Below are 57215 nucleotides of genomic sequence, written 5' to 3'. Positions count from 1 at the left end.
TGCAGCGCCGCCCGCATCTGTTGAGCACGGCGGCCTGGGCACTGACTTCGATCCTGTTCCTTGGTTACTGGCTGCCGCAGGCATTCTCCGCATTCGATGCGATCGATCCGGCGGCCTCGTGGACCAAGGCTGCTGCGGGCCTGCGCTATCTGCCCTTCATGTGGCTGGTGGCGATCGCGGTGGCTACGCCGGAGCGGCGGCGGCTGACCTTCGCGGGGCTGGCACTGATCACCGGCGCATGGACGCTGGATGCACTGGTGCAGGCGGTGGCCGGCACCAGCCCATGGTTCTGGTCGCTGGAACACCTGAAGCTGGCGGTCAGTGGCCACGCACTGTGCCCGGCCGACGAGGCCGCACTGGCAGATCGCCTCAGTGGCGCACTGGGACCGTGCAACCTGAAGTTCGGCCAGGTGCTGGCCAGCCTGTCGCCGTTCCTGCTGCTGCCCGCCGCGCGGCGCTTTGGCAACACGGGCTGGCTGCTGGCTGCGGCAGCGCTGGGCAGCGTGCTGCTGTTGGCCGGTTCGCGCGCCTCGTGGATCACCTTCGCGCTGGTGCTGGCCTACAGCGGCGTGCGCCAGTTCGGCTGGAAACGGCTGGCCGCGCTGGCGCTGGTGGCGGTGCTCGGCGCCGGTGCGCTGACCGCCAGCGTGCCGCAGCTGCGCGAGCGCTTCGCGCGTACGGCCATGGCCCTGGATGGGGGCGAGCGTGGTGTCGACGAGGCCCTGTCAGGGCGCGCGCGGATCTGGGAAGCCGCCGCCTGCATGATTGAAGAGCACCCGATCAATGGCGTGGGTGCACGTGGTTTCCGCGATGCCTATCCCGCTTGCGTGGCGGAGGAAGGGCCGGCCGTGTGGGGCAATGCCCCGGCGCTTCATGCCCATCAGATCGTGCTGGAAATCCTCGCAGAGACTGGAGTGATTGGTCTGTTGCTGTGGCTGGCGGCGGTGGCCCAGGCCTGGCGCGCATGGCGCTACGCGCCGGCAATGGCCCGCGAACGCGCGCGTCCGGCGATGCTGGCGCTGGCGGTGACCGTGTTCCCGCTGAACACCCATCTGGCGTTCTATTCGGCCTTCTGGGGTGGCCTGACCGTATTGCTGGCCGCGCTGTTCGCCGGCAGCCTGCTGGCGCGCGACGCGGATGAATCACCCGCGCTGAAGTAACTGCGCATCCACGCCATGCGTGGATAGAGCCAATCCGCTCCCCGCGTTACTTGTAGAAAGCGCTCCGGCCACCCGGCTGCCGCTTGAATCGGCGATGGATCCAGAGGTACTGGTCGGGCGCCTCGCGCACCATCTCTTCGATGGCCTGGTTGACCCGCGTGGTATCGGCTTCCACGTCGTCGCTGGGGAAATTCTCCAGTGGCGCGCCGATCTTCAGGAAGTACTTCCCGCCTTCGCGGCGATGGAAATACGGGATCACCGCACAGCCGGTCATCCGCGCCAGCTGGTGGGTGGCGGTGATGGTCGAAGCGGTGTGGCCGAAGAACGGCACGAACACGGTGTCCTTGCCGCGCATGTCCTGGTCGGGCGCGTACCAGAGGAAGCCGCCCTTCTTCAGGTGGCGCACGGTAGCGCGGATGTCCTCATTGGCGAACATTGCCTTGGCGTAGCGCAGGCGGCCGAACTTCACCGCCCACTCGTACACCGGGTTCTTGTGCTTGCGGTACATGCCTGAAAGATCAACGTAGTCGCACAGCAGGCGCCCGCACATTTCCAGGGTCATGAAATGGCCGGACACCAGCAGCACGCCACGACCTTCCGCCTGCATCTGCCGTAGATGTTCCAGTCCTTCGATCTGCACCTGCGGGCGGATGCTGTCGATGCTGCCCCACCAGGCGCGGATGCACTCGAACACGCCCACACCCAGGGCATCGAAGCTGTCGCGCACCAGGCGCTGGCGCCAGGCCTCGTCCTTCTCGGGGAAGCACAGCTGCAGGTTGACCTCGGCGGCGCGGCGACGGCTGCCCAGCAGGCGCCAGGTGATCCAGCCGACGCCCCGGCCCAGCGCACGCTGCAGCATCCACGGCAGGCGGGCGATGGCGAAGGCGCCCAGCATGGCGGCGAACATCGGCCATTTGCGGGGATCGCGCAGCGACGGGCGGACGGCGGTGGTGGCATCGGACATTGGCCCATTCTACCAAGGCGGCCGCGTGTCTTTCCCGGGGGGCTCCCGTATCCTTGCCGCATGCGTAAAGACCCTGTCGAATGGATCCTGCGCGGCCTGTACTCGGTCGTGCTCTACATCCTGCTGCCGATCACCGTGTACCACCTGGTCTGGCGCGGCTTCCGGGTCCGTGAATACTTCCGGCGCTGGGATGAGCGCTATGCTTCCTATCCGCAGCCCACCGGCCAACCGCGGGTCTGGCTGCACGCGGTCTCGGTGGGCGAAGTCAATGCCGCTGCGCCGCTGGTGAACGCGCTGCGCAAGGAGCGCCCGGACATCCGCTGGGTCATCACCACCATCACCCCGACCGGCTCCGAGCGCGTGCGTGCGCTGTGGGGCGACGCCCTGGACCACGTCTACCTGCCGTATGACGTGCCCGGCAGCGTCAACCGCTTCCTCGGCCACTTCCAGCCCAGCCTGGCGCTGATCCTGGAAACCGAACTGTGGCCGAACATGCTGTTCGGCTGCCGTGACCGTGGCATTCCGGTCTACATCCTCAACGCGCGCCTCTCGGCGCGTTCGCTGCGGGGCTACCGGCTGCTGGCGTCATTGATCCGCCGCGCACTGCGCACGGTCACCTGCGTAGCCGCTCAGTCGCAGGACGATGCCGAGCGTTTCGTGCAGCTGGGTGCCGCGCCGGAGCAGGTGCAGGCGCTGGGCAACCTGAAGTTCGACATCACTACGCCGGACGTGCAGGGCTTCGTCGAGCAGTTCCATGCCCGCGTGCCGGCCCGGCGGCCGGTGTGGATCGCCGCCAGTACCCATGATGGTGAAGAACAGGCGGTGATCGATCTGCATCGTCGCCTGCGCCGGCAGCACCCCGACCTGTTGCTGCTGTGGGCGCCCCGGCATCCCGAGCGCTTCCCGAAGGTGGAGGCGCTGGCGCGGGAGCAGGGCTGGAACGTGGCAACCCGGCGCGCGAAGCAGTGGCCGGAGGTTGGAACCGATGTGTTCGTCATCGATACCCTGGGCGAGCTGATGCCGTTCTATGCCTGCGCGCAGGTGGCGTTTGTCGGTGGAAGCCTGCAGCCGATCGGTGGCCACAACCTGCTGGAGCCGGCGGCGATGGGCACCGCTGCGGTGACGGGCCCGCACCTGCACAACTTCTCGGAGATTTCCCGCCGCATGCGCGAGGCGGGCGCGCTGTTGATCGGCGAAGACGTGCAGGCGGTCGGCGAACTGCTGCAGCACCTGCTCGAAGATCCGCAGGCACGCGAGGACATGGCGCGGGCAGGCTGCACGCTGATCAGCAACGGACGCGGTGCCCTGCAGCGTACGCTGGCGCTGGTCGGACCGCACCTGCCGCCGCCTTGCCGCTGAGTCCGAAGGGCCGGCGCACGCGACGTGACTGTCGTGAAAGACCGCGTCAATTCTGCTTAGCGACCTGGAATCTGTCGTAGCGGGACCGGGAGCTTCCTTGCCAACGTGCCTGCCGTCACATCGTGATGCGCATGGCGCGTATTCCGATACCGCCTCCCGGCACAGGCTGTCAGTCTGCTGTCGACCGCGCTTGGGCGGATATCAAGGGAACTTGCGATGGACAGCGACAGCAGCCCCGGCATCGATGAGCCCGGGTACGGCGATCGCCTTGTGGTGGTGGCACTGACCTTGCTGCTGGGAGGCGGCGTGGTCGCGCTGGTCGGGCAGCACACCGCAGCCCAGGCAGGCCCGGCCATCGTCCTGAGCCTGCTGCTGGCCGCGCTGGGTACAGGGCCGCTGCTGTACTGCCTGCACGTTCTGAACCAGCAAAGGCCCGCTGCCGATGGCCTGCATGGCGTGGTGCGGGACTGCTGGGGAGGCGTGCCGGCCGTTCTGCTCGGTGGCGCGCTGCTGCTGGAACTGGTGGTGACTGCCGCTGGCGTTGCGCAGTCCGTCGCCAACCATCTGCATGTTCTGCTGGCTGGTTGTGGAATCGAGGCCAGCAACGGGATGCCGGGTCAACTGATGGCTGCTGCCAGCCTGCTGTTGCTTGCAGCGGTCGGGTCGCTGCGGCCACACCGTGTGGTGCTGGTTGCCTGCGTGCTGCTGACGGTGAAGGTCGGCGCCGGCCTGCTGTTGCTGGTGCTGGCAGCCCGCCATGTGCACTACGCGTACTGGATTCCATGGCTGCCGCCGGCAACGGCACCCTATCGCTTCGGGATCGGCGGTGTACTGGCGGCGAGCGTGCCGCTGTACGGTGTGTTCGCCACCGTTGGCCTGGCGATGGGATTTCCTGGCATCGGCAGGCAGGCGAGGGCACGGCCGCCGCTGCTGCCGGCGTGCGTGCTGCTGGCCATGGTGCTGCTGATCGTACTGGCCGCGTTGCAGGCGGGCCTGGTCGAATTTCCGGCCCTGGCCAGCACGCGGCCTTTGTCGGTCGCCCTGCAGCATCACCCGCAGTTGTACTGGGCGATGCCCTTGCTGCCGCTGGCCGGAGTGGCAGGGTTGGTGGCGCTCATCCTGGTGCTGCTGATGTTGGCTGCGCGGGTGGCGATGCAGCTGTGGCCGACGGCAGGTGACCGATCCCTGGAGTTCCTGGAGAGACTGGTGCCGGTTGCCGTCGTCCTGTCGGCGGCATTGCTGGCGTTGTGGGCGCCCATGGGCAGCCTGCCGGTACTGCCTGGTCCGGCAACCCTGTTGGTGATGGGGGCCGTGTGCGTGGCCGTGCTGCGCGGACGGGCACCGCGGTCACGCGCCCTGCCGGTGCTGGCTCCCGTCGCCATCGCACTGTGTCTGCTGGCCGCAGTCGAACGGATGCGGGTCTGGCCCGGCTGACGGTCGGTGGGTGCATGCTTCCGTCCGCGCGACCAACAAAAAAGCCACCCTCGCGGATGGCTTCTTCGTGACCGGCAGGCTGACGACTCAGTGCGTGGTGGTTGCCGGGTTGCCCGCGTCCTGGGTCAGCAGGCGGTTGACGTCCTGCAGCTCGGCCACGTCCAGCGCACCCAGCGACTGGCTCAGCAGCAGGCGGTTCTGCAGGAAGGTGTAACGGGCCTGGGCGTAGTCCAGCTGCGCCGAGAACAGGATGCGCTGGTTCTGGATCACGTCCAGCACGGTACGGGTGCCGACTTCCAGGCCGACCTGCGAGGCGTCATAGGCGCTCTGTGCCGAGACCACCGCCAGGCGGCGGGCTTCCACTTCGCTGATGCCCTGTACCAGGGTCTGGTACGCATTGCGGGTGTTGCGGTCCAGGGCACGCTTCTGCTGCTCGTAGCCGTCCTGGGCAATGTCACGCTGGGCCAGCGCCTGGCGCACGCCGGACTGGGTAGCGCCGCCGGCGAAGATCGGCACGTTCAGGGTCAGGCCGATGCTGTTGGTGCGGGCGTCGGGGGACAGCGAGCCGGAGCCGGTGCTGTCGCCCCAGGTCGCGGTCTTGCCCCAGCTGCCGCCCAGCGACAGGGTCGGGTAGTGGCCACCACGCGCGGCCTGCACGCCGGCTTCGGCGGCGCTCACCTTCAGTTCCTGCGCCTTCAGCGCCGGATTCTGGGTGGTGGCCTGGTGCACCAGCTCGTCGATGTTGCCACGGTTGGCCGGCACTTCCGGACGGAAGTCGGCCGGCAGCCCACGCAGGTTGGTCACCGGCTGGCCGGTCAGTTCGGTCAGCGCCTGGTAGTTATCGGCCAGGGTGTTCTGCGCAACGATGGTGTTGGCGCGCGCCTGGTCGTACTGGGCGCGTGCTTCGTGCACGTCGGTGATCGGCGCCAGGCCCACTTCCAGGCGCTTGTCGGCGAAGTCGAACTGCTTCTTCGCAGCCGCTTCATTGGTCTGTGCGGCGTTCAGCGATTCGATCGCCACCAGCACGTTGAAGTAGGCCGCCGAGGTGCGCACGATCAGGCTGTCGTTGGCAGATTCGAGGGTGAAGTCCGCCGCCTTGCTCAGCTCACGCTGCGAACGCAGGTTGTTGATCTGGGTCCAGTTGAACAGCGTCTGGCTGCCATCGATCGTGTAATTGCGGCGCTTGTTGGTGAACGAGCCGGAGTTGATGTCGGCGTTCGGCTCGCTGCGCGTGCGGTTCAGCGTGGCCTGGCCGTTGATCTGCGGCAGCAGGGCGGCGCGCGCCTGCACGGCGCCTTCCTTGTCGACCAGCCGGGTCGATTCGGCGGCGGACAGCTGCGGATCGCCGTTGCGTGCCATTTCGTAGACCTGCAGCAGGTCGGCGGCATGGGCAGACAACGGCAGCAGGGCAGTGGCCAGCGCAACAGCGAGGGATCGGCGGATCATTGCGGCTTCCTTGGACTCAGAGGTGGAACTGGGGGGCCGGGGCGGCACCACGCAGGTAATCGATATCGGTCTCGAACAGGGACTCGGTGCTGCCGTCGGCCTTGACCAGCAGGGCCTCCATCGCCGGCGAGCGGCCGTGGATCACGAACAGGCGACCACCCGGACGCAGCCACGAGGCGAACTGTGACGGCACCACGTCGACCGCACCAGTGACACAGATCACGTCAAAGCGGCGTTCGGTCTGCCAGGACAGGGCGTCAGCCACTTCCACGCGGACGTTGGTGCCCAGGCCGGAGGCGTCCAGGCGGGCACGCGCGGCGGTGGCCAGCTCCGGGTCGATCTCCAGGCTCAGCACGTCGCGCGCGAGCGCGCCGATGCAGGCGGACAGGAAGCCGCTGCCGGTGCCGATTTCCAGCACTTCGTCACCCGGCTGCAGATCCAGTGCCTGCAGGGTACGGCCCTCGATGACCGGCTTCATCATCTTCTGGCCGTGGCCGATCGGCAGTTCGACATCGGCGTAGGCCAGCGCCCGGTGTGCATCGGCGACAAAAGCCTCGCGCGGCAGGCGGGCCAGGACGTCGAGCACCTTGATGTCCAGCACGTCCCAGGGACGGATCTGCTGTTCCACCATCAGTTCGCGGGCGTGGGCGTAATCAATCGTCATGAGGTTCAAATCCAGCGCAGTGGGCCGGCCATTTTACCGGTGCCGGAGGCCGGCGGCGCGCCCAGAGCATCAGCTGCCGGGTGGCCGGGGTCGCAGTGCCGGAAGTCATCGCGACCTCCGGTTCGTTCAGTTTTGGTTATTCAGCCGTCCCGGCCCCTCGCGGCGCATAGGCGCGCAGGAAGAAGTCGATGCTGGCGGTCACGTGGGCAAGAGGGTCGCACTCCACCGGTGACAGTGGCATGCCGCACATCATATGCATGTGCACTTCGCCCTTGACCAGGGTCAGGAACTGCTCGCCAGCCAGCGAATAGTCGGTGATTTCCAGCTCGCCGCGCTCGGCGCGTGCCCGCAGGAAGTCAGCCAGGGCCTCGCAGGTACGTTCCGGTCCTGCCTTCCAGAACAGCTCGCGCAGGCGTTCGTCGGTCTCCGGCGCCATCATCATGCGCTGGATCGAGATCGCCGCATCGGAAGTGATCAGTTCGAAGAAGGCCAGGCCGATGCCGATCAGCTGGTCGCGCAGCGGGCCGTCCGCGTCGGCCACGAACAGGGCATCGGGCAGCATTTCAACGCACTTTGACTGCACGGCCTCGGAGAACAGGGTCTCCTTGTCGCCGAAGTGGCTGTACACGGTCAGCTTCGAGACGCCGGCCTGGGCGGCAATGGCGTCCATGCTCACGCCGGTATACCCCTGTTCGATGAACAGTACCTTGGCTGCTTCGAGGATCGCCGCGCGCTTGCCCAGATCCTTGGGACGCCCGGGTCCGGCGGCCTTGGCAGCGGGCTTGGCCGACGGCTTGCGGGAAGTGGAAGAACTCATCGCAACAATACTAGACCAAGCGGTTCGATATTTATACTATACCGGCCGGTTTATTAAATTGGGCCGGCAGTCGCGGCTCCCCCTTGTTGCAACCCTGCGTTTTCAGGACGTTGACCGATGAAGATCGTGCGCTGGATGGGCGGTATGGTGTGGGTGGCTGCGCTGGCAGCCTGTTCGGGACAGGAACAGGCGCCGCAGGCGGCCGTGCCGGTACTGGTGGTTCACCCCGGCGAACAGGCCGGACAGGCGCCGGCGGCATTCCCGGGCACGGTGCGTGCCCGTCAGGAAAGCCCGCTGTCGTTCCGCGTCGGAGGCAACCTGGTCAAGCGCCACGTCGATGCCGGCCAGCGGGTGAAGAAGGGCGACGTGCTGGCCGAACTGGACGTGGCTGACTTCGCGCTGCAGGCCCGTGCCTCACAGGCGCAGCTGGCTGCGGCCGAGGCCGACCTGGTGCGTGCCCGCGATGACCTGAAGCGCTACCAGGTGCTGGCCGACCAGCAACTGGTCAGCCGCTCGCAGCTGGACCAGCAGTCCGCGGCGTTCAAGGCCGCGCAGGGCCAGGCCAATGCGGCCCGCGCCAACCTCGATGTGCTGCGCAACCAGGCTGACTACGCGCAGCTGCGCGCGCCGGCCGATGGCGTGATCGCCAGCCGCGAGGCCGAAGCCGGGCAGGTGGTGTCCGCCGGCCAGACCATCTTCAACCTGGCCGCCGATGGCGGCCGCGAAGTGCTGATCGACCTGCCCGAGGCGACCATCCGCGACTACGCGGTCGGCCAGCCGGTCGAGGTGGAACTGTGGAACCGCCCGGGCCAGCGCCTGCCCGGTACGATCCGCGAGATCGCCGCCGCCGCCGATCCGCAGGCACGCACCTATGCCACCCGCGTCAGCCTGGCCGCCGATGCGCTGGCCGATGTCGAACTGGGCCAGAGCGCACGCGTCTACAGCAGCGCCGGTCGCCACGGTACCCTGCAGCTGCCGCTGGGCGCGCTGCAGCGCGGTGCCAACGGTGCCGCCAGCGTGTGGGTGGTCGATCCGGCCAACAGCACGCTGAAGGCCGCCTCGGTCACCACCGGTGCGTTTGGCAGCGAGACCGTGCCGGTGCTGTCCGGCGTGAACGCGGGTGACTGGGTGGTTGCCGCCGGTGGCCACCTGCTGCGGGCGGGCCAGCCGGTGATCGCCGTGGACCGGCAGAACCGCCCGGTGCTGAAGCCGGCCGCGCCGGCCGCTGCCGCCAAGGCCAAGGAGTAAGCCGGTGCGCCGCTTCAATCTTTCCGAGTGGGCGCTGGCCAACCGCCCGCTGGTGCTGTTCGCGATGCTGGCCTTCGCGCTGATCGGCGCGTGGTCGTACAAGCACCTGGGCCAGTCCGAGGATCCACCATTCACCTTCAAGGCGATGGTGGTGCGCACGCTGTGGCCGGGCGCCACCGCTGAACAGGTCTCGCGGCAGGTGACCGAGCCGATCGAGAAGGCGCTGATGAACACCGGCGAGTACGAGTTCATCCGCTCCTATTCGCGCCCCGGCGAATCGCAGGTCATCTTCATGGCCCGCGACAGCCTGCGTTCCAGGCAGATCCCGGACCTGTGGTACCAGGTGCGCAAGCGCGTGGGCGACATCCGTGCGACGCTGCCGCGCGAGATCGTCGGTCCGTTCTTCAACGATGAGTTCGGCGACACCTACGGCAACATCTATGCGTTGACCGGCAAGGGCTTCGACTACGCTGTGATGCGCGACTACGCCGACCGCATCCAGCTGGAACTGCAGCGCGTGCCCGATGTCGGCAAGATCGACCTGGTCGGCCTGCAGGACGAGAAGGTGTGGATCGAGCTGTCCAACACCCGCCTGGCCACGCTGGGCGTGTCGATGCAGCAGGTACAGCAGGCGCTGGCCGACCAGAATGCGGTCACCGGCACCAGCTTCTTCGAGACCGCCACCGACCGCGTGCAGCTGCGCGTGACCGGCCAGTTCAACGACATCGAAGCGATCCGCCAGTTCCCGATCCGCGCCGGTGACCGCACCGTGCACCTGGGCGACATCGCCGAGGTCAAGCGTGGCTTCGCCGATCCGGCGTCGCCGAAGATGCGCTTCATGGGTGAAGAGGCCATCGGCCTGGCAGTGGCGATGAAGGATGGCGGTGACATCCTCAAGCTCGGCGCCAATCTCGATGCCGAGTTCGAGCGCCTGCAGAAGACCCTGCCGGCGGGCATGCAGCTGCGCAAGGTGTCCGACCAGCCGCAGTCGGTGGAAGAGTCGGTCGGCGAGTTCGTGCAGGTGCTGACCGAAGCGGTGGTGATCGTGCTGCTGGTCAGTTTCTTCTCGCTGGGCCTGCGCACCGGCCTGGTGGTGGGCGTGACCATTCCACTGGTGCTGGCGATGACCTTCTTCGTCATGCACTACTTCGACATCGGCCTGCACAAGATTTCGCTGGGTGCACTGGTGCTGGCGCTGGGCCTGCTGGTGGACGATGCGATCATCGCGGTGGAGATGATGGCCACCAAGATGGAGCAGGGTTACGACCGCCTGCGCGCGGCCAGTTTCGCCTGGGAATCCACCGCGTTCCCGATGCTGACCGGCACGCTGATCACGGCGGCCGGCTTCCTGCCCATCGCTACGGCGGCCTCGAGCACCGGTGAGTACACGCGTTCGCTGTTCCAGGTGGTGACCATCGCGCTGGTGGTGTCGTGGATCGCGGCGGTGCTGTTCATCCCGTACCTGGGCGACAAGATGCTGCCGGACCTGTTCAATCCGCAGCCGCCGAAGCCGGGCAGCGTGTCCGCGCGCTGGCATGCCAAGCGCCAGCAGTGGGCCGACCGCTATCCGGCGCTGGCCAACCTGATCGCGCCGCCGCAGCACGGGCACGACCACGATCCGTACCAGCGCCCGTTCTACCGCAGCTTCCGTCGCTTCCTCGATGGCTGCCTGCGCCACCGCTGGTGGGTGATTGCCGCGACCATCGCCCTGTTCGTGTTCTCGCTGATGATGTTCCGCTTCGTGCCGCAGCAGTTCTTCCCGGATTCGACCCGGCCGGAACTGATGGTGGACATCGAGCTGGCCGAGGGCGCATCGCTGCGCTCGACCCAGGCCCAGGCCGAGAAGCTGGAGAAGCTGCTGTCCAGCCGCGAGGGCATCGCGAACTACGTGTCCTACGTGGGCACCGGTTCGCCGCGCTTCTACCTGCCGCTGGACCAGCAGCTGCCGGCCACCAACTTCGCCCAGTTCGTGGTACTGGCCAAGGACATCAAGGCGCGCGAAAGCACACGTGACTGGCTGCTGCACGAGGTGATTCCGAAGTTCCCGGACGTGCAGATGCGCGTGACCCGCCTGGAGAACGGCCCGCCGGTCGGCTATCCGGTGCAGATGCGCATTTCCGGCGAGCACATCGAGAAGGTGCAGGCGATCGCGCGCCAGGTCGAAGCCAAGGTGCGCGAGAACCCGCACGTGATGAACGTCAACCTGGACTGGAGCGAGCCGAGCAAGGTGGTGCGGCTGGTGATCGACCAGGAGCGTGCGCGGGCGCTGGGCGTGAGCAGTGCCCAGGTCAGCCAGTTCCTGTCCAGTTCGCTGGCCGGGCAGTCGGTGAGCGTGTACCGCGAGGGCAACCGCCAGATCGAGATGCTGCTGCGTGGCCCGGCCGACGAGCGCAACCAGCTGGAGCTGCTGTCGAGCCTGTCGATGCCGACCGCCAACGGCGGCAGCATCACGCTGTCGCAGGTGGCGACGATGGAGTACGGCTTCGAGGACGGCATCATCTGGCACCGCAACCGCCTGCCGACGGTGACCGTGCGTGCCGACATCAGCGATGGCATGCAGCCGCTGGACGTGGTGCATCAGATCCTGCCGACGCTGGATGGCATCCGTGCCGAGCTGCCGAACGGTTACCTGCTGGAAACCGGCGGTACCGTGGAGGATTCGGCACGTGGCCAGAACTCGATCAAGGCCGGCATGCCGCTGTTCCTGGTGGTGGTGGCCACGCTGCTGATGCTGCAGCTGCGCAGCTTCTCGCGTGCGGCGATGGTGCTGGTGACCGCGCCGCTGGGCATCATCGGCGCGACGTTGTTCCTGCTGCTGTTCCGCGCGCCGTTCGGCTTCGTGGCACTGCTGGGCACGATCGCGCTGGCCGGCATGATCATGCGCAACTCGGTGATCCTGATCGACCAGATCCAGCAGGACATCGATGCCGGGCATGACCGCTGGCATTCGATCATCGACGCGACGGTGCGCCGCTTCCGCCCGATCGTACTGACCGCGCTGGCGGCCGTGCTGGCGATGATTCCGCTGTCGCGCAGCGCGTTCTATGGCTCGATGGCGATCTCGATCATGGGCGGCCTGATCGTCGGCACGGTGCTGACCCTGGTGTTCCTGCCGGCGTTGTACGCGGCATGGTTCCGGGTGAAGCCGGACGAATCCGGGGCGTAATGCCCCGGGTTCTGCGGCCACCGCCCTGGTAGGTGCCAACCTTGGTTGGCACTGCGGCACGCATCCACGCATGGCGTGGATCTACTGCAGCTGCAGGCCGCTCCGTAGCACTGGCAGCAGCCATTCGATGAACACCTGCACGCGTTGCGCGCGGTGTTGCCGGTGCGGCTGCAGCAGGGTCACCGGTAACGGCTGCGCCACGTACTGCGGCATCACCTCCACCAATGCGCCTGACTGCAGTTCGGCCTGTACGTCGTAGCGCGGAATCTGCAGCAGCCCCAGCCCCGCCACGCAGCACGCGATCGACGCCTCGGCACTGTTCACCCGCACCCAGCCGGGCATCGGCAATGTGCGTAGCTGCGTACCCTCCTGCCATTCCCACGCTTCCACCCGCGCCGTGGTCGGCGACGCGTAGTTCACCGCCCGGTGCTGCTGCAGGTCGGCAGGTTGCTGCGGCACACCGTACTCGCGCAGGTAGGCCGGCGCGGCCACGTTGACGAAGTCGAGCTGGCCCAGCGTGCGCGCGACCAGGCTGGAATCGCCCAACTGCCCGACCCGCAGCACGGCGTCGCAGCCGTCTTCGATCAGGTTCACCGCGCGGTCGGTCATGCCCAGGTCGACTTCCACCTGCGGATGGCGCGCGAAGAAGTCGGGCAGCGCCGGGGCGAGGATGCGGCGGCCGATGCGGCTGGGCACGTCGATCTTCAGCAGGCCCACCGGCTGCGCGTCGTCCTGCCGGAACAGCGCTTCGGCGTCTTCAACTTCGGCGATCAGGCGCAGGCAGCGGGCATGGAACACGTCGCCGTCGTGGGTGGTGGACACCCGTCGGGTCGAGCGCTGCAGCAGGCGGGTGCCGAGCCGCTGCTCCAGCTCCGCAATGGCTGCCGAGACGGTGGAGCGGGGCAGGCCGAGCTGGTCGGCGGCGCGGGTGAAGCTGGCGCACTCCACCACCCGGGTGAAGATGCGGAAGCGATCGATCCGGTCCATTGTTCGCTGGCTCTGGAAGGTTAAGTCAATGCGGCGGGCTTTATCCGCATTTTCTGCACGATATCGTCGTCAGGGCAGGGTTGCCACCCCGGGCAGCCCCCTCCCGAGACCGACGCCATGACCGACCATTCCCTCAAGGGCAGGACCGTGCTGATTGCCGGTGGCGCCAAGAACCTGGGCGGACTGATCGCCCGCGACTTCGCCAGCCAGGGCGCCAAAGCCATCGTCATCCACTACAACAGCGCCGCCACCCAGGCCGATGCAGAGGCGACCGTCGCCGCCGTGCAGGCCGCTGGCAGCAAGGCCGTTGCCCTGCAGGGCGACCTGACGTCGGCGGCAGCGATGGAGCGCTTGTTCGCCGATGCCGTGGCCGCAGTCGGCCGTCCCGACATCGCCATCAATACGGTCGGCAAGGTGCTGAAGAAGCCGCTGCTGGAGATCAGCGAAGCCGAGTACGACGAGATGAGCGCGGTCAACGCCAAGGCCGCGTTCTTCTTCCTCAAGGAGGCTGGACGCCACGTCAACGACGGTGGCCGCGTCTGCACTCTGGTCACCTCACTGCTGGGTGCGTTCACGCCGTTCTATTCCAGCTATGCCGGCACCAAGGCGCCGGTTGAGCATTTCACCCGCGCGGCGTCCAAGGAGTTCGGTGAGCGCGGCATCTCGGTGACTGCGATCGGGCCGGGCCCGATGGACACGCCGTTCTTCTACCCGGCCGAGAGTGCCGATGCGCAGGCATACCACAAGACCGCGGCCGCGCTCTCGGCGTTCACCCGCACCGGCCTGACCGACATCGCCGACATCGTGCCGTGGATCCGCTTCCTGGTCACTGACGGCTGGTGGATGACCGGGCAGACCATCCTGGTCAATGGTGGGTACACCACCAAATAATGCGGCCACGCATGGGGTGGTTCTACAGTAGAGCCACCCCATGGGTGGCTGTCCGCAATGTGCGAAGGGAGAGGCGCCACGCGTGGCGTGGCGCTATCGGATCAGTTGAGTTTGGCCAGCACCGCGTCGGTGGCGGCTGCCGTGCTCACCGCCTGGCCCTTGGCGGCCAGATCGGCGGTGAACACGCCATCGTCCAGCACGGCGTGCACGGCGGCTTCCACCGCAGCGGCTTCCGTTTCCAAACCCAGCGAATGGCGCAGCAGCATCGCGGCGCTGAAGATCGTCGCGTACGGATTGGCGATGCCCTTGCCAGCGATATCCGGAGCCGAACCATGGATCGGTTCGTAGATGCCGACCGCGCCCGGCTCGCCCAGCGAGGCCGACGGCAGCAGGCCCAGCGAGCCGGCCAGCATCGACGCCTCATCGGTGAGGATGTCGCCGAACATGTTCTCGGTCACGATCACGTCGTACTCGCGCGGCTTGGCGAGCAGGTGCATGGCCATGGAATCGACCAGCTGGTGCTCCAGTGCAACGTCCGGGAATTCCTCGCGGCCGATGCGCGCGGCCACGTCACGCCACAGGCGCGAGGTCTCCAGCACGTTGGCCTTGTCCACCGAGGTGACCTTGCCGCGGCGCTGCCGGGCCAGGCGGAAGGCACTGCGCAGCACGCGTTCGATCTCGGCCACGGTGTAGCGGCACAGGTCGCTGGCGCTGTCGGCGTCGCGGGTCTTGTCGCCGAAGTAGATGCCACCGGTCAGCTCGCGTACCACCACGAAGTCCACGCCCTGCAGCAGCTCGGCCTTGATCGGTGAGGCGTGCAGTGCGCCTTCGTGGGTACGCACCGGGCGCAGGTTGGCATACAGGCCCAGCGCCTTGCGGATCGCCAGCAGGCCCTGTTCCGGGCGCACCTTGGCGTTGGGATCGGACCACTTCGGGCCGCCGACCGCACCCAGCAGCACCGCGTTGGCGACCTGGCAGGCAGTCAACGTAGAGGCCGGCAGCGGCTCGCCGTGGCGGTCGATGGCGATGCCACCGATGTCGTGCTCGCTGAAGGTGAAGGTGTGGTTGAAGCGTGTGGCGACAGACTTCAGGACGGCGACTGCCGCGGCGGCCACTTCCGGGCCGATGCCATCACCGGGCAGAACAACAATTTCAGCGTGCATGCTCACTCTCGTAGCGTTCGATTTCAGGGACACGGCCCAACAGATACCCCAACTGGTCGACGCCTTCCAGCAGGCAGGTCTGCGAGAAGCCATCCAGCGGGAAGGAATAGACGCGCCCATCGGGCGTGCGCAGCTCGCGCGCGGCCACGTCGATGGTCAGCTCGTCGTCCGGGCGCTGCATCAGCGCCTGCACGTCGGCTTCGTCCAGCACGATCGGCAGCAGGCCGTTCTTCAGCGAGTTGCCGCGGAAGATGTCGGCGATCTCGCTGCTGACGATGGCGCGCAGGCCCAGGTCGGTCAGTGCCCACGGTGCATGCTCGCGCGACGAGCCGCAGCCGAAGTTGCGGCCCGCCAGCAGGATGCTGCGGCCGGCGTTGTGCGGCTGGTTGAAGGCGAAGTCGGCCACCGGCGAGCCGTCGGCCTGCCAGCGCCAGTCATTGAACGCGTTGCGGCCCAGGCCGGCGCGCTCGGTGGTGGACAGGAACCGCGCCGGAATGATCTGGTCGGTGTCGATGTTGGTCTGGCGCAGCACCACGCTGGCCGAGGTCAGGGTACGGAAACCGGCCATCACGCCACCTCCTGTGCGAACAGTTCGCGGGTATCGGCGACGTGCCCGTTCACCGCGGCCCACGCCGCGCTCATCGGCGAGGCCAGCAGCGTGCGCGAACCAGGGCCCTGGCGGCCTTCGAAGTTGCGGTTGCTGGTGCTCACGGCCAGCTGCCCGGGCGCGACCAGATCGCCGTTCATGGCGATGCACATCGAGCAGCCCGGCTCGCGCCACTCGGCACCGGCCGCGCGCACGATCTCGTGGATGCCTTCGGCCTCGGCCTCGCGCTTGACGATCTCCGAGCCCGGCACCACCAGCATGCGCACCCGGTCAGCGACGCGACGACCGCGCAGCACCTGCGCCACCTCGCGCATGTCGCTCAGGCGGCCATTGGTGCACGAGCCGACGAACACCACGTCCACCGGCGTGCCCGCCAGCGCCTTGCCGGCCTGGAAATGCATGTAGTCCAGACCCTTCTGTGCGGCGGCATCGTTGGCGGCGGGGATCGGTGCATCCACCGCGATGGCGGTGCCCGGATGCGTGCCCCAGGTCAGGGTCGGGCGGATGTCGGCGGCGTCGATGTGCACTTCGCTGTCAAAGCGCGCGCCGTCATCGCTGCGCAGCTGCTGCCAGCGTGCGACGGCCGCATCGAAGTCGGCACCCTTGGGGCCGCGCGGGGTAGCAGCGACGAAGTCGAAGGTGACCTGGTCCGGTGCCACCATGCCGGCACGCGCACCCGCCTCGATCGACATGTTGCACAGGGTCATGCGCTGTTCCATGTCCATCGCTTCGATGGTGCTGCCACGGAACTCGATGACGTGGCCGGTGCCGCCGTTGACGCCGATCACGCCGATGATGTGCAGGACCACGTCCTTGGCGCCGACGCCGGGCGCCAGCGGGCCATCGACGGTGATCGCGAAGGTCTTCGCCTTGCGCTGCAGCAGGCACTGCGTGGCCAGCACGTGGCCGACTTCACTGGTGCCGATGCCGAAGGCCAGCGAACCGAACGCACCGTGGGTGGAGGTGTGGCTGTCGCCGCAGACGATGGTCATGCCGGGCTGGGTGAAGCCTTGTTCCGGCGCGATCACGTGGACGATGCCGCGATTGTCCGAGGCCATGTCGAACAGTTCGATGCCGTGTTCGGCGCAGTTGCGTGCCAGGGTGGCGACCTGAGCTTCCGACGCAGCGCTGGCGTAGGGAAGCGTGCCGTCGGCGGCAGGCGGCAGGGTTGGCGTGGAGTGGTCCATCGTCGCCTTGGTGCGGTCCGGGCGGCGCGGCGACAGGCCGCGCTCGCGCAGTTCGGTGAACGCCTGCGGTGAGGTCACCTCGTGGATCAGGTGCAGGTCGATGTACAGCACGGCGGGGGCGCTGTCGGATTCGGGAACCACCACGTGGGCGTCCCACAGTTTGTCGTACAGGGTGCGGGGTGCGGAAGTCATGCGTATGCCTGGCAGAAGTACGAAAGAGCGAACATCAGTAAAGAAAACGAAACGGTCAAGTCAGCGACGGCGGGCGAGCACGCGCAGGCGCACGTAGTCGGCCAGCGGCTGGCCGGCGGCATTGCGCGGCAGCTCGGCCAGCAACGCGGTGGCGGCCTCGCGCACGGTGGCGCGCGCCTCGGCCGGCAGGTCGTCCAGCAGTGGTGCGGCGAAGACCCGCAGCCAGCCGGCCACGCCGGTCGGCAGTGCGGTCGGGCGCGGCGTGCACTCGATCAGTTGCACCTGGAAGCCATGCTGGCGCAGGCGGTCGGCGTAGGCATCGGCCGTCGGGAAATACCACTGGAAGGTGCTGGCGCCATGGCCGTGGGCCACACGCGCGGCCTGTACCGCCGCGATGATCGTGGCCACGTTTCCGTGGCCACCGAATTCGGCGACAAAGCGGCCGCCGGGGCGCAGGGCGCGGCGCACGCCTTCCAGCACGCGGTCCGGAGTCGTCATCCAATGCAGTGCGGCATTGCTGAACACTGCATCGAACTCGCTGTCGAACGACAGCGCGTGGCCGTCCATCACCTGCGCGTCGACACCGCGTGCGCGGGCGGCGACCACCAGTTCCGGCGAAGCATCCACACCGTGGATGCGTGCGCCGCTCAGCGCCAGCTCGGTACTGAGTACGCCATCGCCACAGCCCAGGTCGAGGATGCGCTCACCGGCGCGCGGGTCGAGCAGGCGCGATACCGCGCCGCCGAGCAGCGGCACGAAGCCGGCATCGATCGCATAGTCCTGGGCGTTCCACTGCTGGCCAGCGGCGCTGGCCGGGGTGGGGATGTCGAAGGCGCTCATGGCGGGGTCCTCAGGCGGTGGCGGCGGTGGCAACGTCGGTGTTGCTGTGGGCGGCAGCCTGGCGCTGGCGCAGCAGGCGGTTGGCCACATCCAGCCAGGCCAGCGCGGAGGCTTCGATGATGTCCTTGCTGGTGCCGGTGCCGTCGTACTCCACACCCTCGTGGCGTACGCTCAGATTGGCTTCGCCGCGCGCATCGGCGCCGATGCCGACGCTGTGCACGTGGTAACTGTCCAGCATCAGCTGCACGCCGGTGGCGGCCGACAGTGCGCCGAACAGCGCATCGACCGGGCCGTCGCCCTGCGCGGTCTCGGCCACGCGGTTGCCGTCCGGGTCGGACAGTTCGACCAGTGCGTTGGCGCGGCTGCCGACATCGCTGATGGTCATCGAGGCCAGGCGGTAGCCCTGTGCGTTGGAACCACCCTGCATCAGCGTCTGCAGATCGGCATCGGTGACCACGCGCTGCTGTTCGCACAGGCCCTTGAACTGCTCGAACACCAGCTTCAGTTCGTCTTCCTCCAGCCAGAAGCCCAGCGCACGCAGGCGCGCTTCAACGGCGGCACGGCCACTGTGGCGGCCCAGCACCATCTGCGAATCCTCCCAGCCCACGTCTTCCGGGCGCATGATTTCGTAGGTGCCGCGGTGGCGCAGCATGCCGTGCTGGTGGATGCCCGATTCGTGGGCGAACGCATTGGCGCCGACGATGGCCTTGTTGCGCTGCACCGGCATGCCGACCAGGCGCTGCAGCAGCTGCGAGGTACCGACGATGCGCGGGGTGTTGATCGAACTGTCCTGCTCGTAGAAGGCCTGGCGCACCTTCAGCACCATCGCGATCTCTTCCAGCGAACAGTTGCCGGCGCGTTCGCCGATGCCGTTGATGGTGCACTCGACCTGGCGTGCACCGCCTTCGATGGCGGCCAGCGAGTTGGCCACGGCCAGGCCCAGATCATTGTGGCAGTGCGCGCTGAAGATCACGTTGGTCGCGTTCGGTACATCTGCGACGCCGGCGATGACCTGCTGGAACATCGCGCGGATTTCTTCCGGCGTGGTGAAGCCGACGGTGTCGGGCAGGTTGATGGTGGTGGCGCCGGCAGCGATCGCCACGCGCGCGACTTCGATCAGGTAGTCCAGCTCGGTACGGGTGGCATCCTCGGCCGAGAATTCGACATCGTCGATGTACGAGCGTGCCAGCGATACATGCTTGCGTACCGATTCCAGCACCTGCTCGCGGGTCATCCGCAGCTTGTGCTCACGGTGCAGCGGGCTGGTCGACAGGAACACATGCAGGCGCGGGTTGGCCGCGGCTTCCAGTGCGCGTGCCGAGGTCTCGATGTCGGCCTGCAGGCAGCGCGACAGCACTGCCAGGGTCAGGCTCGGGCGGCGCAGTTCGCGGCCGATCAGTGCCATCGCCTCGCGGTCGGACTGCGAGCTGGCCGGGAAGCCGGTCTCGATGATGTCCACGCCCAGTTCGTCCAGCGCACGCGCCATCACCAGCTTCTGCGGCGGGCTCATGCTGCAGCCGGGGGACTGCTCGCCGTCACGCAGGGTGGTGTCGAAGATGCGGATGCGCGGGGTGGTAATTCGTTCGATGGTGGTCACAGGGAAATCTCCTCGACAGCGGGCGTTGCGGCTTGCAGGTGGGAAGGGGAAGGCATGGGGGAGGGCGGCGCGCTGGCCTTGGCGGGCGAGCGGGGTGTTTCGCTGCGCCGTCGCCGTGGCTTGCGCGGCGGGCGCGGTCGGATGTCGGTAAGCAGGCCGGCCAGCACGCCGGCATCGATGTTCCCGCCGGACACCACCGCGCACTTGCGGCGGCCCGCGACGCGGCGGCCAGCGGCCAGCGCCAGCGCGCCGGCACCCTCGGCAATGATGTGTTCTTCCAGTGCCAGCCGGACCAGGGTTTCGCGCAGTTCGGCTTCGCGCACGATCACCACATCGTCCAGCAGCGAGGTGCACAGGCGACGGGTCAGGAAGCCGGGGATCTTCACCCGCACGCCGTCGGCCAGCGAGGCGACGGGTGCGATCTCGCGCACGTCGCCGCGGATCGCGCGTGCCATCGAATCAACGCCTTCCACCTGCGCGCCGACCACGCGCACGCCCTGTGATTTCAGCGCCAGGGCCACGCCGGAAGCCAGGCCACCGCCACCGATCGGCACGATCACCACGTCCGGCGCGTGCGCGGCCAGCTCGATGCCGACCGTGCCCTGGCCGGCGATCACGTCGGCATCGTCGAACGCGGACAGGAAGCGGTAGCCGTGGCGCTGCGCCAGTTCGACCGCGAAGGCGTAAGCCTCGTCATAGCTGTTGCCGTGCTGGCGCACGGTCGCGCCCCAGTGGGCGACGCCGGCGATCTTGGTGGCGGGTGCACCATGCGGCATCACAGTGATGGCCGGCACATCCAGGCGATAGGCGGCCCAGGCCACGCCCTGGGCGTGGTTGCCGGCCGAGGCGCAGATCACCGGCCGGGTGTCGCCGCGTTCGCGGCCGGCCAGCAGTGCATTCAATGCGCCGCGCACCTTGTAGGAACCGGTACGCTGCAGGTTCTCCAGTTTCAGCCAGGTACCGAAGCGTTCGGCGTGGTGCAGCGGGGTGGGCGGCAGGAAGCGGCGCAGGCGGGCCTGCGCTGCCAGGACGTCGGCGACGCTTACGTCGCCGACATCGCTTTCCTGGCTGGTGTCAGCGGCCGGCATGGGCCACCAGCGCGGTGCGGAAGACCGCCGCATGCGGGCACGGACGGCGAAGAAGACGCCTCCGTACCGGCACCGTGGTCGCTACGGTACGGGTGTTCATGGCGATACTCCTTCCACGGCGGTGACCTGCACGGACACGCAGTCGTAGATCTTCTCGATCTGCCGGCACAGCGTTTCCGCCGGGCGCTGGCCATCGACGACCAGCTGCAGGTGCCAGCGGCCATCGTCGGTGGCCACCGGCGCACCGCTGATCGCACGCGGCGCAAAGCCGCGGCGTTCGGCCATGCCGATCACGCGCAGCAGCGCGCCTTCGGCCGGGTGCAGCACCAGGTCAAGCCGGTATTGCATTGGGGGTCTCCTGGCGGGCGTGGGCGGGATTGCTTTCCAGCATCGTGCTGTTGGCGGTGTTCGGCGGCACCAGCGGCCACACGTTGGCGCGTGCATCGATGGCCACGTGCAGCAGCGCCGGGCCGGGCTCGGCCAGCAGCGCGGCCAGGCCGCCTTCCACGTCGTCGCGGTTGTCGATGCGGGTGGCGGCAATGCCGAACACCTGCGTCAGGGCTACGAAGTCCGGGTTGTCGGACAGGTCGATCTCGCTGTAACGCTCGGCGAAGAACAGTTCCTGCCACTGCCGCACCATGCCCAGCGAACTGTTGTCCAGCAGCACGATCTTCACCGGCAGGCGGCAGCGGGCGATGGTCGCCAGCTCCTGCACGTTCATCATGAAGCTGCCGTCGCCGGACACCAGTACCACTGTGCGCTCCGGGCAGGCGAACTGCGCACCCATCGCCGCTGGCAGGCCGAAGCCCATCGTGCCCAGTGCGCCACTGGTCAGGTGGTTGCGGGGGTGGTTGAAGCGGCAGTGCTGGGCCACCCACATCTGGTGCTGGCCGACATCGCAGGCGATCACCGCATCGGCCGGGGCCAGCTCGCTCAGTCGCTTCAGCAGCGCCGGGGCGTAGATGTGCTGGCCCGGTGCGTCGTAGCGGGCGGCGAAGCGATCGCGGTGCTGCGCACAGCGCTTGCGCCACGCGTCCTGGTGGGCCCTGGGGGAGGGGAAGGCCGCACGCAGGGCGCGGATGGCGTGACCGACGTTGCCAGGCACGGCGATGTCGGCAGTGCGCAGCTTGGAGATCTCGTAGGCGTCCGCATCGATGTGGACGACGCGGGCGAATGGCGCGAACTCGGCCAGCTTGCCGGTCGCGCGGTCGTCGAAGCGCGCGCCCAGCACCAGCAGCAGGTCGCTTTCCTGCACCGCCATGTTGGCCGCGCGGGTGCCATGCATGCCCAGCATGCCCAGCGACTGCGGATGGTGGGCCGGCAGTGCACCGAGGCCGCGCAGGGTCATCACGGTGGGGATGGCACTGGCCTCGACGAAGTCGCGCAGGTCCTGCACGGCATCACCCAGGGCGATGCCGCCACCTGCGTAGACCACCGGCTTTTCGGCCGCCGCCAGCGCGGCGATGGCCTCGGCGATGGCGGCCTCGGCCGGCGCCGGCGGCGGTTCGACGCTGCTGGGCACATGCGCCGGCAGATGGCTGGCATCGGCCAGTTGCACATCCTTGGGCAGGTCGATCAGCACCGGGCCGGGGCGACCCTCACGGGCAATGCGGAACGCATCGGCCACCACGCGCGGCAGGTCATCGACGCTACGCACCAGCCAGCTGTGCTTGACGATCGGCATCGTCAGGCCGAACACATCCAGTTCCTGGAAGGCGTCGGTGCCCAGCAGCGGCGTGCCGACCTGGCCGGTGATGCAGACCATCGGTACCGAATCCAGCATCGCATCGGCAATGCCGGTGACCAGGTTCGAGGCGCCCGGGCCGGAGGTGGCCACGCAGACGCCCACCTGGTTGCTGGCGCGGGCGAAGCCGTTGGCGGCCAGGGCCGCGCCCTGCTCATGGCGTACCAGGATGTGCTTCAGTGACGAATCCACCAGCGCGTCGTAGAACGGCATGATGGTGCCACCGGGATAGCCGAACAGCGTGCGGACGCCTTCGGCCTCCAGCGCCTGGGTCAGCCAGCGCGCGCCGTTGGGCGGCGCGCTGCGATGTGTCGAAGAGTTCATGGGGGAACCTTGCAAAGCGGGTGGGGGAGGGCCGCGTGGTTACGCAGCCTGTCCTTGCAACCAGACCATCTTGGCGCGCAGTTCCTTGCCCACCTTCTCGATCGGGTGCTCCAGGTCGGCCTGCTTGAACCTGTTGTAGTTCGGCAGGCCCGCTTCGTACTCGGCCACCCAGTTCTTGGTGAAGGTGCCGTCCTGGATGTCCTTCAGCACCTCCTTCATGCGTTCCTTGGTGCCGGCATCGATCACGCGCGGGCCGCTGACGTAGTCGCCGTACTGCGCGGTCTCGGAGATGAACTCCAACATGCGCGAGATACCGCCTTCATAGAACAGGTCCACGATCAGCTTCAGTTCGTGCAGCACTTCGTAATAGGCGATCTCCGGCTGGTAGCCGGCTTCGACCAGGGTCTCGAATCCGGCCTGCACCAGCGCCGAGGCACCGCCGCACAGCACCGCCTGCTCACCGAACAGATCGGTTTCGGTTTCTTCCTTGAAGGTGGTCTGGATCAGGTTGGCGCGCGCACCGCCGAGGCCGGCGGCATAGGCCTGCGCATGCTGCGCGGCCTTGCCGCTGATGTCCTGGTAGACCGCCCAGATGCACGGCACGCCACGGCCGATCTCGTACTCACGGCGCACCAGCGCGCCGGGGCCCTTCGGCGCGACCAGCACCACGTCCAGGTCGGCACGCGGCTCGATCATCCCGTAATGCACGTTCAGGCCATGCGCGAACAGCAGGCATGCACCCTGTTTCATGTTCGGCGCCAGCACGTCGTTGTAGAGCTTCTTCTGCACCATGTCCGGGGTCAGCACGGCAACCAGGTCGGCGTCCTTCACGGCCTCGGCGGGCGCGATCACGGTGAAGCCATCGGCCTGCGCCTTGGCTTCGGTCGGCCCACCCGGACGCAGGCCTACCACCACGTCGAAGCCGGATTCGCGCAGGTTCAGTGCGTGGGCGCGGCCCTGGCTGCCGTAGCCGATGACGGCGATCTTGGTCTGGGGCAGGTCGTTGGTGCTCATGGGGGAGGTTCCTTGCGGTGGGAAGAAAAAAGAACGGCCGGTCGTCGAGGTGACGTGCCGGCCGGTCAGGGGAAAGCGGTGGAGGAGGCGCCGCGCATCGCACAGGCACAGCCACCACAAGGCGTGGTGGTGCAGGTCCGGGTTGTGCGATGAGCGTTGGTCATGGTGGTTGCGTCTGAAACCAGGTTCTGAAATGAAAAAACCCGCACCGGGGCGGGTGCGGGTTTTTGAAGAGTTCCGGTGTGTGTGTTGCTTACACGCTGGCTCGTCCCGCACCTGTTGGTTGGGTAATAAGTACGAGCACAAGAATCGAACGCAGCGAGGCGGCGCCGGTGTCGGCGGCTTCGATGTGGGTTCGCGGTGGCGTGTTGTGATGCAACATGTGATCGAGAGAAACACAGCCATTTCGGCGGTGTCAACCCTCGCGACGGATTTTCTATCGGTTTCCGCTGCATCCAGCGCAATTGCTTGCGGCACAAGGATGGTTGCCGCTGAAAGTGTTTCGGTGAACCCGAATTCACTCCTTTCGGGGCGGTTTTTGCGCGGAATCCGGTGGATTTTTCCGCCCAAGGATCAACGTCCATGACGTCTGTCCGATACCGCTTGAAGGCCGCACCGGCGAAGATCGGGGAACCACCCGTCCATCGGAACCCGACCGTGTCCCGACGCCTTGCCCGTTCCCTGCTCGCCGCCGCCGTATTGGCTGCCGTACCGGCGCTGTCCTTCGCCGCCGACCGCATCACCGGCCACACCTTCGCCACCCGTTCGGAGGTGATCGCCCCGCATGCGATGGCCGCGACCTCGCAACCACTGGCCACCCAGATCGCGCTGGACGTGATGAAGGGCGGCGGTTCGGCAGTGGACGCGGCGATTGCCGCCAACGCCGCGCTCGGCCTGATGGAGCCGACCGGCAACGGCATCGGCGGCGACCTTTTCGCCATCGTGTGGGATCCGAAGACGCAGAAGCTCTACGGCTACAACGGCTCGGGCCGCTCGCCGAAGTCGCTCACCCTGGCCGAGTTCCAGCGCCGTGGCCTGAAGGACATCCCGGCCACCGGTCCACTGCCGGTGTCGGTGCCGGGTGCCGTCGATGGCTGGTTCGCGCTGCACGACCGCTTCGGTCGCAAGCCGATGGCCGACAACCTGGCGCCGGCCATCCGCTACGCCCGCGAGGGTCACCCGGTGGCCGAGGTGATCGCCTACTACTGGGACCGCTCGGTGCCCAAGTTGTCGCAGTACCCGGGCTTCAAGGAGCAGTTCACGATCAACGGCCACGCCCCGCGCAAGGGCGAGATGTGGAAGAACCCGAACCTGGCCAGCACCCTGCAGAAGATCGCCGACGGTGGCCGCGACGCCTTCTACAAGGGCGAGATCGCCCACACCATCGGCGACTACTTCAAGGCCAACGGTGGCTACCTGAGCTACCAGGACATGGCTGACCATCATGGCGAGTGGGTCGAACCGGTCAGCAGCAACTACCGTGGCTACGACGTCTGGGAACTGCCGCCGAACAGCCAGGGCATCGCCGCACTGCAGATCCTCAACGTGCTGGAAGGCTACGACTTCTCGAAGATCCCGTTCGGTTCACCGGAACACGTGCACCTGTTTGTCGAAGCGAAGAAGCTGGCCTTTGCCGACCGTGCGCGTTTCTACGCCGACATGGCGTTCCAGCCGGCACCGGTGCAGAAGCTCATCTCCAAGGAGTACGCCGCGCAGCGTCGTGCGCTGATCTCGATGGACAAGGCGTTGAAGGAAGTGCAGCCGGGCACCCCGAAGCAGCTGGAGGAGGGCGACACGATCTACATGACCGTGGCCGACGCCGACGGCATGATGGTTTCGCTGATCCAGTCCAACTACCGTGGCATGGGCAGCGGCATGGCACCGCCCGGTCTGGGTTTCATCCTGCAGGACCGCGGCGAGATGTTCGTGCTGCAGAAGAACCATCCCAACGGCTACGCGCCGGGCAAGCGCCCCTTCCAGACCATCATTCCGGCCTTCATCACCAAGGGCGGCAAGCCGTATGCCAGCTTCGGCGTGATGGGCGGCGCGATGCAGCCGCAGGGCCACGCGCAGATCGTGATGAACCTGGTGGACTTCGGCATGAACCTGCAGGAAGCCGGTGATGCACCGCGCATCCAGCACGAAGGCTCGACTGAACCGACGGGTCAGGCCACGGCGATGACCGATGGTGGTGAAGTGAATCTGGAAACCGGCTTCCCGTACGAGACCGTGCGCGCGCTGATGCGCAAGGGGCATCGCATCGTGTTCGCCGATGGGCCTTATGGCGGGTACCAGGCGATCATGCGCGATCCCGAGACCGGGGTGTACTACGGGGCTTCGGAGAGCCGCAAGGACGGGCAGGCGGCGGGGTATTGAGGTTTCCCGGCCAACGGGCTGAGCCCCCTCTGCGGTGGTGGTTCGTGGAAGCGGGATCATGTGATTGGGCCGGGCGGGTGGGCTGTTCGGGGGACGCCGTGAATCCCTCCCTGGAGGCTTGGCAGCCGCATCCATGCGGCTGACACCCCCGCCCAGCCCACCCGCCCGGCCCCTGACAGTTTCCGTGGCCGCCACCGCAGGAAGAAAAGGAAGAAGATCAAAAGCAAAGGCAACAGCAACAGCCGCGCGCTGTGGGTTGGGGTCGGATCCGTTTTCCGAAGGAAAACGGATCCGACCCCTTCTTGTTTTCCGATACACCTCATCCACGCATAGCGTGGAAAACCCACCGTCACACGGAAACTGTCGGGGGTGGGGCGGCGTGGGCTGGCAGGACCGTTGGCGCCATGGGCCCGAGGCATGCCTCGGGCGGGTTGGGCAGGATGCCCAACCCCGGTCTTGCCATGTGCGCAGGACAGCGCACACGAGCAAGGCGCCATCGAGCCCCCAGGGATGGGTTTACGGCGTGTCCTGCCAGCCCACACCGCCCCGCCAAACTAGCAGCAACCCAGAGCTGCTTTTGAGGTTGCTGTTGTCGTTGCTTGAGAAAAGCGGTGCAGCCGCAGGCTGCAAAACAACCCTCAATCCTGATCGTGCGCGCGCGCCGCCTCGGCCTGCGTCTCCTCCTGCGCCGCCATCTCGCGTGCGATCCACGCATCGATCATGTGCCGCTGGCGCTGCGCCTGCCGTCGCTCGCGGGTGTACTCCTGGTCCAGCACCCGATACAGCGACACCATCACAAGAAGCATCAGCAGCGCGAACGGCAGCGCAGCGATGGTGATCATGCCCTGCAGCGCCTCCAGTCCCCCTGCCAACAGCAAGGAACCCGCCACGAGCGCAATGCCGACACCCCACGCCACTTTGTGCTTGCGCAATGGCTCGCCCGCGTCGTCCGTGGACATGCTGGCCAGCACAAGTACCGCAGAATCAGCCGAGGTCACGAAGAAGATCATCAGTAGCACCAGCGCAATGCACGACAGCAGCAACGGCAGCGCCATGCTGTCGAACATGGTGAACAGCACCGTTTCATAGCCGTTGCCCAGTGCCTGCAGCAGGTCGGCCTGGCCGAAGATCTGCATCCAGATCGCGGTGCCACCGAACACCGAGAACCAGAAGAAGCCCAGCAGCGTTGGTGCCAGCACCACGCCGATCACGAACTCGCGAACGCTGCGCCCGCGCGAGATGCGCGCGATGAACGAACCGACGAACGGTGCCCAGGAAATCCACCAGGCCCAGTAGAAGATCGTCCAGTCCGCGACCCAGGTGCTGGACGAGAACGGTGACATGCGCAGGCTCATCGTCACCAGCTGGTTGAGATAGGAGCCCAGCGTCGTGGTGAACGTGTTGAAGATCGCGCCAGTCGGGCCGAGTACCAGCACCAGCGCCAGCAGCAGCGCCGCCAGTGCAAGGTTGAAGTTGGACAGCCATTTCATGCCGCGGCCGACGCCGCTGAGCGTGGACGCCATGTACAGAACGAAGGCCACCGCAATGATCGTCAACTGCAGCGGAACGCCCGCCTGCACGCCGAATACGCGTTCCACGCCGGCTGCGATCTGCACCGTGCCGAAGCCCAGTGCTGTAGCCACGCCAACCGCAGTGGCGACGACAGCGGAGATGTTGACCACATGCCCGATCCAGCCACGATGGTGACGTCCGATGATCGGTTGCAGCATGTCGCTGATCTGGCCACGGCCGTTGCGGTTGAATTGGAACCAGGCCATTGCCAGGCCGATCAGCGCATAGATGGCCCACGGGTGCAGGCCCCAATGGAAGAACACGTAGCGCATGGCAGCACGGGCAGCGTCCATGCTTTCGGGTGCCAGCCCTTCCGGCGGCTTGCTGAAATGCGAGATGGGCTCGGCCGCACCCCAGAACACCAGGCCGATGCCCATGCCGGCGGCGAACAGCATCGACATCCAGCTGGCACGCGAGAACTCGGGTTCGGCGTCCTCGCCGCCGATGCGCAGGTTGCCGAAGCGGCCGAACGCCAGGTACATCAGGAACACCAGCGCCAGGAACACCACCAGCAGGTACAGCCAGCCGACACTGCGGATGACTTCTGCCAGCATCGACTGGACCACTGTGTTGAAGGGGCCGGGGGCGATACCGGCGAGCAGCACCAGCAGCAGAACCAGTGCGATGGAAACGCGAAACACCATGAAGGAGCTTCTCCGATCAAGGGGGATTGAGGGGAGCGAGCAGAGCTTGCGGCGAAGGGCCGGCGGCATGCAGCACGGACCGGGCAGGGGCCGCGAAGGCGGCGGGGAACGCATCGATCTCAGCGACGCGATGGCGTGCACGTTACTGAACGCGACGTCATGGTTCCGTTAACGAATGGCGACCTGGTCCCGGTGGCGGGCGGTCTATGCTCTAATGCGCACCAAGAAGCGGGGGTACCGGGCCATGTGGCCACGGTTGAGACAGTCCCTTGGAACCTGATCCGGCTCATACCGGCGTAGGGAAGCTTTGCAATGCAGCCGTGCCCGGACTCCGCCCAAGGACCGTCCGTGCGCGGGTGCCGTGCGCCGCCGCTTCGTCCCTGACCTTCCTGGACGATGCCCGATGAACGCACAGCTCTCCGCCCTGCAGCAACAGGCCCAGCAACTCTCCGCATCCGTGACCCGGCCCATTCCCGGCTCGCGCAAGATCCACGTGCCTGGTTCACGCCCGGATCTGCAGGTGCCGATGCGCGAGATCGCGCTGACCCGTACGCCGACGTTGTTCGGCGGCGAAGAGAATGCGCCGGTGACCGTTTACGACACGTCGGGCCCGTACACCGACCCGGAGGTGCGCATCGATCTGTCCGCCGGTTTGCCGGCGCTGCGTCGCGACTGGGTGGAAGAGCGTGGTGATACCGAGCAGCTCGAAGGACTGAGTTCTTCGTTCGGCCGCGATCGCGAGCATGACCCGAAGCTTGACGCGGTGCGTTTCCCCGCGCGCAGCCTGCCACGCCGTGCACGTGCCGGTGCCAACGTCACCCAGATGCATTACGCGCGCCGCGGCATCATCACGCCGGAAATGGAATTCGTCGCCATCCGCGAGAACCAGCGCCTGGACGCGATCCGCGATGCGGGCCTGCTGCAGCAGCACCCGGGCGAGGCCTTCGGTGCGTCGATCCAGAAAGTCGTCACCCCGGAGTTCGTGCGCGACGAGATTGCACGTGGCCGTGCGGTGCTGCCCAACAACATCAACCATCCGGAAAGCGAGCCGATGATCATCGGCCGCAATTTCCTGACCAAGATCAACGCCAACATCGGCAACAGCGCGGTGTCTTCCGGCATCGCCGAGGAAGTGGAGAAGCTGGTGTGGGCGATCCGCTGGGGCGGTGACACGGTGATGGACCTGTCCACCGGCAAGCACATCCACGAGACGCGCGAATGGATCATCCGCAACTCGCCGGTGGCGATCGGTACCGTGCCGATCTACCAGGCCCTGGAGAAGGTTGACGGCCGCGCCGAGGCACTGACCTGGGAGATCTTCCGTGACACCCTGATCGAGCAGGCCGAGCAGGGCGTGGACTACTTCACCATCCACGCCGGCGTGCTGCTGCGCTACGTGCCGCTTACCGCCAAGCGTGTTACCGGCATCGTCAGCCGCGGCGGCTCGATCATGGCCAAGTGGTGCCTGGCGCACCACAAGGAGAACTTCCTCTACACGCATTTCGAAGACATCTGCGAAATCATGAAGGCCTACGACGTGACCTTCTCGCTGGGCGACGGGCTGCGCCCGGGTTGCATCGCTGATGCCAACGACGCGGCGCAGTTCGGCGAACTGGAAACGCTGGGTGAACTGACGAAGATCGCCTGGAAACACGATGTGCAGACCATGATCGAAGGCCCCGGCCACGTGCCGATGCAGCTGATCAAGGAAAACATGGACAAGCAGCTGCGCGAATGCGGCGAAGCGCCGTTCTACACGCTGGGGCCGCTGACGACCGACATCGCGCCGGGCTACGACCACATCACCAGTGCGATCGGCGCGGCGATGATCGGCTGGTTTGGCACGGCCATGCTCTGCTACGTGACGCCGAAGGAGCACCTGGGCCTGCCCAACCGCCAGGACGTGCGCGACGGCATCATGGCTTACCGCATTGCCGCGCACGCGGCCGACCTGGCCAAGGGTCATCCGGGCGCGCAGGTACGCGACAACGCGCTGAGCAAGGCGCGCTTCGAGTTCCGCTGGGAGGACCAGTTCCACCTGGGCCTGGATCCGGAAAAGGCCAAGGAATTCCACGACGAAACGCTGCCGAAGGACGCGCACAAGCTGGCCCACTTCTGCTCGATGTGCGGACCGCACTTCTGTTCGATGAAGATCACCCAGGACGTGCGCGATTACGCCGAGGCCGGCATGAAGGAGAAGTCGCAGGAGTTCCGTGCTGGCGGGGCCGAGGTCTACCGCCAGGGGTGACGGGTAACGGGTAGTGCCGGCCGCCGGCCGGCATTCCGTCGTGCACGGGACCTGGGAGAGTGCTGGCCAATGGCCGGCACTACCGTTCATCACGCCGCGCCCGGCTATCCTCCGCGCATCGCCCAGGGGAAAGGACGCCATGCCCGTTGCCACGACCACCCGCTGGCTGGCCATCGCCCGCCGCCATCCTTCGGCCTGGCTCCTGGCCGCCCAGTTGATCGCGGTACTGCTGTATCCCGCCCTCGATGACACCGCCGCTGGCCGGGCGGCGCTGGGCATGTTCGGCATGGCGGTACTCGGCCTGGCGCTGTGGGTGGTCCAGCGCAGTCCGCTGGGCACGTGGCTGGCATTGCTGCTGGCCATTCCATCGGTGGTGTTCTCGCTGGCTGGCGCCCTGCTGGACCGCAGCGCGCTGCTGACCACCGCGCAGCTGCTGGAAAGCCTGCTGTACTTCTATACGGCCGGGGCATTGATCGCCTACATGCTGCAGGACCATCGAGTAACACGCGACGAACTGTTCGCAGCCGGGGCAACCTTCACCCTGCTGGCCTGGGGGTTCGCCTTTGCATTCGCGGTGTGCCAGCAGTGGTATCCAGGCAGTTTCCAGGGTGCGACTGCTGGCCCCGAGCGCAGTTGGATGGAGCTGCTTTATCTGAGCTTCAGCTTGTTGTCCGGAGTTGGATTGAGTGACGTCGTGCCGTTGCACCCGCAGGCACGGGCCCTGGTGATGCTCGAACAGTTCGCAGGCGTCATGTATATCGGCCTTGTGGTGTCGCGTCTGGTCGGGTTGACCATGCTTCGGCGCATGTGAAAATGAACGCCAGATAAAAATTTCGCGCCCAAAAGGGCGCGAATGGTGATGCAGATTATGTGAATGCGTCGGCGAGAGAGAGCCTGAGTGTCGACCCCGTCATAGGCGGGGTAACCGGCTTAGGCTAATATCCGGGGGCGTTATTGTTTTTGCGGTATGCGCCGATGCTTTGTGCGGAATCTGGCTTTTCGATGGCCCTGTCCAGGGACGGTGGGGACGGTATTGCTGGTGAGCCCTGCCCAGGTCCCGTCCCTACTGTATAGCCGAAAATGAACAGCAGCGAACTCACGCCCATTGACGCCGACCGCGTGCAGGTCGGCGACTGTGTCATTACCTTGTCCTCGCGTGAGGTCGAGGTTGAAGGCGCGCGCCGTCCGCGGCGGCTGACGCCGAAAGCGCTGGGCGTACTTCGCGTGTTGATGCGGCAGCCTGGGCGCGTGGTCACCCGTGAAGAGCTGTTTGCCGAGGTCTGGCCCGATACGTTGCCGACCAATGACGTGCTGACCCAGGCCGTCACCCAGCTGCGCAAGGCGTTCGCCAACGACGACGACAATGGCCAGGCCTACATCGAGACCATCGCCAAGAGCGGCTATCGGCTGCTGGTACCGGTGCAGGCGCTGGACGACTTCGAGCCGGTGGCGGAAGTGGATGCGGTGGCCGTTGCGGATGTGATGCCGTCGCCGGACGGTGCCGGCACGATTCCGGCGCTGGCCGTGCCTGCAGCGCCTTTACGCCGGCGCGGCTGGCGCCAGCTGCGCCGCCAGCTGTTGTGGGTGCTGGGTGTGATGATGCTGGCCGCGCTGCTGGTCATGGCCACATTGTTGCTGCGGCGCGGGCCGGAGCCGAGTTCACCGGTGGATGCAGCGGTCGAGAACGGCGTGCGGGTGATCGGCAGCCCGCAGCGTCCCTATCGCCTGATCACCGCTACCAGTGGTTTTGAAACCTATCCCACACTTTCGCCGGACGGCTCCCAGGTTGCCTACGAAGGCGCCAACGAGGATGGCGCCGGAGGTGGTGTGATCAAGGTGCAGACCTCGGGCAATGCGCCGGCCCGGCAGCTGGCGCTGCCGCCCAAGGGGGCCAGTGACCGTTTCCCGAGCTGGTCACCGGACGGGCGCGAGATCGCTTTTGCCCGCTTTGGAGCCGACGGCGGTTGCCAGGTGCTGATCGCCAGTGCCACTGGCGGCGGCGTGCGCCAGGCGACCCGTTGCGATGGAACCGAGCTGCTCAGCTTCGACTGGACACCGGATGGCCGCGGCCTGGTCTTTGGCAGCATGGTGGGCCGCTACGCCCATCGCGGCATCCGTGTGCTCGACCTGGCCAGCGGCCAGTGGCGGGCGTTGGACTACGCGGTCGATCAGGATGATTTTGACTACGCGCCACGCTACTCGCCCGACGGCAAGTGGCTGGTGTTCGTGCGCAATCCACAGATGGGCGACCTGTGGCGGATGCCGGCCGGAGGCGGTGAGCTGGAGCAGTTGACCAACGAATCCGCCGAACAGCGTGGCTGGGCCTGGCTGGGCGATGGGCGCAGCATCGTGTTCGGCCGGCGCGTGGACAGCGAGGTGCGGTTGTACTACCTGGACGTGGAGCGCCGCACCTTGCGTGATGCCGGCCTCGACGACGCACAGTGGCCTGCGGTGTCGCGCCACGGCGACGTGCTGGCCTTCGTTCACCGCCGTGCCCAGTTCGGCGTGTTCAAGGTGCCGATGGCCGGCGGCAGCGCCGAGCGGCTGTTCGCGTCCAGTGGGCGCGACGGGCAGCCGATGGCGGCGCCCGACGGTCGCCAGCTGGTCTTCACCTCCGATCGTTCCGGCAGTTTCGCGCTGTGGTGGGCGGACATGCAGCGGCCCGACTCACTGCGACCGATCGAGGGCCTGCGTCCGGAGGGGCGGCAGGCGCCGGACTGGTCGGCCGACAGCCGCCAGCTGCTGGTGGTCGGGCGTGACGAGCATGGGCGTACCGTTGTCTACGAGATCGCCCCGCGCGACGAGCACCTGCAACCGCTGCCGGTTCCAGTGGATCAGCCGCTGCAGGCCCTGTACGGGGCAACCCCGGAGCAGCTGCTGGTAGTCGAGCGCGATGCAGAGCAACGCACCCGGTTGAGCCTGTTCGATCGCAGCGTGACCCCCTGGCGCCGCCTGGCCAGTATCGACGGCGTCTCCCAGGCGCGTTTCGATCGGGGCGATGGCCGCGTGCTGTTCACACGCCTGGCGTCCGGCGGCTTGTGGTCGGTGGATGCGGCACTGTCCCCGGCCAGCGTGCAGCAGGTCAGTGAAGACCGGCCCAGCCGATGGCGCTATCGCACCTGGACGGTGGCGGGCACCGGAGGCATCGGGTATCTCGGCAACTCGACCGAATGCGGTACGACCTTGATCCATATCCAGGCCGGCACCGAAGCCCCCGAGCGCTGCCTGGACCGGCAGCGGCTCAGTGCGGGCAACGGCATCAGTGCCAGCGCCGATGGCCGGGATCTGTACGTCGCACTGGCGGTCAGCGATGGTGCCGACATCGGCGTCATGCAGCTGCCCCGGTCGGCGCCGGCACTGTTCCCGGCCTTTCTCAAGTCGTTGATCCTGAAGAAAAATATCTCTTCGTGATTTTTTCGTGGAGTTCTCGCCGCGAATTCGTGGCGATCTCGGCGGATTTTCCTGACGGGCTGACGCCTGATTAGGCAAAACGGAAGCCTGTATCAGGCAAACCCGTGGTGCCCCATGCGTCAACTCTCGCTGGCCGATCGTGGCCAAACCGTCTCCCTCGACAAGGCGCTGGACGATCTCGCGCCGACCTGCATGGGCGTGGCCCGGCTCGGCAGCCTGCAGACGGCAGGGTCAAGCTTCACTGTCTGGCTGCAGGTGAGGGGCAGTTCCTGGGTGGAAGCCAAGGAAGGGCGTTTCCGCCTGCGCCATGGTGAGTGGATTGCCTTCGAGAAGGAGTCGCGCCCATTGGTGCAGGCCGGCCGTAACGGACTGTGCGTGGGCCTCAGCCTGACTGCGGAGGCGATGCGGGTGCTGTCCGAGATGGCCGACTGCGGCCTGTATGCCGGTCGTGGTCGCATGAGCCGCGGCGACGCCCGCGTTGCCCTGCGCCTGTGGCGCGACGCGCTCGACAGCGGCCTGCCAGCGCAGGCGCTGCGCCCGCTGTTGTTGCACCTGGCCGGCCTGCAGCGTGACCTGGCCGACAACGTACAGCGCTGCCCCGGTCGCTCACGCAGCCGCAAGCGCCAGGTGTTCGGCCGCATGCAGCGCGCCCGTCTCTATCTGGAGGGCAACAGCCACCGCGTGGTGCGGATCGGCGAGCTGGCCGAGCTGACCAACTTCTCCAGCTGGTACCTCTCCAAGACCTTCCAGAGCCTGTATGAAGAGAGCCCCCAGTCGCTTTCGGCACGGTTGCGCCTGGAGCGGGCCGCCGATCTGCTGCGCGACACCGACATGATGGTGGGCGAGGTCGCCGCGGCCAGCGGATTCGACAACTGCTGCAGCTTCGCGCGGGCCTTCCGCGCCCGTTACGGGCAGTCTGCCTCCCGGTTCAGGGAAAACGGCGGCTTGCTCCCGCCACACTCTGCAAAGTCTACGGTTGGGTCGCGCAAATACAGCATCGCAACGCAATCGTAACGTGCTGGAGCGTTTTAACACGCTACTAACACGTACCTTGGAGAGATTGATGAACGTTCGCACCCCTGCCGTGCGGCTGGGCCTGCTGCCCGCCGGCATCGCGCTGGCGCTGGCACCGGCATTTGCTTCCGCACAGGAAGCCAGTGCCCCGACCACCCTTGATCGCCTGGAAGTCACCGGCTCCCGCATCCGCTCGGTGGATGTGGAAACCTCCCAGCCGGTCCTCACCGTAAGCCATGAGGACATCCAGCGTTCGGGCCTGGTCAGCGTCGGCGACCTGCTGCAGAACCTGTCCGTGGCGGGCACCCAGACCTTCAGCAAGGCGGCCGTGCTGGCGTCCAACCCGGAACAGGGCGGCCAGTACGTCAGCCTGTACAACCTGGGTGAGCAGCGCACGCTGGTGCTGGTCAACGGCAAGCGCTGGAGCACCAGCCTGGCCGGCTTCACCGACATGTCGACCATCCCGACCTCGCTGATCGAGCGCATTGAAGTCCTGAAGGACGGCGCCTCGGCGATCTACGGTTCCGACGCCATCTCCGGCGTGGTCAACATCATCCTGCGCAAGAACTTCGACGGCGCCGAGGCCAGTGCCTACTATGGCCAGAACAGCCACGGCGACGGTTCCAAGACCCAGTACAGCCTGACCCTGGGTGCCAGCGGCGAGCGCTCCTCGATCGTGTTCGGCGCGAACTACATCAAGGAAGATCCGGTGTGGGCCAAGGATCGTGGCCTGACCAAATACTCCTATGGCCAGGGCCACAAGGAAGACGGTCTGAGCCCGGCTGGCCCGTGGGGTCGTTTCACCGATCCGCGTGCCGAAGGCACCGCCGGTGCTGGCGAATACAACAAGGCTGGCAAGTGGGTCCCGAACACCTGGGTGGTCAACCACACCGGTTCCTGGGACACCCCGGTCGGCGTTGGCCAGCCGTCGAACAACTTCAACAACTACCACCTGATTGGTCTGGACGACTACTACAACGCCTCGCAGCAGATGATGCTGAACCAGGGCGCTGAGTCGAAGACCATGTTCACCTCGGCCAGCTACGACATCAACGACAACCTGCGTCTGAAGTCGACGGCGATGTACTCCGAGCGCGATTCCAAGCGCCAGATCGCCGGCTACCCGCTGACCGGCACCTCGCAGCCGCAGTTCCCGGTGGCGATCAGCAAGGACAGCATCTACAACCCGCTGGGCAACTGGGCCAACCCGGGCGCCGGCGTTGACATCGGTGGCTGGGGCCGTCGTATCTTCGAACTGCCGCGCATCACCCAGAACAACGTCAAGTCGCTGCACTTCGACGCGGCCCTGGAAGGCAACTTCGACTTCAACAACCGTCCGTTCGACTGGGATGTGGGCATCAACTACAACCAGTTCGACGTGACCCAGACCAGCTCGGGCAACATCAACCTGCTGGCCCTGAAGAACGCCCTCGGCCCGTCGTTCATCAACGCCAATGGCGTCGCCCAGTGCGGCACCGCTGCCAACCCGATCGCGCTGGGCACCAGCCCGGGCAGCTGCGTTCCGTTCGACCTGCTGGGCGGCGCCAGCGCCGCGACCCCGGATGCGCTGAAGTACATCAACACCCTGCTGAACTCGACCGGCCAGAGCAAGAGCAAGCAGTACTTCGCCAACATCACCGGTTCGCTGTTCGACATGCCGGGCGATGCGGGCGAGTTCGCCTTCGCTGCCGGTTACGAGCATCGCGAAGTGTCGGGCTACGATCACCCGGACGCACTGTCCTCCTCGGGTTACACCACCGAGCTGGCCGCGCAGCCGACCGAAGGCAAGTACAAGACCAACGAGTTCTACCTGGAACTGATGGTGCCGCTGCTGCGTGACCTGCCGGGTGCCAAGGAGCTGTCGCTGGATATCGCCAGCCGCTACTCGGACTACGACAAGTTCGGCAACACGGTCAACAGCAAGTTCAGCGTGACCTGGAAGCCGATCGACGACCTGCTGGTGCGTGCGACCTACGGCGAGGGCTTCCGTGCCCCGACCCTGGACGACACGTTCGGTGGTGGTTCGCAGACCTTCGACAAGTTCACCGATCCGTGTGATGCCGTGTTCGGCCAGCGCAGCAACCCGGCCGTTGCAGCCCGTTGCGGTGCTGAAGGCCTGGCGTCCGACTTCCGTCAGACCGACGCTGCCGGTCGTCCGATCAGTGCCCGTGACACCCAGGGTAACAACCCGTTCAACTCGGGTGTGGGCAACGACAAGCTGCAGCCGGAAACCAGCAAGACCCGCACCGCGGGCCTGGTCTGGAGCCCGAGCTTCGTCAGCGGCCTGAACGTCTCGCTGGACTGGTACAAGATCACTGTCGACAACGTGATCACCGCGCTGTCGGCGAACTACGTGCTGAACCAGTGCTACCAGAACGGTGTGCAGGCCTTCTGTGACCAGTACAGCCGTGGCGACGTCGCCAACGGCCAGCAGGTCACCGGCCTGAGCCGCGGCAACGCGAACCTGGGCTCGCTGGAAACCGAAGGCTACAACTTCGGCGTCCGCTACCGCATGCCGGAATACAGCTTCGGTACCCTGTCGTTCAACCTGGACACCAACTACCTGACCAGCTTCCGTCAGCAGGCCACCAAGGGTGCTGCATGGGATGACTACGCAGGCTACTGGAACTACCCGCGTGTCCGCGGCACCCTGGCCAGCACCTGGACCAAGGGCGACCTGTCGGCCACCTGGACCATGCGTTACTACGGCGGCTTCCGCGACTTCTGCTACGACCAGGAAAATGGCCTGGAGTGCAACCAGCCGGATTACTACACCGAGAACGGTGGCTGGAGCGGTGGCCTGGGTGCCAACAAGAAGGGCGCGATCGTCTATCACGACATCTCGGCCACCTGGCAGGCCCCGTGGAACGGCAGCGTGACCGTCGGTGCCCGCAACGTGTTCGGCAAGACTCCGCCGATCACCTACGCGGTGACCAACGCCAGTGCCGTGCAGCTGGACCCGATGCTGGATTACGACCGCTTCCTGTTCATCCAGTACAACCAGCGCTTCTGATCCATCGAAGCCTGAAGGCAAGACGAGGAGGGCGGGCCGCAAGGCCCGCCCTCTTTGCGTTTGGCAGAGCCGGGTCGGGAAACTCTGAATCGGGCGGTTCAGCGACAGGGGTCACGCTTGTCGCAACTGGACCGCTGGTAGGTTCGCAGAGGTCCATTCCGGACCAAGGAGAGCGCGAAATGAACAACGCGATGCCACGTATGTTTGCTGCTGCAGTTCTCGCCGTCCTGAGCCTGGCCGGCAGTGTGTCGGCCGGTCCGCTGGTGTGTGCCAATGGCCGTTATTGCGCGGAGGTGCGCAGCAACTGCATCAAGGCCGGTGAGGATGCGGCGTACTGCCAGTTCCTGTTCGAGCGCTGCGTGTACGACCACTGCGCGCAGCCCTGATGCAACGAAGGCGCGTCCCTGCGGACGCGCCTTCATCGTGTGGATTGCCGGTGGAGCTCAGGCTTCGCTCGGCGTAAGCCCCATCAGGCTGTTGGCATGTTCGCGCCACTGCGGCAGCTTGTTGAGCACGCCCGCGCGCTGCAGATAGTCCTCATCCACCGGGTCGCCGTTGACCAGCGCCAGGGCCACATGCACCGCACCGGTCACCCAGAAGCTGCGGGTGTTGGCGCGCTGCGGCTGCAGGTGGAATGCCACCGCTTCGATGATCGGCATCGGCAGGCCCCACAGCCCCAGCAGGTAGGCACCGGCTTCGGCATGGCCCGGTCGGGTATCACCGGCCAGCGATGGCTCGGTGCGCTCGTTGCGTACGCCGGGCAGCAGCAGGCCGATGTCGGCCAGCAGTGCCGCGGTTGCGCCCAGTTCGGCACTGGATTCGGGCAGCAGGCGTGCGGCCAGGCGCGAGGCGAGCAGGGCGCGCTGCTGCAGCGAGTTGCGTTCGGCAGTCGACAGCGTCGGCGCCGAGAACACTTCACTGGCCAGCACCAGGTCACGCAGCGTGGCCAGGCCCAGCCGGGTGACCGCAGTACGCAGGTCGGCAATGGTGCGGCCCTGGCTGAAGAACGCCGAGTTCGACAACTGCAGCACCTTGGCGGCGATGGCCGGATCGGCGGCCACCAGCTTGGCGACGTCGGCGCTGTCGGCGTCGTCATCATGCTCCAGCGCCTGGGTCAGGCTCAGGTACAGGTGCGGCGGCGACGGCAGTTTCTCGATGCGGCCGATGGCATCGCGCAGGCGCGGGCTGTCCAGCACTTCGCGCAGCTCTTCCAGGCTGGTCAGCGCTTCCAGCAGTACTTCCGGTGCCAGTGGCAACGGCAGGAAACGGTGAGCGACACCGATCAGGCGTGCCGGCGGCGGCCGGTTGCCATGCTGTGCGTCCACCAGCGCGATGCGGATGGTTTCCGGACGCAGGGTCCTGATCTGGCCGAGCAGCGTGGTGGCATTGAGGTCCGGCAGCTGCGGGCAGACAATCACCGCGTCCACGCCCTGGGTGGCAACCGCGGTCATCGCGGTCTGGCCATCGGTGGCGGTCAGCGGCTGCCAGTCTTCCCCAAGATCGGCAATGAATTCGGTCAGCTCAGCCGGCAGGCTGGCTGCATCCCCAACAAGCAGAATACGCACGACACATTCCCCTGGCTGTCTCGACGATGGATGTCGATGACGTGTGAAGTGACGCAATTTACCTAATACGGCAGCAAGAGTGATGTGCCGTCATCATGAAACGTGACCCGCATCGCTCCGGCAGGGTACCGCCGGAGCGATCCGGTTCAGGCTCAGGCCTTGCTGTCGAGGTGGCGCTGGTGCGCCTCGATCAGGATCTGCTTGGCCTCAGCGGCGCCGCCCCAACCGTCCAGCTTGACCCACTTGCCCTTCTCCAGGTCCTTGTAGTGCTCGAAGAAGTGGCCGATGCGCTCCAGCCAGTGGCTGGACACCTGGGCGATGTCTTCAACGTGGGCGTAGCCACTGAAGATCTTCGAGACCGGCACGGCCAGGATCTTCTCGTCGCTGCCCGCTTCATCGCTCATCTTCAGCACGCCGACCGGACGGCAGCGCACGACCGAGCCCGGCACCAGCGGCAGCGGCAGCACCACCAGCACGTCGGCCGGATCGCCGTCGCCGCACAGGGTGCTCGGCACGTAGCCGTAGTTGCAGGGGTAACGCATCGGGGTGGACAGGATGCGGTCGACGAAGATCGCGCCGGTTTCCTTGTCCACTTCGTACTTCACCGGCTCCGAGTCCTTCGGGATCTCGATGATGACGTTGATTTCTTCCGGCGGGTTCTTGCCGGGCGAGACGAGTTCCAGACCCATGGTCGTGCTCCAGGTGGGGGATATAGACGGATAGCCCCCCATTTTATGCCTTTGCCGGGCGCTGTGCAGAGGGAGGGGCTGACCGCTGCGTGGGGCAGGGACCCACGTGGCAGGCCGGGGTTGGCTGATAGGGCCGGCCGGTGCGGGGGCGCAGGCTGGAACGACCTTGCCAAGGAGTCCGCCGATGAAAGTGTCTGCCCTGCCGTTCGCCCTGTTCTGCATGCTGCTGGTTGCGCCGTTGGCCCAGGCCTCTCCTTACGTCGACCTGATCGACTACCCGCGGCAGGAAGCCAACTGGGACCGCTTCTTTGCCCTGGAGGGACGTCTGCAGTACGGGTTCGATGCGATCTGCGGCGATACCTTCTGCGAAGGCGAGTACAGCGATATCCGCGCCCTGCGCCTGCGCTGCTCGGTGGACGCGGTGCGCGGCACGGTGCATGAGTGCCTGTGGGCATTTGCCGCCAGTGACCTGGCTGTGTGGCGGCATGACGGTGCGATCGTCGCCCGGCAACCGACCTGGCTGTGCCGCCTGCCGCTGGAGCCTGGCACACCGGTGGAAGCCTTCCATGCCGCGCTCGCCGCCCGCAATCCACTGCATGACCCGTTGCCGGGGACCTCGCGGAGCGTCTATGACGGGCTGACCGGGTGCATCCATTGATGCGAACGTGACTGATTCTCATTAACGGAGTAGCATGCGCGGCGCCTTCCGTCTGTCGTCCCGGTTCCGCGCATGTCCTCCAATGCCGCCTCCCTCACCGAACTGCTGATCCGCGAGCGGCCTGCGCTGTTGCGCCGGGTGCAACGCATCCTGGGGGGCGACAACGGCGCCGAGGACGTGATCCAGGCGGTGTGGTTCAAGGCGCGTGGTGTCGATGACAGCCAGGCCATCGACAATCCGCGTGCCTACCTGTACCGGCTGGCCGCCAACCTGGCCACCGACCACGGCCGCGAATCGACCCGGCGCAACCGCCTGCTGGCCGACCACTACCTGTGGGGAGCGGACGAGGTCATCTCGACCGAGGAACAGGCCATGGCCCAGGACGAGCTGCAGCGTGTCCTGGATGCGGCCGGACACCTGCCGGAGCCGACTCGCACCATCTTCCGGCTCAACCGCCTGCAGGGCCTGACCCAGGCCGAGATTGCCCGCCGCCTCGGGGTGTCGGTGACCACCGTTGAGAACCATGTGCGCACCGCGTTGCAACGCCTGGCCTGGGCGCGCAGCGGCCGATGATCGCCCCGGCTTGGGGCTGGCCCTCGCTGAAACGTCTTGATCACTGGACCGTGGATGCGGTCTAGTTCCCCCGCCCGCGCTTGAATGCGCCTGTCCGCCAGCCGATGAGCCCGCCGAGCACGCTGCCCGCCGCCAATGACGATGCCCTGGCCGAACAGGCCCGGGGCTGGATTGCGTGGCTGGCCTCGGGTGACATCGGCGAGGGGCACATGCACGAGTTCGAGCGCTGGCTGGCAGAGCCGGGGCACCGCCGGGCCTTCGAGCACGAGCGCACGCTGTGGCGCAGCGTCGGGCCACGCCCGCTGGCCCGGTGTGCCGAACGCCGCCGCCCGCATCGAATGCGCTGGGCGATGGCCGCTGCAGCTGTGCTGGCGATGCTGGTGGCATGGCCGGAGGCCTGGTTGCGGCTGCAGGCCGACCATCGCAGCTCGCACGTCGTGCAGAACGTAACGCTGCCCGATGGCAGCCGCGCAGTGCTGGATGCGGACAGCGCGATCGCCGTGCGCTTCGATGCGCACGCACGCGAGGTCGAGCTCCTGCGCGGGCGCGTCTGGTTCGAGGTCAGCCCGGATGCGCAGCGGCGTTTCAGCGTGCGTGCCGGCAATGGCGTGGTTGAGGACATCTCGACCGCGTTCACCGTCGCGCGTGGCGATGACGGGGTGGAAACCCAGGTCGGGCAGGGCAGGGTGCGTGTGGCCAGCCCGGCCGACGGTGGCTGGACCTACCTGCAGGCGGGCCAGCGTGCCGTCTATGGCGAGCGCAACGGCGTGACGCGTCTGCAGGATGTGGCGGCCGACAGCGTGGGCGCGTGGCGCCAGGGCGAGCTGCTGCTGGAGCAGGCCAGCGTCGCCGACGCCGTGCAATGGGTGGGGCGCTATCGTGCCGGCCCGACGTTCGTGCGCGGTGATCTGTCGCGATTGCCGGCGATCAGTGCGGCGCTGCGCATCGATCGCCCGGAACAGGCGCTGGACGCGTTGGCGGCGACGGCAGGTCTGCAGGTCACCCGCCTGCCGCTCGGCGTCGCCATCATCCATCAGTAGATCCACGCCATGCGTGGATGATGTTCCCGATGTGCCGGCCACGGTCGGCACCCTCTGCGGCCGCAAATCGCCCTTGGGGTTGCCGCGCGCCCAACCGTCTTACCCCGCGAACGTACCCGCCGCCGCCACGTACGTCGCCGTGTCCGCCTGTGTTGCGGATGACGCCGCGCCTGCGGCACCGATTACCTGACAGGTTCCCCATGTTCGACTCCCATCGTCCGGGCCGCGCGCCGCGCCCGTCCCGCCTGTGCATTGCATTGCTGGCTGCCGGCCTGGCCAGTGCCACGCCATCCGTGCTGGCACAGAACGCCCGTGGCGATCACGCCGCCGTACAGCGCTTCGACATTCCGGCGCAGCCCCTGGACGAGGCGCTGCGCAGCTACATGCGCCAGTCCGGCGTGCAGGTCGTGTATCCGGCCATCCTGGCCCACGGGGTGAGCTCGCGTGCGGTCAATGGCAGCCTGCCGGCCAACGAGGCGCTGCAGCAGCTGCTGCAGGGCAGTGGCCTGGCGGTGCGCCGGGTCAGCGCAGATGCAGTCACGCTGGAAGCGGCGACGCCGGCGCAGGCCGACAGCGGCGTGATCGTCACCGACACGCTCAGCGTGGCCGGCGACCGCGTCGACAGTGGCGCGACCAGCGACGAGGCGCGCCTGCTCGACAGCTATCGCAGCGTCGGTTCCACCACCACGCTCAACCGCACGCAGCTGGAGCGTTTCCGCGGTACGTCCAACGGCGACATCGTCAAGGGCATGGCCGGCGTCACTGCCGGTGACCCACGCGTCGGCAATGGCTTCGACGTCAACATCCGCGGCATCCAGGGCCAGGGCCGCGTGCCGGTGATCATCGACGGTGGCCAGTCCAGCATCGATACCTACCGCGGCTACGCCGGTCAATCGCAGCGTACCTACCTCGACCCGGACCTGATTTCCAGCCTGACCATCACCAAGGGCCCGAGCCTGCAGGCCAACGCCTCTGGCGGCATCGGCGGCGTGGTCGAGATGGAGACGCTGAAGATCGGCGACGTGCTGCGCGAAGGGCGCGACTTCGGCTTGCGCGTGCGTGGCGGCCTGGCCAACAACAGCGCCAACAACCTGCCTTCCTACAGTGCCGCGCCGCGCAACGATCGCAGCGCCACCGGCAGCCAGTTCTTCAACGTGGCCGCTGCGGGAAACTGGGACCGCTTCGATCTGGTCGCCGCCTACGCCTACCGCGACAATGGCAACTACTTCTCCGGCAAGCACGGCTACGACGACTTCCCACAGACCCGGCGCACGCTGGCACCGCTGAATCCGCCGCGTACCGAGGTCTTCAATACCTCGGCGCGCTCGAAGTCGGCGCTGCTCAAGGGCACCTGGCGTATCGACGATGCACAGACCCTGGAAGCTGGCTACCGCCGCTACGAAGGCACCGCCGGCGAGATCATGGCCTCGCAGATCATCCGCGTCGATCGCGACCGCGTTCCGCAATGGGATCCGGGCCACGTCGACATGGACAGCTACACCCTGCGCTATCGCTTCAACCCGGACAGCGAGCTGGTCGACCTGCGCGTCAACGCCGCGTACACCGACACCGACAGCGTGATGTACAACAGCCTGACCGGCATCACCCCGTGGTATTTCGATCGTCGTACCGAGTGGTACGACGCGCCCAGCTTCAGTGGTGACCCCGGCTACAAGGATGCCTACCGCAATCCGCTGCGACAGAAGCGCTTCGGACTGGATGCCAGCAACACCTCGAAGTTCGACACACGTGCTGGCGCGTTCACCCTCGACTACGGCCTGTCCTACAGCGACGAAGACATCGCGCCAGGCAGTTCGGGGCCGGTCATGCACGATGACCTGATCAACAACCGCTTCCTGCGCAACGCCGAGCGCAAGGAATACAGCGCCGTGGCCTCGCTGAAGTGGCAGCCCGATGAACACTGGGAACTGCTGGCCGGCGGCCGCTGGAACCGCGTGGATGTGCATGACCGCAACCGCCTGGCCACGCCCGATGCTTATGAGGTGCAGGGCCAGTACCGCTACACCGAACTGCTCAATGGCAACCCGGCGCTGCCGTCGTGGCGGGCCAAGCGCATCGCGCTGCTGAACTGGTATCCGGATGCCAACGGCAACTTCACCCAGGAATCGCTGCTGGCCTCGCCGTACAAGAAGGGCACGGCGGGCGACATCGGTGGCTGGAACTTCTACGACGCCGGCAAGGCGCAGGACCTGGAAGTGCCGGTCAGCTGGACCTGGTCGCAGCCGATCCGCCGTCGCGATAACGCGTTCTCGCCGACCGCCAGCGTGGCCTACCGCTTCAGCGAAGACACCATGGTCTACGTGAAGTACGCCGAAGGCATCAAGCTGCCGAGCCTGTTCGAGACCACGCTGGGCCTGTTCACCGCCGCCAAGCCGGTGGGTGAGTTGAAGCCGGAGCGCGCGCGCAGCTGGGAAATCGGTGCCAGCACCCTCCGCTATGACCTGTTCACTGCCGGCGATCGCCTGGCGCTGAAGCTGGCGTACTTCGATACCCGCATCGACGACCTGATCACCCGTGACTACCGCACGCTGTCGGCGGGCCTGATCCGCAACGTCGACCAGTTCAAGGTCTCGGGCATGGAGTTCCAGTCCAGCTATGACAGCGGCAAGGTATTTGCCGATCTGTCCGCACACTATTACTTCAAGGCCAAGACCTGCGCGCCGGACATCGCCGCCGAGCGCCGTGCCTATGGGGCGCAGCGCAGGAACGGCGAGCTGGCCAACACGCCCGACTGCGTGGACGGCGGCTTCGAGGGCTCGTACACCAATACCCAGAACCCACCGCGCTACATGGTCAACCTGACCCTGGGCTCGCGCCTGTTCGACGAGCGCCTGACCTTCGGCACCCGCGTGGTCCACAACGCCGGCCCGATCAGCAAGCTGGACAAGGACTGGAACGTGGGCCTGTCGGCGATCCAGCAGCTGTACCGGCCAACCACGCTGGTGGACCTGTTCGCCAGCTGGAGCTTCAACGACCAGCTGTCGGTGGAAGCCGGCGTGGACAACCTGACCGACCGCTACTACCTGGACCCGCTGGCCCTGGGCGTGATGCCGGCCCCGGGCCGCACCGCGCGGCTGGCGTTGACCTGGAAGTACTGATCGGTCGCGGATGAGTGGTGGGGTCGGATCCCTTTCCTGCGGAAAGGGCTCTGACCCCGGCGAGCCCCAACCGCCCTCGGTGGGTGCGGACCTTGGTCCGCACCGCTTCTGCCGTGCAATCGACAGCGCCGGGCCATGCCCGGCGTCTATTTACAGCCCGCTCGAAGCCTTTACCGCATTTTCGTGCAGCGACTCGTTCAGCTCATCCACCACCGTGGTCCATGCCGCATCGGCCTGCAGTGATTCGGACAGGAACTGGCGCTGGGCATCGTTCCAGTACGGTGCTTCGACCACTTCGACATCGGTGGCCAGCTGGTGCTCGCGGATGAAGCGGGCGATGCCCTCGGCGCTGGCATCCAGGCCCAGCTGCAGGAACAGGTTGGTCATGCGCGGTTCGGTGGTGATCATCGTCGGTTCCGGATGGACAAGGGGATGGCCCATTATCGGTGTAGACGGCCTTGGGGAAAGCCCCGTGGCAGACGTCTACAGCACGACGACCCCCTTGGCATTCCCCCATGAACGCACACATCGCCCCTGAAGAAAGCCGCAGCCTGCGGCTCAAGGCCGCCACCCGCGACAGCCACGGTGCCCTGGACAAGCGCATCATGGCCGGCGACATCTTCGCCGACCGCAGCAATTTCGCCCGTTTCCTGCGCGTGCAGTATCGCTTCCACCGCAGCATCGATGCGCTGTATGCCAACCCTGCGCTGGACGCACTGCTGCCGGACCTGGGCGAGCGCCGCCGCCTGACCCAGGTCGCGCGCGACCTGCAGGACCTGGAGCAGACCCTGCCGGGGGCTGACATCGCGGCGTTGCCGTCCGATCTGGAACTGCCCGCCGCGTTGGGCTGGCTGTACGTGGCTGAAGGCTCCAACCTGGGCGGCACCATTCTGTACAAGATGGCTGCCAAGCTCGGCCTGGACCGTGATTTTGGCGCCCGCCACCTGGCCGCGCATCCGGATGGCGCGGCGCGCCACTGGCGTGAGTTCACCGCGGCGCTGGACGCGGTACCGCTGAGTGCCGAGCAGGAGCAGCAGGTGATCGATGCGGCCGACGCCGCGTTCCGCAGCGTGCACGGCCACGTCGAAGTGGAATTCGCCTGATGCACGGCGCACGCCCACAGGTGCAGCGCTGATGCGCTGGCTCTGGTTCGCGCTGGGCTGGCTGATGGTCGGGCTCGGGGTGATCGGCGCGTTGCTGCCGGTGATGCCGACCACCATCTTCCTGATCCTGGCCGTGGGCTGCTTCGCGCGCAGCTCGCCGAAGTTCGAGCAGCGCCTGCTGGCGCATCCGCGCTACGGCTCGTCGCTGCGGTTGTGGCGCGAGCAGGGCGCGGTATCGCGCAAGGGCAAGGCGTTTGCCAGTGCCGGCATGGCGCTGGGCTTTGCCCTGTTCTGCTGGGGCGCGCACCCGTCCTGGCGCCTGCTGTTGGGCGTGGGCCTGTTCTTCGCGGTCAGCGCCGGCTACGTGCTGAGCCGACCGGCACCGCGGCTGGAACCCCATCCGGTCGTGGAAGTGGACGACGCCAATGATCCGCGCGCGGCCCGTCGTCGCGCAGCGACCCCTGATGCTGATGGAAACCGAGACGATGCTGCCTGCTGACCTGGTCCCCGTGGCCGCCCCCGCATTGACCCCGTGGGGCATGTACCTGGCCGCCGACGTGGTGGTAAAGGCCGTGATGATCGCGCTGGCACTGGCGTCGCTGGCCACCTGGACCATACTGCTGGCCAAGGGTTGGGAACTGACGCGCCAGGCCCGGCAGCTGCGTGCGGCGCGCGCGCTGTTGCTGCAGTCCGCACAGCTGCCGCCGCAGAGCGAAGAGGCAAGCCTGCGGCAGGGCACCGCGCTGGCGATGCTGGACGCAGCACGCACCGAACTGCGTCTGTCGCAGGATCTGGATAGTCGCGACGGCATCAAGGAGCGCATCGCCTCGCGCCTGGACCGCATCGAGCTGGAGACCGCGCGCGTGCAGCGGCGTGGCATCGGTGTGCTCGCCAGCATCGGCGCGGTGGCGCCCTTCGTCGGCCTGTTCGGCACGGTGTGGGGCATCATGAACAGTTTCATCGGCATCGCACACAGCAACACCACCAACCTGGCGGTGGTTGCGCCCGGCATCGCCGAGGCCCTGCTGGCGACCGCACTCGGCCTGGTCGCGGCGATTCCCGCGGTACTGGTCTACAACCATTTCAGCCGCGTGCTGGCCGGCCTGCGGGGCCTGCTCGGCGATCTGTCGGCGGCCGTGCAGCAGCTGGTCTCGCGCGATCTTGATCGTGCCGTGCCGCGTACCGCAGCGGCACCGCTGCGCGCGGTGCACTGAGGCGCGACGATGGCGATCAGGACCGCGTCCGACCGCGACGACGCACCGGAAGAAGCACACGAGATCAACGTCACGCCCTTCATCGACGTGATGCTGGTGCTGCTGATCATCTTCATGGTAGCCGCACCGCTGGCCACCGTATCAGTGCCCGTGCAGCTGCCGGCCAGCAGCGCCAGTGCCACGCCGCCCGAACAGGCGCCGGTGTATGTGACCGTGCAGGCCGATCTGTCGCTGCGCGTGGGCGAGCAGGCGGTGGCGCGTGACGGGCTGGCCGCTGCATTGCAGGCGGCCACCCACGGCGACACCGCGCAGCGCATCTTCCTGCGTGCCGATACCCGCGTGCCTTACGGTGAACTGATGGCGACGCTGGACGCGCTGCGTGGCGCAGGCTACTTGAAGGTGGCACTGGTTGGACTGGAGCAAGGCGCGCGATGAGCGGATTGCGGCGCTGGGCGACCAGCCTGGTGATCGTGCTGCTGGTGCACGCGCTGCTGATCGGCGCGGCCTGCTGGTGGGCGACGCGCGCACCGGTACTGGCTGCGACGGCGCCGCCCGCCGCGCTGATGCTGGAACTGGCACCGATGGCGCAGGCACCGCCGGTGCCGCCGCGCGAGGTCGCCACCGGTCCACTGCAGCAGCAACAGCAGCGGCAGGCGCCGAAGCCGGCCCTGCGCGAGCAACCGAAGGCGCCGGTGCAGCCGCAGGGTGACCTGCCACCGCCGCGTACACCAGAGCCGACGCCCTCGCCGGATGTCGCCGACGCCAATGTCGCGCAGACCAGCGCACCGCCACAGGTGGCCGCTGACGCCGCCGCGCGCTACGCCGCACCGCAGACCACGGCGGGTGAGCGCAGTCGCGCCGAGGCAAGCTGGGAAGGTCGCCTGCTGGGGCACCTGCAGAAGCATCGCCGCTATCCGCGCCAGGCCGAGCGGCTGCGCCAGCAGGGCGTGGTCTACGTGCGCTTTGCCGTGGCCCGCGATGGCGCGGTCTCGGGGTTGAAGCTGGGCCGCAGCAGTGGCTTCGCGCTGCTTGACCAGGAGACGCTGGACACCGTGCAGCGCGCCAGCCCGGTACCGGCGCCGCCGGCCGAAGTGGCCGGCGACCCGGTGGACGTGATGGTGCCGGTGTCGTTCTTCCTGCGCGGGCGGTGATTGACGGTGGGCTCGGATCCCTTTCCCCAGGAAAGGGCTCTGACCCCATCGAGGCCGTCATCCACGCATGGCGTGGATCTACAACAGCGGCACCAGCAGCAGCGCGACGATGTTGATGATCTTGATCAGCGGATTGATCGCCGGGCCGGCCGTGTCCTTGTACGGGTCACCGACGGTATCGCCGGTCACCGCAGCCTTGTGCGCCTCGCTGCCCTTGCCGCCGAAGTGGCCATCTTCGATGTACTTCTTGGCGTTGTCCCAGGCGCCACCGCCGGTGGTCATCGAAATGGCCACGAACAGGCCGGTCACGATCGTGCCGATCAGCAGGCCACCCAGTGCGCGTGGCCCCAGCAGCAGGCCGACCACCACCGGCACCGCCACCGGCAGCAGCGAGGGCACGATCATTTCGCGGATCGCCGAGCGGGTCAGCATGTCCACCGCCTTGTCGTACTGCGGCTTGCCGGTGCCCTGCATGATGCCGGGGATCTCGCGGAACTGGCGACGTACTTCCTCCACCACCGCACCCGCCGCGCGGCCGACCGCTTCCATCGCCATCGCACCGAACAGGTAGGGAATCAGGCCGCCGATCAGCAGGCCGATGATCACCGTGTGGTCGCTGAGGTCGAAGCGGAATTCCTGCCCCGGATGTGCAGCCTGCAGGTTGTGCGTGTAGTCCGCGAACAGCACCAATGCGGCCAGTGCGGCCGAACCGATCGCATAGCCCTTGGTCACCGCCTTGGTGGTGTTGCCAACCGCATCCAGTGGATCGGTGATGTCGCGGATCTCCGAGGGCAGCTCGGCCATCTCGGCAATCCCACCGGCGTTGTCGGTGATCGGCCCGTAGGCATCGAGAGCGACGATCATGCCGGCCATCGACAGCATCGCGGTGGCGGCGATGGCGATGCCGTACAGCCCACCCAGCGCGAACGCGCCCCAGATCGCCGCACACACGGCCACCACCGGCAGCGCGGTGGACTTCATCGAGATGCCGAGGCCGGCGATGATGTTGGTGCCGTGGCCGGTGGTCGAGGCCTGCGCCACGTGCTGCACCGGCTTGTACTGGGTGCCGGTGTAGTACTCGGTGATCCACACGATCAGCCCGGTCAGGACCAGGCCGATCAACGCGCAGCCGTACAGGGCCATCGGCCCGTGCACGTTGTCACCCATCAGGCCGGTAGTGATCGGGTAGAAGGCGATGGCGGCCAGCACGCCGGAGACGATCACGCCCTTGTACAGCGCGCCCATGATCGAGCCGCCAGGCTTCACTTTGACGAACAGCGCGCCGATGATCGAGGCGATGATCGATACGCCGCCCAGCACCAGCGGATACAGCACCGCATTGGCGCCTGCCTCGGCCAGCATCAGGCTGCCCAGCAGCATCGTTGCGATGACGGTCACCGCGTAGGTCTCGAACAGATCGGCGGCCATGCCGGCGCAGTCGCCCACGTTGTCACCCACGTTGTCGGCGATCACCGCCGGGTTGCGCGGGTCGTCCTCGGGAATGCCGGCTTCCACCTTGCCGACCAGATCGGCGCCGACGTCGGCGCCCTTGGTGAAGATGCCACCGCCCAGCCGCGCGAAGATCGAGATCAGCGACGAGCCGAAGGCCAGGCCGACCAGCGCATGCAGCGCCTGTTCCATCGGCAGGCCCATGCGCAGCAGCAGCGCGTAGTAACCGGCCACGCCCAGCAGGCCGAGGCCGACCACCAGCATGCCGGTGATGGCACCGCCGCGGAAGGCGACGTCCATTGCGGCGCTGATGCCGTGGCGTGCAGCTTCGGCAGTGCGCACGTTGGCGCGTACCGACACGTTCATGCCGATGTAGCCGGCCGCGCCGGACAGTACCGCGCCGACCGCGAAGCCGATCGCGGTGTACCAGCTGAGGAACACACCGACCAGCACGAACAGCACCACACCGGCCACGCCAATGGTCAGGTACTGGCGGTTGAGATAGGCACGCGCACCTTCCTGGATCGCCGTGGCGATCGCGATCATGCGTTCATTGCCGGTGGGTTGGCGCAGGATCCAGCGCGCCGAGACGATTCCGAACAGGATCGCGAGAATGGCGCAGCCCAGCGCCAGTGACAGCCCGTGACGTTCCAGCATTAGACCCCTCCGCAGAATGGATGTAGGCATCCAGTGGCGATGAACGGCACCACGAGGGGGACGACGGGCTGCAGCCTGGAACCAACCCGTACCGACCTTGGCGGTCGTCCGACGTATGGCGGTGTTCAGCATTCCCTGGTGCCCGCAGTATGCGTGCCGCGCACTGTAGAGTCGAGCCGTGCTCGACTGGCTTCTGCGAGCCGCAGCGCATGCCGCCAGTCAATGGGCTTGATTCGAGAGCCACCGGCCTTTGCACCCTGTTAAGCCAGCCTCTGCAAGCCTGCGTGGAGTCCTGAAGGAGATCCCCCATGCGCCTGTCCCTGTTGATGCTTGCCGCCCTGGTCCCGGCTGTACCGGCACTCGCCGCGGAAACCCCGGAGCTACAGCGCGCCGTGGGCGCTCCGCAGGCGGTAGGGGCGGTGCATACGCTGCGCCAGATCCCCGAGGCCTGTGCGCGCCTGGAAGGCGCCTTCACCGGGCAGGCGGCCGAGCCGTACCGCTTCTCTGCGGTGCGTACGAGCGAACAATGCCAGCCACGCGCGCGCTTCGTCGACTACGCCAAGGCGCAGCCAAGTGCCGACAAGGGCTGGAAGCTCAATGATGTGATCCGCGTGCCCAGCGCCGCGTGCCCGGCGCAGCAGGCGGTGGTGCGCGTGTGGCGGCTGCCGTCGACCAACAAGGTGGAGCTGGACGGTCAGGGCCAGTCACGCATCTATCTGGAAGAGGCCAGGAAGCAGGCCGCTGCCGGCCAGATTCCGCAGGTAACGATGTTCGCCGCGCAGCTGCAGGTGGAAGGCAAGGCCTGCAATTGAATTTTGCGTGGGCGGTGTACCCACGCGGTCATCCACGGGTAGTGCCGGCCGCTGGCCGGCAACCCTGCAATCATCACTCCGCCAGCGTCGCCCCGCGCGCCACCAGCAGCTCGCGCAAAGCCCTGCGATGGCAGTGCGCCTCATCCTCGCAGTAGCACCCCACGCTGATGTCGTTGTGCTGCGACAGTGCGGCAAGCAGGTCCAGTGCATGGGCGGCATCGGGCGCTTTCATCTCGGCCTTGTAGTGGCGGAAGAACGCGGTCCAGTCGGCGGCCGTCTTCGCCTCATGCGCCCGCTTCACCAGTTCCGCGCTGGGTGACAGGATCGGGAACCAGACGTCGTACCAGTCCTGTTGGGCGAACTCGCTGCGCGGCACGCCGCGCGGCGGCCGCCGCACGGTGCCGATGCGCAGGCCCTCGCCAGGCACGCGCGGCGTACCGAGTCGAACAACACGCAATGCCATGGTGTGCCTCCACTAAAAGGGGACGGAGGGGATTAAGTCGTATCCGACCCACTACTGACGCTGTTGGAGATGACAGAGGGGCGTATGCGACTTAATCCCCTCCGTCCCCTTTTTCGGGTCAGCCCTCGAACGGCGGCAGCTTCTGCTTCACCGCCACGTTCTTCAGGGTGACGTACTTCGGCAGGCCGTCGGCGCCATACGGCAGCGGTGCTTCGCCCTTGATCAGCGGCGACAGGTAGGCCCGCGCCCTGGCGGTGATGCCGAAGCCGTCGCGGCGGATGAAGCCGGCGGGCATCTTCTTTTCATGGTTGGCGATCTTCGACAGTGGCGCCGCCTCGATCTTCCAGCGATAGGGCGCATCGCTGCTGCGCACGATCACCGGCATCACGCCGTTCTGGCCCTTCAGCGCCAGCTGCACGGCGGCCTTGCCGACCGCCTGCGCCTGCTCCCAGTCGGTCCTGCTGGCCAGGTGCCGGGCCGAGCGCTGCAGGTAGTCGGGCAGCGCCCAGTGCACCTTCAGGCCCAGCTGGTCCTTGACCCGGCCGGCCAGGTGCGCGGCCACGCCACCCAGCTGCGAGTGGCCGAACGAGTCCTTGCCGCCGCCAGCGTCAGCGACGAAGCGGCCATCGGCGTTGGCGATGCCCTCCGACGCCACCACCACGCAGTAGCCGACGCGCTCGACCACGGCCTTCACCTTGGCCAGGAACGCCGCCTCGTCATAGGCGCGTTCGGGCAGCAGGATGATGTGCGGCGCTTCGTCATCGCCGTTGCCGGCAAGGCCGGCGGCCGCGGCCAGCCAGCCGGCGTGGCGGCCCATCGCCTCGTAGATGAAGACGCGGGTGGAGGTTTCGGCCATCGCCGCCACGTCCAGCGCTGCCTCGCGTACCGACACCGCGGTGTACTTGGCCGCCGAGCCGAAGCCGGGGCAGGTGTCGGTCACTGCCAGGTCGTTGTCGATGGTCTTGGGCACGCCGATGCAGGTCAGGTCGTAGCCGGAGGCCTTGGCCAGCTGCGAGACCTTCAGCGCGGTATCGGCCGAGTCGTTGCCGCCGTTGTAGAGGAACCAGCGCACGTCGTGCGCGCGCAGCACCTCCAGCAGGCGGTCGTAGCGGGCGCGGTCGGCGTCCAGCGATTTCAGCTTGACCCGGCAGGAGCCGAACGCGCCGCCCGGGGTGTGGGCGAGGGCGCGGATGGCCGCAGCGCTCTCCTTGCTGGTGTCGATCAGTTCCTCGCGCAGCGCGCCGAGGATGCCGTTGCGCGCGGCCAGGACCTTGATGCCCTTGGCCCGGGCCTGCTCGATCACCGCCGCCGCCGTGGCGTTGATGACTGCGGTGACACCACCGGATTGGGCGTAGAGGAGAGTACCGTTGCGCATGTGTCTACCTGCTCGGGGGAAAGGACATTGCAGGGACATTACCCGGATGCGGTAAAGTGGCGCTATTGCGGTGCAGCGATACCGGTCCGTCCGGGACGCGAACCTTCTTTGTTTTCAACACGTTGGAGTCAGGTCAATGCGATTGGTTCTGTTGGGACCGCCCGGTTCGGGCAAGGGGACACAGGCGACGCGCCTGAAGGAAAAGCTGGGGATCGCCCACATTTCGACCGGTGACATGCTGCGCGCGGAAATCGCCGCGGGCACGGAGCTGGGCAAGCAGGCCAAGACGGTGATGGATGCCGGCAACCTGGTGTCGGATGACATCCTGCTGGGCATGCTGGAGTCGCGCCTGACCCAGCCCGATGTCGCCAAGGGCTTCATTCTTGATGGTTATCCGCGCAATGTGGCCCAGGCCAATGCGATGGACGGCCTGCTGGCCAAGATCGGCCAGCCGCTGGATGCCGTGGTGCAGCTGGACGTGGCCACCGAGCTGCTGGTCGAGCGCATCGCCGGTCGTGCCAAGGAACAGGGCCGCGCCGATGACACGCCGGAAGCGGTGCGCCAGCGCCTGCAGGTCTACAACGACCAGACCGCCCCGGTGGTCGACTTCTACGCTGGCCGTGGCACCCTGGCCCGCGTCGATGGCGTCGGTGAGCTGGACGAGATCGAAGCCCGCATCCTGGCGGCGATCAAGGCCTGATCCGGCGGGGCCGGCCTGTTGCCGGCCCTTCGGGCGCAAAAAAACACAGGCCTGGTCCGTGAGGATCAGGCCTGTGTCGTTTGACAGGCGCCAGCGAAGGGCTTGCTCAGGGCCCCGCAGCATGAGCTCCCTTGGGGATGGCCTCTTGGGGAGTAGGACCGGTTCGGGTACTGCGGCTGGCAGTTCGAATTGTGTCCGGGTTCACAGAACATCGCTATCGGGAATTCCCTGACAGGTGATTGGAGTTTTCTCACATCCCGTGTAGGACTTGTCTTACCCGGGGGCGGACATTGGCCCTATACAGCCGTCATCGGTCACAATCCTCGGTCATGAGCAGCGTACATATCCTTGCAATCGCCGGCACCTTCATGGGCGGCGTGGCCGCCCTGGCGCGGGAACTGGGCCATACGGTCAGCGGCAGCGACCAGGCCATCTATCCGCCAATGTCGACCCAGCTCGAGCAGCTGGGCATCGCCCTGGACCAGGGCTACCGCGCCGACAGCGTGCCGGCCGGCACCGATGACGTGGTGATCGGCAACGCCCTCTCGCGCGGCAATGCCGCCGTTGAGGCCGTGCTCGACGCCGGCCAGCGCTACATTTCGGGAGCGCAATGGCTGTCCGAACAGGTACTGCCGGGTCGCGACACCCTGGCCGTGGCAGGTACCCATGGCAAGACCACCACCACCACCATCCTCACCTGGCTGCTGGAAAGCGCCGGTCGTTCGCCTGGTTTCCTGGTCGGCGGCGTCGCCGAGGATTTCGGCGTCTCCGCCCGGCTGGGCCAGGGCCGCGAGTTCGTGGTCGAGGCCGACGAGTACGACACCGCGTTCTTCGACAAGCGCAGCAAGTTCGTGCACTACCGGCCGCTGGTGGCCATCCTCAACAACCTTGAATACGACCACGCCGACATCTTCCCGGACGTGGCCGCGATCCAGCGCCAGTTCCACCACCTGGTGCGCACGGTGCCGGCGCGTGGCCGACTGATCGTCAACGGCGAGGACCCGCATCTGGCCGAAGTGCTGGCGATGGGCTGCTGGACCCCGGTCGAGCGCTTCGGCTTCGACCCGTCGCTGGAATGGCATGCCGAGCTGCTGGCCGCCGATGGCAGCGCCTTCCGCGTGCACCACCGCGGGCAGGCAATGGGCGATGTGCACTGGTCGTTGCTGGGCCGCCACAACGTGCTCAACGGCCTGGGTGCGCTGGCTGCCGCACATGCGGTGGGCGTGGCGCCGGCCGACGTGATTCCTGCGCTGGCGCGCTTCCGCAGCGTCAAGCGCCGCATGGAAGTGATCGGCCGCCATGACGGCATCACCATCTACGACGATTTCGCCCATCACCCGACCGCGATCGCCACCACGCTGGAAGGCTTGCGTGCCAAGGTGGGTGACGCGCGCATCGTGGTCGCGATGGAGCCGCGCAGCAATTCGATGCGGCTGGGGGCGCACGCGCAGGCGCTGGCCCCGTCGCTGGCGTTGGCTGACGAGGTGGTGTTCCTGCATCGCCCGGAACTGGCCTGGGATGCGGCCGCGGTGATCGCCGCGGTGCGCGGCGAAGCGCACGCGGTGCCCGATACCGACGCGCTGCTGGCGCAGCTGCAGGCCAGCGCGCGCAGCGGCGACCACGTGGTGTTCATGTCCAATGGGGGCTTCGACGGCGCACCGCGTCGCTTCCTCGCCGCGCTGCAGGCCCGATGAGCAGCGACACGTCACTGCCGCTGTTTCCGCTGCACACCACGCTGGTGCCGGGTGCAGCGGTCGGGCTGCGCGTGTTCGAGCGGCGGTACCTGGATCTGGTCCGCGACAGCGGCCGCAGTGGCGAGGGCTTCGGTGTCTGCCTGATCCTCGACGGCCAGGAAGTGGGAGCCCCGGCGACACCGGCAGCGTATGGCGTGCAGGTACGCATCGAAGACTTCGATGTCGGCGCCGACGGCGTGCTGCAGTTGCGCCTGCGAGGCACCCGCCGCTTCCATGTCGAGCGCACCCGCGTACGCGACAACGGCCTGGTGGTGGCCGACGTGCGCTGGTGCGACGAAGACCCCGACGATGAGCTGCGGCCGCAGCATGCGCTGCTGGCCACGGTGCTGGGGCACATCATCGAGCAGGCCGGTGAGGCCTATGCGCCGGCCAATCCGGCGTTGCTGGACCAGGCCAGCTGGGTTGGCTGGCGGCTGGCCGAACTGCTGCCGCTGAGCGAGCAGCAGCGCCTGCAGCTGCTGCAGATGGACGACCCGCACCAGCGGTTGCAGCAGTTGCTGGGCTGGATGCCGTAGCAGCCTGCCTCGGGTGGGTGTGCACCTTGGTGCACACGCTGATGCATGCGGGGAATGTCATTCACGTATGGCGTGGATCTTATCTCTTGCCAATCTGGCACCTTGGGTGCCGAGAGCCCGGCGTGGGCGACCGTGTGGATCCAGGTCTTGCGACCGAGAAGTAGCTTGGGTCCCCACGCCGGATTCTCCCTGAACCGCCCGAACAGTT

47 protein-coding genes and 1 riboswitch (1 of these 48 running past the window's edge) are annotated in these 57215 nt (G+C 67.1%); of the genes, 26 read left to right on the top strand and 21 right to left on the bottom strand.

What is annotated here, in order from left to right:
* A protein-coding gene (locus AC5P60_RS12540; RefSeq protein WP_033835646.1) for an O-antigen ligase family protein crosses the window boundary here: on the top strand, positions 1–1160 show its 3' portion. Its footprint begins 172 nt before the window's first position; the window shows 1160 of its 1332 coding nt (coding positions 173–1332); its start codon lies off the left edge, out of view; the stop codon is at positions 1158–1160.
* Positions 1161–1206: 46 nt separating this feature from the next.
* On the opposite strand, the gene AC5P60_RS12535 is transcribed toward AC5P60_RS12540, so the two are convergent.
* Entirely contained in the window at positions 1207–2124 is a 918-nt protein-coding gene (locus AC5P60_RS12535; RefSeq protein WP_483693609.1) for an LpxL/LpxP family Kdo(2)-lipid IV(A) lauroyl/palmitoleoyl acyltransferase, read from the bottom strand.
* A gap of 60 nt (positions 2125–2184) precedes the next feature.
* On the opposite strand from AC5P60_RS12535, the gene waaA reads away from it, so the two are divergent.
* Both waaA and AC5P60_RS12525 read left to right on the top strand, forming a co-directional pair.
* Positions 2185–3483: a lipid IV(A) 3-deoxy-D-manno-octulosonic acid transferase gene (gene waaA / locus AC5P60_RS12530; RefSeq protein ID WP_049403581.1), complete on the top strand. Its 1299-nt coding sequence runs from the start codon at positions 2185–2187 to the stop codon at positions 3481–3483.
* 216 nt (positions 3484–3699) lie between these two features.
* Positions 3700–4917: a hypothetical protein gene (locus AC5P60_RS12525; protein WP_033835643.1), complete on the top strand. Its 1218-nt coding sequence runs from the start codon at positions 3700–3702 to the stop codon at positions 4915–4917.
* Between the two features lie 87 nt (positions 4918–5004).
* On the opposite strand, the gene AC5P60_RS12520 is transcribed toward AC5P60_RS12525, so the two are convergent.
* The 3 genes from AC5P60_RS12520 to AC5P60_RS12510 form a co-directional block, all read right to left on the bottom strand.
* Positions 5005–6363 carry a TolC family outer membrane protein gene (locus AC5P60_RS12520; RefSeq protein WP_033835642.1) on the bottom strand — a complete coding sequence of 453 codons (1359 nt, stop codon included), beginning with the start codon at positions 6361–6363 and terminating at the stop codon, positions 5005–5007.
* Between the two features lie 16 nt (positions 6364–6379).
* On the bottom strand, positions 6380–7027 hold the full coding sequence (locus AC5P60_RS12515; protein WP_005410960.1) for a protein-L-isoaspartate O-methyltransferase family protein: 648 nt from the start codon (positions 7025–7027) through the stop codon (positions 6380–6382).
* A gap of 136 nt (positions 7028–7163) precedes the next feature.
* Positions 7164–7844, bottom strand: coding sequence for a TetR/AcrR family transcriptional regulator (locus tag AC5P60_RS12510; RefSeq protein ID WP_033835640.1), 681 nt, complete (start codon positions 7842–7844; stop codon positions 7164–7166).
* A 117-nt stretch (positions 7845–7961) separates the two neighbouring features.
* Between AC5P60_RS12510 and AC5P60_RS12505 the strand changes: the two genes are divergently transcribed.
* Both AC5P60_RS12505 and AC5P60_RS12500 read left to right on the top strand, forming a co-directional pair.
* Positions 7962–9092, top strand: coding sequence for an efflux RND transporter periplasmic adaptor subunit (locus AC5P60_RS12505; RefSeq protein WP_005410958.1), 1131 nt, complete (start codon positions 7962–7964; stop codon positions 9090–9092).
* A 4-nt stretch (positions 9093–9096) separates the two neighbouring features.
* Positions 9097–12258 (top strand): efflux RND transporter permease subunit, encoded by a 3162-nt coding sequence (locus tag AC5P60_RS12500; RefSeq protein WP_005410957.1) that lies wholly within the window; start codon positions 9097–9099, stop codon positions 12256–12258.
* An 81-nt stretch (positions 12259–12339) separates the two neighbouring features.
* Here the strand turns inward: AC5P60_RS12500 and AC5P60_RS12495 are convergent, their stop codons facing one another.
* Entirely contained in the window at positions 12340–13245 is a 906-nt protein-coding gene (locus AC5P60_RS12495) for a LysR family transcriptional regulator (protein WP_483693608.1), read from the bottom strand.
* 117 nt (positions 13246–13362) lie between these two features.
* Between AC5P60_RS12495 and AC5P60_RS12490 the strand changes: the two genes are divergently transcribed.
* Positions 13363–14136 carry an SDR family oxidoreductase gene (locus AC5P60_RS12490; RefSeq protein WP_033835636.1) on the top strand — a complete coding sequence of 258 codons (774 nt, stop codon included), beginning with the start codon at positions 13363–13365 and terminating at the stop codon, positions 14134–14136.
* A gap of 101 nt (positions 14137–14237) precedes the next feature.
* Here the strand turns inward: AC5P60_RS12490 and leuB are convergent, their stop codons facing one another.
* The 9 genes from leuB to ilvC all read right to left on the bottom strand — a co-directional run bounded on the left by leuB (position 14238) and on the right by ilvC (position 23892).
* Positions 14238–15299, bottom strand: coding sequence for a 3-isopropylmalate dehydrogenase (gene leuB, locus AC5P60_RS12485; protein ID WP_483693607.1), 1062 nt, complete (start codon positions 15297–15299; stop codon positions 14238–14240).
* Positions 15289–15867: a 3-isopropylmalate dehydratase small subunit gene (gene leuD / locus AC5P60_RS12480; RefSeq protein ID WP_005410953.1), complete on the bottom strand. Its 579-nt coding sequence runs from the start codon at positions 15865–15867 to the stop codon at positions 15289–15291. The genes leuB and leuD overlap by 11 nt, the downstream gene beginning before the upstream one ends.
* Complete coding sequence (gene leuC, locus AC5P60_RS12475; protein ID WP_049403577.1) at positions 15867–17285, bottom strand: 3-isopropylmalate dehydratase large subunit; 1419 nt, start codon at positions 17283–17285, stop codon at positions 15867–15869. The genes leuD and leuC overlap by 1 nt, the downstream gene beginning before the upstream one ends.
* Positions 17286–17345: 60 nt before the next feature.
* Positions 17346–18125 carry a class I SAM-dependent methyltransferase gene (locus tag AC5P60_RS12470; RefSeq protein WP_033835633.1) on the bottom strand — a complete coding sequence of 260 codons (780 nt, stop codon included), beginning with the start codon at positions 18123–18125 and terminating at the stop codon, positions 17346–17348.
* Between the two features lie 10 nt (positions 18126–18135).
* Positions 18136–19722, bottom strand: coding sequence for a 2-isopropylmalate synthase (locus AC5P60_RS12465; RefSeq protein WP_483693606.1), 1587 nt, complete (start codon positions 19720–19722; stop codon positions 18136–18138).
* Positions 19719–20810 (bottom strand): threonine dehydratase, encoded by a 1092-nt coding sequence (locus AC5P60_RS12460; RefSeq protein ID WP_033835631.1) that lies wholly within the window; start codon positions 20808–20810, stop codon positions 19719–19721. The genes AC5P60_RS12465 and AC5P60_RS12460 overlap by 4 nt, the downstream gene beginning before the upstream one ends.
* 96 nt (positions 20811–20906) lie before the next feature.
* The gene (locus AC5P60_RS12455) at positions 20907–21158 is read right to left on the bottom strand and encodes an ACT domain-containing protein (RefSeq protein WP_049453141.1); all 252 of its coding nucleotides are present in this window, start codon (positions 21156–21158) and stop codon (positions 20907–20909) included.
* Positions 21142–22878 carry an acetolactate synthase 2 catalytic subunit gene (gene ilvG, locus AC5P60_RS12450; protein ID WP_483693605.1) on the bottom strand — a complete coding sequence of 579 codons (1737 nt, stop codon included), beginning with the start codon at positions 22876–22878 and terminating at the stop codon, positions 21142–21144. Before ilvG ends, AC5P60_RS12455 begins: the two co-directional genes overlap by 17 nt.
* 39 nt (positions 22879–22917) lie before the next feature.
* Positions 22918–23892: a ketol-acid reductoisomerase gene (ilvC, locus tag AC5P60_RS12445; RefSeq protein WP_005410945.1), complete on the bottom strand. Its 975-nt coding sequence runs from the start codon at positions 23890–23892 to the stop codon at positions 22918–22920.
* A 657-nt stretch (positions 23893–24549) separates the two neighbouring features.
* Between ilvC and ggt the strand changes: the two genes are divergently transcribed.
* A complete protein-coding gene (gene ggt / locus AC5P60_RS12440; protein ID WP_033835650.1) occupies positions 24550–26268 on the top strand; it encodes a gamma-glutamyltransferase in 1719 nt (572 codons plus the stop codon).
* A gap of 638 nt (positions 26269–26906) precedes the next feature.
* Here the strand turns inward: ggt and AC5P60_RS12435 are convergent.
* Positions 26907–28484: a BCCT family transporter gene (locus tag AC5P60_RS12435; RefSeq protein WP_033835628.1), complete on the bottom strand. Its 1578-nt coding sequence runs from the start codon at positions 28482–28484 to the stop codon at positions 26907–26909.
* A 220-nt stretch (positions 28485–28704) separates the two neighbouring features.
* A riboswitch (TPP riboswitch) is annotated at positions 28705–28805 on the top strand.
* 82 nt (positions 28806–28887) lie between these two features.
* On the opposite strand from AC5P60_RS12435, the gene thiC reads away from it, so the two are divergent.
* From thiC to AC5P60_RS12405, 6 genes are all read left to right on the top strand, one after another.
* Complete coding sequence (gene thiC / locus AC5P60_RS12430) at positions 28888–30732, top strand: phosphomethylpyrimidine synthase ThiC (RefSeq protein ID WP_483693604.1); 1845 nt, start codon at positions 28888–28890, stop codon at positions 30730–30732.
* Between the two features lie 139 nt (positions 30733–30871).
* The gene (locus AC5P60_RS12425; protein WP_005410941.1) at positions 30872–31543 is read left to right on the top strand and encodes an ion channel; all 672 of its coding nucleotides are present in this window, start codon (positions 30872–30874) and stop codon (positions 31541–31543) included.
* A gap of 269 nt (positions 31544–31812) precedes the next feature.
* Positions 31813–34143 carry a winged helix-turn-helix domain-containing protein gene (locus AC5P60_RS12420; protein ID WP_483693603.1) on the top strand — a complete coding sequence of 777 codons (2331 nt, stop codon included), beginning with the start codon at positions 31813–31815 and terminating at the stop codon, positions 34141–34143.
* Positions 34144–34257: 114 nt separating this feature from the next.
* Positions 34258–35157 (top strand): helix-turn-helix transcriptional regulator, encoded by a 900-nt coding sequence (locus AC5P60_RS12415; protein WP_005414398.1) that lies wholly within the window; start codon positions 34258–34260, stop codon positions 35155–35157.
* Between the two features lie 49 nt (positions 35158–35206).
* A complete protein-coding gene (locus AC5P60_RS12410; protein WP_005410938.1) occupies positions 35207–38170 on the top strand; it encodes a TonB-dependent receptor plug domain-containing protein in 2964 nt (987 codons plus the stop codon).
* Positions 38171–38349: 179 nt separating this feature from the next.
* Positions 38350–38556, top strand: coding sequence for a hypothetical protein (locus AC5P60_RS12405; protein WP_005410937.1), 207 nt, complete (start codon positions 38350–38352; stop codon positions 38554–38556).
* Positions 38557–38613: 57 nt separating this feature from the next.
* On the opposite strand, the gene AC5P60_RS12400 is transcribed toward AC5P60_RS12405, so the two are convergent.
* Together AC5P60_RS12400 and ppa are read right to left on the bottom strand one after the other, a co-directional pair.
* A complete protein-coding gene (locus AC5P60_RS12400; protein WP_005410936.1) occupies positions 38614–39735 on the bottom strand; it encodes an HDOD domain-containing protein in 1122 nt (373 codons plus the stop codon).
* 152 nt (positions 39736–39887) lie between these two features.
* Positions 39888–40424, bottom strand: a complete 537-nt coding sequence (ppa, locus tag AC5P60_RS12395) for an inorganic diphosphatase (RefSeq protein WP_005410935.1) — start codon at positions 40422–40424, stop codon at positions 39888–39890.
* Between the two features lie 184 nt (positions 40425–40608).
* On the opposite strand from ppa, the gene AC5P60_RS12390 reads away from it, so the two are divergent.
* From AC5P60_RS12390 to AC5P60_RS12375, 4 genes are all read left to right on the top strand, one after another.
* On the top strand, positions 40609–41082 hold the full coding sequence (locus tag AC5P60_RS12390; RefSeq protein WP_483693602.1) for a hypothetical protein: 474 nt from the start codon (positions 40609–40611) through the stop codon (positions 41080–41082).
* A gap of 72 nt (positions 41083–41154) precedes the next feature.
* Positions 41155–41655, top strand: coding sequence for an RNA polymerase sigma factor (locus AC5P60_RS12385; RefSeq protein WP_005410933.1), 501 nt, complete (start codon positions 41155–41157; stop codon positions 41653–41655).
* A 104-nt stretch (positions 41656–41759) separates the two neighbouring features.
* Positions 41760–42695 (top strand): FecR family protein, encoded by a 936-nt coding sequence (locus AC5P60_RS12380; RefSeq protein ID WP_483693601.1) that lies wholly within the window; start codon positions 41760–41762, stop codon positions 42693–42695.
* A gap of 200 nt (positions 42696–42895) precedes the next feature.
* Positions 42896–45814, top strand: a complete 2919-nt coding sequence (locus AC5P60_RS12375) for a TonB-dependent receptor (RefSeq protein WP_495201748.1) — start codon at positions 42896–42898, stop codon at positions 45812–45814.
* A gap of 150 nt (positions 45815–45964) precedes the next feature.
* Here AC5P60_RS12375 and AC5P60_RS12370 read toward each other — a convergent pair whose 3' ends face one another.
* Positions 45965–46222 (bottom strand): DUF2789 domain-containing protein, encoded by a 258-nt coding sequence (locus AC5P60_RS12370; RefSeq protein WP_483693599.1) that lies wholly within the window; start codon positions 46220–46222, stop codon positions 45965–45967.
* A gap of 107 nt (positions 46223–46329) precedes the next feature.
* Between AC5P60_RS12370 and AC5P60_RS12365 the strand changes: the two genes are divergently transcribed.
* The 5 genes from AC5P60_RS12365 to AC5P60_RS12345 are packed head-to-tail and all read left to right on the top strand — an operon-like array spanning position 46330 to position 49282.
* Positions 46330–46917, top strand: coding sequence for a biliverdin-producing heme oxygenase (locus tag AC5P60_RS12365; RefSeq protein ID WP_024957126.1), 588 nt, complete (start codon positions 46330–46332; stop codon positions 46915–46917).
* A gap of 31 nt (positions 46918–46948) precedes the next feature.
* On the top strand, positions 46949–47416 hold the full coding sequence (locus AC5P60_RS12360; protein ID WP_049453128.1) for a YbaN family protein: 468 nt from the start codon (positions 46949–46951) through the stop codon (positions 47414–47416).
* Positions 47403–48131, top strand: coding sequence for a tonB-system energizer ExbB (gene exbB, locus AC5P60_RS12355; RefSeq protein ID WP_049453127.1), 729 nt, complete (start codon positions 47403–47405; stop codon positions 48129–48131). Before AC5P60_RS12360 ends, exbB begins: the two co-directional genes overlap by 14 nt.
* A 9-nt stretch (positions 48132–48140) precedes the next feature.
* On the top strand, positions 48141–48566 hold the full coding sequence (exbD, locus tag AC5P60_RS12350; protein ID WP_005410926.1) for a TonB system transport protein ExbD: 426 nt from the start codon (positions 48141–48143) through the stop codon (positions 48564–48566).
* Positions 48563–49282, top strand: a complete 720-nt coding sequence (locus AC5P60_RS12345) for an energy transducer TonB (protein ID WP_231522123.1) — start codon at positions 48563–48565, stop codon at positions 49280–49282. Before exbD ends, AC5P60_RS12345 begins: the two co-directional genes overlap by 4 nt.
* A gap of 78 nt (positions 49283–49360) precedes the next feature.
* Here AC5P60_RS12345 and AC5P60_RS12340 read toward each other — a convergent pair whose 3' ends face one another.
* Entirely contained in the window at positions 49361–51388 is a 2028-nt protein-coding gene (locus tag AC5P60_RS12340; RefSeq protein WP_005410924.1) for a sodium-translocating pyrophosphatase, read from the bottom strand.
* 308 nt (positions 51389–51696) lie between these two features.
* On the opposite strand from AC5P60_RS12340, the gene AC5P60_RS12335 reads away from it, so the two are divergent.
* Positions 51697–52200, top strand: coding sequence for a hypothetical protein (locus tag AC5P60_RS12335; RefSeq protein WP_012481186.1), 504 nt, complete (start codon positions 51697–51699; stop codon positions 52198–52200).
* A gap of 73 nt (positions 52201–52273) precedes the next feature.
* Here the strand turns inward: AC5P60_RS12335 and AC5P60_RS12330 are convergent, their stop codons facing one another.
* Entirely contained in the window at positions 52274–52663 is a 390-nt protein-coding gene (locus AC5P60_RS12330) for a DUF488 domain-containing protein (protein WP_483693598.1), read from the bottom strand.
* Between the two features lie 118 nt (positions 52664–52781).
* A complete protein-coding gene (locus tag AC5P60_RS12325; protein WP_033835618.1) occupies positions 52782–54038 on the bottom strand; it encodes a 6-phosphofructokinase in 1257 nt (418 codons plus the stop codon).
* A 136-nt stretch (positions 54039–54174) separates the two neighbouring features.
* On the opposite strand from AC5P60_RS12325, the gene AC5P60_RS12320 reads away from it, so the two are divergent.
* From AC5P60_RS12320 to AC5P60_RS12310, 3 genes are all read left to right on the top strand, one after another.
* Positions 54175–54738 (top strand): adenylate kinase, encoded by a 564-nt coding sequence (locus AC5P60_RS12320; protein WP_005410920.1) that lies wholly within the window; start codon positions 54175–54177, stop codon positions 54736–54738.
* 329 nt (positions 54739–55067) lie between these two features.
* Positions 55068–56432: a UDP-N-acetylmuramate:L-alanyl-gamma-D-glutamyl-meso-diaminopimelate ligase gene (gene mpl / locus AC5P60_RS12315; protein ID WP_483693597.1), complete on the top strand. Its 1365-nt coding sequence runs from the start codon at positions 55068–55070 to the stop codon at positions 56430–56432.
* Positions 56429–57007 carry an LON peptidase substrate-binding domain-containing protein gene (locus tag AC5P60_RS12310; RefSeq protein WP_012481182.1) on the top strand — a complete coding sequence of 193 codons (579 nt, stop codon included), beginning with the start codon at positions 56429–56431 and terminating at the stop codon, positions 57005–57007. Before mpl ends, AC5P60_RS12310 begins: the two co-directional genes overlap by 4 nt.
* Positions 57008–57215 lie beyond the last annotated feature (208 nt).

This window comes from Stenotrophomonas sp. YJH_SMC_120, assembly GCF_059368675.1.
This window is presented reverse-complemented; position numbering and strand designations above follow the sequence as displayed.

Bases quoted from the DNA above. Each gene is read 5' to 3' on its own strand.
- AC5P60_RS12535 (WP_483693609.1), bottom strand. From the start codon at position 2,124: ATGTCCGATGCCACCACCGCCGTCCGCCCGTCGCTGCGCGATCCCCGC.
- waaA (WP_049403581.1), top strand. From the start codon at position 2,185: ATGCGTAAAGACCCTGTCGAATGGATCCTGCGCGGCCTGTACTCGGTC.
- AC5P60_RS12525 (WP_033835643.1), top strand. From the start codon at position 3,700: ATGGACAGCGACAGCAGCCCCGGCATCGATGAGCCCGGGTACGGCGAT.
- AC5P60_RS12520 (WP_033835642.1), bottom strand. From the start codon at position 6,363: ATGATCCGCCGATCCCTCGCTGTTGCGCTGGCCACTGCCCTGCTGCCG.
- AC5P60_RS12515 (WP_005410960.1), bottom strand. From the start codon at position 7,027: ATGACGATTGATTACGCCCACGCCCGCGAACTGATGGTGGAACAGCAG.
- AC5P60_RS12510 (WP_033835640.1), bottom strand. From the start codon at position 7,844: ATGAGTTCTTCCACTTCCCGCAAGCCGTCGGCCAAGCCCGCTGCCAAG.
- AC5P60_RS12505 (WP_005410958.1), top strand. From the start codon at position 7,962: ATGAAGATCGTGCGCTGGATGGGCGGTATGGTGTGGGTGGCTGCGCTG.
- AC5P60_RS12495 (WP_483693608.1), bottom strand. From the start codon at position 13,245: ATGGACCGGATCGATCGCTTCCGCATCTTCACCCGGGTGGTGGAGTGC.
- AC5P60_RS12490 (WP_033835636.1), top strand. From the start codon at position 13,363: ATGACCGACCATTCCCTCAAGGGCAGGACCGTGCTGATTGCCGGTGGC.
- leuB (WP_483693607.1), bottom strand. From the start codon at position 15,299: ATGCACGCTGAAATTGTTGTTCTGCCCGGTGATGGCATCGGCCCGGAA.
- leuD (WP_005410953.1), bottom strand. From the start codon at position 15,867: ATGGCCGGTTTCCGTACCCTGACCTCGGCCAGCGTGGTGCTGCGCCAG.
- leuC (WP_049403577.1), bottom strand. From the start codon at position 17,285: ATGACTTCCGCACCCCGCACCCTGTACGACAAACTGTGGGACGCCCAC.
- AC5P60_RS12470 (WP_033835633.1), bottom strand. From the start codon at position 18,125: ATGAGCGCCTTCGACATCCCCACCCCGGCCAGCGCCGCTGGCCAGCAG.
- AC5P60_RS12460 (WP_033835631.1), bottom strand. From the start codon at position 20,810: ATGCCGGCCGCTGACACCAGCCAGGAAAGCGATGTCGGCGACGTAAGC.
- AC5P60_RS12455 (WP_049453141.1), bottom strand. From the start codon at position 21,158: ATGCAATACCGGCTTGACCTGGTGCTGCACCCGGCCGAAGGCGCGCTG.
- ilvG (WP_483693605.1), bottom strand. From the start codon at position 22,878: ATGAACTCTTCGACACATCGCAGCGCGCCGCCCAACGGCGCGCGCTGG.
- ilvC (WP_005410945.1), bottom strand. From the start codon at position 23,892: ATGAGCACCAACGACCTGCCCCAGACCAAGATCGCCGTCATCGGCTAC.
- AC5P60_RS12435 (WP_033835628.1), bottom strand. From the start codon at position 28,484: ATGGTGTTTCGCGTTTCCATCGCACTGGTTCTGCTGCTGGTGCTGCTC.
- thiC (WP_483693604.1), top strand. From the start codon at position 28,888: ATGAACGCACAGCTCTCCGCCCTGCAGCAACAGGCCCAGCAACTCTCC.
- AC5P60_RS12425 (WP_005410941.1), top strand. From the start codon at position 30,872: ATGCCCGTTGCCACGACCACCCGCTGGCTGGCCATCGCCCGCCGCCAT.
- AC5P60_RS12420 (WP_483693603.1), top strand. From the start codon at position 31,813: ATGAACAGCAGCGAACTCACGCCCATTGACGCCGACCGCGTGCAGGTC.
- AC5P60_RS12415 (WP_005414398.1), top strand. From the start codon at position 34,258: ATGCGTCAACTCTCGCTGGCCGATCGTGGCCAAACCGTCTCCCTCGAC.
- AC5P60_RS12410 (WP_005410938.1), top strand. From the start codon at position 35,207: ATGAACGTTCGCACCCCTGCCGTGCGGCTGGGCCTGCTGCCCGCCGGC.
- AC5P60_RS12405 (WP_005410937.1), top strand. From the start codon at position 38,350: ATGAACAACGCGATGCCACGTATGTTTGCTGCTGCAGTTCTCGCCGTC.
- ppa (WP_005410935.1), bottom strand. From the start codon at position 40,424: ATGGGTCTGGAACTCGTCTCGCCCGGCAAGAACCCGCCGGAAGAAATC.
- AC5P60_RS12390 (WP_483693602.1), top strand. From the start codon at position 40,609: ATGAAAGTGTCTGCCCTGCCGTTCGCCCTGTTCTGCATGCTGCTGGTT.
- AC5P60_RS12385 (WP_005410933.1), top strand. From the start codon at position 41,155: ATGTCCTCCAATGCCGCCTCCCTCACCGAACTGCTGATCCGCGAGCGG.
- AC5P60_RS12380 (WP_483693601.1), top strand. From the start codon at position 41,760: ATGAGCCCGCCGAGCACGCTGCCCGCCGCCAATGACGATGCCCTGGCC.
- AC5P60_RS12375 (WP_495201748.1), top strand. From the start codon at position 42,896: ATGTTCGACTCCCATCGTCCGGGCCGCGCGCCGCGCCCGTCCCGCCTG.
- AC5P60_RS12370 (WP_483693599.1), bottom strand. From the start codon at position 46,222: ATGATCACCACCGAACCGCGCATGACCAACCTGTTCCTGCAGCTGGGC.
- AC5P60_RS12365 (WP_024957126.1), top strand. From the start codon at position 46,330: ATGAACGCACACATCGCCCCTGAAGAAAGCCGCAGCCTGCGGCTCAAG.
- AC5P60_RS12360 (WP_049453128.1), top strand. From the start codon at position 46,949: ATGCGCTGGCTCTGGTTCGCGCTGGGCTGGCTGATGGTCGGGCTCGGG.
- exbB (WP_049453127.1), top strand. From the start codon at position 47,403: ATGCTGCCTGCTGACCTGGTCCCCGTGGCCGCCCCCGCATTGACCCCG.
- exbD (WP_005410926.1), top strand. From the start codon at position 48,141: ATGGCGATCAGGACCGCGTCCGACCGCGACGACGCACCGGAAGAAGCA.
- AC5P60_RS12345 (WP_231522123.1), top strand. From the start codon at position 48,563: ATGAGCGGATTGCGGCGCTGGGCGACCAGCCTGGTGATCGTGCTGCTG.
- AC5P60_RS12340 (WP_005410924.1), bottom strand. From the start codon at position 51,388: ATGCTGGAACGTCACGGGCTGTCACTGGCGCTGGGCTGCGCCATTCTC.
- AC5P60_RS12335 (WP_012481186.1), top strand. From the start codon at position 51,697: ATGCGCCTGTCCCTGTTGATGCTTGCCGCCCTGGTCCCGGCTGTACCG.
- AC5P60_RS12330 (WP_483693598.1), bottom strand. From the start codon at position 52,663: ATGGCATTGCGTGTTGTTCGACTCGGTACGCCGCGCGTGCCTGGCGAG.
- AC5P60_RS12325 (WP_033835618.1), bottom strand. From the start codon at position 54,038: ATGCGCAACGGTACTCTCCTCTACGCCCAATCCGGTGGTGTCACCGCA.
- AC5P60_RS12320 (WP_005410920.1), top strand. From the start codon at position 54,175: ATGCGATTGGTTCTGTTGGGACCGCCCGGTTCGGGCAAGGGGACACAG.
- mpl (WP_483693597.1), top strand. From the start codon at position 55,068: ATGAGCAGCGTACATATCCTTGCAATCGCCGGCACCTTCATGGGCGGC.
- AC5P60_RS12310 (WP_012481182.1), top strand. From the start codon at position 56,429: ATGAGCAGCGACACGTCACTGCCGCTGTTTCCGCTGCACACCACGCTG.